The 57,671-nt window shown below is 55.1% G+C and carries 51 protein-coding genes, 1 tRNA gene and 2 pseudogenes (1 of these 54 only partly in view); 34 read left to right on the plus strand and 20 right to left on the minus strand.

Translation table 11 applies throughout. The annotated features are described in order from the left end of the window. Positions 1-310: 310 nt before the first annotated feature. From ELY25_RS12525 to ELY25_RS12565, 9 genes are all read left to right on the plus strand, one after another. On the plus strand, positions 311-1,099 hold the full coding sequence (locus ELY25_RS12525) for an ABC transporter ATP-binding protein (protein ID WP_126951614.1): 789 nt from the start codon (positions 311-313) through the stop codon (positions 1,097-1,099). Next, a complete protein-coding gene (locus tag ELY25_RS12530) occupies positions 1,096-1,845 on the plus strand; it encodes an ABC transporter ATP-binding protein (protein WP_126951615.1) in 750 nt (249 codons plus the stop codon). Before ELY25_RS12525 ends, ELY25_RS12530 begins: the two co-directional genes overlap by 4 nt. A gap of 122 nt (positions 1,846-1,967) precedes the next feature. Further along, positions 1,968-3,191, plus strand: a complete 1,224-nt coding sequence (locus ELY25_RS12535; protein ID WP_126951616.1) for an ABC transporter substrate-binding protein — start codon at positions 1,968-1,970, stop codon at positions 3,189-3,191. An 84-nt stretch (positions 3,192-3,275) separates the two neighbouring features. Continuing rightward, positions 3,276-4,163 (plus strand): branched-chain amino acid ABC transporter permease, encoded by an 888-nt coding sequence (locus ELY25_RS12540; RefSeq protein ID WP_126951617.1) that lies wholly within the window; start codon positions 3,276-3,278, stop codon positions 4,161-4,163. A 2-nt stretch (positions 4,164-4,165) separates the two neighbouring features. Continuing rightward, positions 4,166-5,158, plus strand: a complete 993-nt coding sequence (locus ELY25_RS12545) for a branched-chain amino acid ABC transporter permease (RefSeq protein ID WP_126951618.1) — start codon at positions 4,166-4,168, stop codon at positions 5,156-5,158. A gap of 246 nt (positions 5,159-5,404) precedes the next feature. Then, the gene (locus ELY25_RS12550; RefSeq protein ID WP_126951619.1) at positions 5,405-6,559 is read left to right on the plus strand and encodes an acyl-CoA dehydrogenase family protein; all 1,155 of its coding nucleotides are present in this window, start codon (positions 5,405-5,407) and stop codon (positions 6,557-6,559) included. Positions 6,560-6,618: 59 nt separating this feature from the next. Then, positions 6,619-7,734 (plus strand): enoyl-CoA hydratase/isomerase family protein, encoded by a 1,116-nt coding sequence (locus tag ELY25_RS12555; RefSeq protein ID WP_126951620.1) that lies wholly within the window; start codon positions 6,619-6,621, stop codon positions 7,732-7,734. Positions 7,735-7,797: 63 nt separating this feature from the next. Further along, positions 7,798-8,700: a 3-hydroxyisobutyrate dehydrogenase gene (gene mmsB / locus ELY25_RS12560; RefSeq protein WP_126951621.1), complete on the plus strand. Its 903-nt coding sequence runs from the start codon at positions 7,798-7,800 to the stop codon at positions 8,698-8,700. 132 nt (positions 8,701-8,832) lie between these two features. Beyond that, positions 8,833-9,459 (plus strand): glutathione S-transferase family protein, encoded by a 627-nt coding sequence (locus tag ELY25_RS12565; protein ID WP_126951622.1) that lies wholly within the window; start codon positions 8,833-8,835, stop codon positions 9,457-9,459. Between the two features lie 236 nt (positions 9,460-9,695). Here the strand turns inward: ELY25_RS12565 and ELY25_RS12570 are convergent. Continuing rightward, positions 9,696-9,923, minus strand: a pseudogene (locus tag ELY25_RS12570) (ketopantoate reductase family protein); the annotation flags it as partial. Between the two features lie 64 nt (positions 9,924-9,987). Between ELY25_RS12570 and ELY25_RS12575 the strand changes: the two are divergent. The 5 genes and pseudogenes from ELY25_RS12575 (at position 9,988) to ELY25_RS12595 (ending at position 14,347) form a co-directional block, all read left to right on the plus strand. Continuing rightward, positions 9,988-10,470 carry a DUF1440 domain-containing protein gene (locus tag ELY25_RS12575; protein ID WP_236995731.1) on the plus strand — a complete coding sequence of 161 codons (483 nt, stop codon included), beginning with the start codon at positions 9,988-9,990 and terminating at the stop codon, positions 10,468-10,470. A gap of 139 nt (positions 10,471-10,609) precedes the next feature. Then, positions 10,610-10,891, plus strand: a pseudogene (locus ELY25_RS18190) (DUF3703 domain-containing protein). Positions 10,892-11,078: 187 nt separating this feature from the next. After that, complete coding sequence (locus tag ELY25_RS12585; RefSeq protein WP_126951623.1) at positions 11,079-11,987, plus strand: NAD(P)/FAD-dependent oxidoreductase; 909 nt, start codon at positions 11,079-11,081, stop codon at positions 11,985-11,987. 97 nt (positions 11,988-12,084) lie between these two features. Continuing rightward, positions 12,085-13,005 (plus strand): DUF389 domain-containing protein, encoded by a 921-nt coding sequence (locus ELY25_RS12590; RefSeq protein ID WP_126951624.1) that lies wholly within the window; start codon positions 12,085-12,087, stop codon positions 13,003-13,005. A gap of 322 nt (positions 13,006-13,327) precedes the next feature. Beyond that, the gene (locus tag ELY25_RS12595; protein WP_126951625.1) at positions 13,328-14,347 is read left to right on the plus strand and encodes an SDR family oxidoreductase; all 1,020 of its coding nucleotides are present in this window, start codon (positions 13,328-13,330) and stop codon (positions 14,345-14,347) included. 116 nt (positions 14,348-14,463) lie between these two features. Here ELY25_RS12595 and ELY25_RS12600 read toward each other — a convergent pair whose 3' ends face one another. Both ELY25_RS12600 and ELY25_RS12605 read right to left on the minus strand, forming a co-directional pair. Further along, positions 14,464-15,219 carry a phosphatase PAP2 family protein gene (locus ELY25_RS12600; RefSeq protein ID WP_126951626.1) on the minus strand — a complete coding sequence of 252 codons (756 nt, stop codon included), beginning with the start codon at positions 15,217-15,219 and terminating at the stop codon, positions 14,464-14,466. 262 nt (positions 15,220-15,481) lie between these two features. After that, on the minus strand, positions 15,482-17,350 hold the full coding sequence (locus ELY25_RS12605; protein WP_236995732.1) for a putative bifunctional diguanylate cyclase/phosphodiesterase: 1,869 nt from the start codon (positions 17,348-17,350) through the stop codon (positions 15,482-15,484). Between the two features lie 260 nt (positions 17,351-17,610). On the opposite strand from ELY25_RS12605, the gene ELY25_RS12610 reads away from it, so the two are divergent. After that, positions 17,611-18,405 (plus strand): 2OG-Fe dioxygenase family protein, encoded by a 795-nt coding sequence (locus ELY25_RS12610; protein ID WP_126951627.1) that lies wholly within the window; start codon positions 17,611-17,613, stop codon positions 18,403-18,405. Between the two features lie 772 nt (positions 18,406-19,177). Further along, positions 19,178-21,424, plus strand: coding sequence for a sensor domain-containing protein (locus tag ELY25_RS12615; protein WP_126951628.1), 2,247 nt, complete (start codon positions 19,178-19,180; stop codon positions 21,422-21,424). 681 nt (positions 21,425-22,105) lie between these two features. Here ELY25_RS12615 and ELY25_RS12620 read toward each other — a convergent pair. After that, positions 22,106-23,860 carry a putative bifunctional diguanylate cyclase/phosphodiesterase gene (locus ELY25_RS12620; RefSeq protein ID WP_126951629.1) on the minus strand — a complete coding sequence of 585 codons (1,755 nt, stop codon included), beginning with the start codon at positions 23,858-23,860 and terminating at the stop codon, positions 22,106-22,108. A gap of 877 nt (positions 23,861-24,737) precedes the next feature. Here ELY25_RS12620 and ELY25_RS17815 point away from each other — a divergent pair. The 4 genes from ELY25_RS17815 (at position 24,738) to ELY25_RS12635 (ending at position 27,833) form a co-directional block, all read left to right on the plus strand. Beyond that, positions 24,738-24,887, plus strand: coding sequence for a hypothetical protein (locus ELY25_RS17815; RefSeq protein WP_185856255.1), 150 nt, complete (start codon positions 24,738-24,740; stop codon positions 24,885-24,887). A gap of 167 nt (positions 24,888-25,054) precedes the next feature. Further along, the gene (locus ELY25_RS12625; RefSeq protein WP_236995742.1) at positions 25,055-26,704 is read left to right on the plus strand and encodes an ABC transporter ATP-binding protein; all 1,650 of its coding nucleotides are present in this window, start codon (positions 25,055-25,057) and stop codon (positions 26,702-26,704) included. 285 nt (positions 26,705-26,989) lie between these two features. Next, positions 26,990-27,268, plus strand: a complete 279-nt coding sequence (locus ELY25_RS12630) for a hypothetical protein (RefSeq protein ID WP_126951631.1) — start codon at positions 26,990-26,992, stop codon at positions 27,266-27,268. 169 nt (positions 27,269-27,437) lie between these two features. Next, entirely contained in the window at positions 27,438-27,833 is a 396-nt protein-coding gene (locus tag ELY25_RS12635; protein WP_126951632.1) for a GFA family protein, read from the plus strand. A 151-nt stretch (positions 27,834-27,984) separates the two neighbouring features. Here ELY25_RS12635 and ELY25_RS12640 read toward each other — a convergent pair whose 3' ends face one another. Continuing rightward, on the minus strand, positions 27,985-28,731 hold the full coding sequence (locus tag ELY25_RS12640; RefSeq protein ID WP_126951633.1) for a sulfite exporter TauE/SafE family protein: 747 nt from the start codon (positions 28,729-28,731) through the stop codon (positions 27,985-27,987). Between the two features lie 119 nt (positions 28,732-28,850). Here ELY25_RS12640 and ELY25_RS17890 point away from each other — a divergent pair, with 119 nt between their 5' ends. From ELY25_RS17890 to ELY25_RS12675, 8 genes are all read left to right on the plus strand, one after another. Further along, positions 28,851-29,156: a LysR family transcriptional regulator gene (locus tag ELY25_RS17890; RefSeq protein ID WP_221885502.1), complete on the plus strand. Its 306-nt coding sequence runs from the start codon at positions 28,851-28,853 to the stop codon at positions 29,154-29,156. Between the two features lie 2 nt (positions 29,157-29,158). Further along, entirely contained in the window at positions 29,159-29,482 is a 324-nt protein-coding gene (locus ELY25_RS18195; protein ID WP_221885462.1) for a LysR substrate-binding domain-containing protein, read from the plus strand. 142 nt (positions 29,483-29,624) lie between these two features. After that, complete coding sequence (locus ELY25_RS12650) at positions 29,625-30,428, plus strand: M48 family metallopeptidase (RefSeq protein ID WP_126951634.1); 804 nt, start codon at positions 29,625-29,627, stop codon at positions 30,426-30,428. Positions 30,429-30,539: 111 nt separating this feature from the next. Then, the gene (locus ELY25_RS12655; protein ID WP_126951635.1) at positions 30,540-30,746 is read left to right on the plus strand and encodes a ParD-like family protein; all 207 of its coding nucleotides are present in this window, start codon (positions 30,540-30,542) and stop codon (positions 30,744-30,746) included. After that, on the plus strand, positions 30,739-31,530 hold the full coding sequence (map, locus tag ELY25_RS12660) for a type I methionyl aminopeptidase (protein ID WP_126951636.1): 792 nt from the start codon (positions 30,739-30,741) through the stop codon (positions 31,528-31,530). Before ELY25_RS12655 ends, map begins: the two co-directional genes overlap by 8 nt. Positions 31,531-31,744: 214 nt before the next feature. Next, positions 31,745-33,061, plus strand: a complete 1,317-nt coding sequence (locus tag ELY25_RS12665; RefSeq protein ID WP_126951637.1) for a S8 family serine peptidase — start codon at positions 31,745-31,747, stop codon at positions 33,059-33,061. Between the two features lie 64 nt (positions 33,062-33,125). Next, positions 33,126-33,365, plus strand: coding sequence for a hypothetical protein (locus ELY25_RS12670; protein WP_126951638.1), 240 nt, complete (start codon positions 33,126-33,128; stop codon positions 33,363-33,365). A 46-nt stretch (positions 33,366-33,411) separates the two neighbouring features. Continuing rightward, on the plus strand, positions 33,412-33,804 hold the full coding sequence (locus tag ELY25_RS12675) for a DUF2784 domain-containing protein (protein WP_126951639.1): 393 nt from the start codon (positions 33,412-33,414) through the stop codon (positions 33,802-33,804). Between the two features lie 15 nt (positions 33,805-33,819). On the opposite strand, the gene ELY25_RS12680 is transcribed toward ELY25_RS12675, so the two are convergent. The 4 genes from ELY25_RS12680 to ELY25_RS12695 form a co-directional block, all read right to left on the minus strand. Then, positions 33,820-34,578, minus strand: a complete 759-nt coding sequence (locus ELY25_RS12680) for an alpha/beta hydrolase (protein ID WP_126951640.1) — start codon at positions 34,576-34,578, stop codon at positions 33,820-33,822. A 12-nt stretch (positions 34,579-34,590) separates the two neighbouring features. After that, the gene (kynU, locus tag ELY25_RS12685; protein ID WP_126951641.1) at positions 34,591-35,835 is read right to left on the minus strand and encodes a kynureninase; all 1,245 of its coding nucleotides are present in this window, start codon (positions 35,833-35,835) and stop codon (positions 34,591-34,593) included. A 76-nt stretch (positions 35,836-35,911) separates the two neighbouring features. Next, positions 35,912-36,745 (minus strand): tryptophan 2,3-dioxygenase, encoded by an 834-nt coding sequence (gene kynA / locus ELY25_RS12690; protein ID WP_126951642.1) that lies wholly within the window; start codon positions 36,743-36,745, stop codon positions 35,912-35,914. Between the two features lie 2 nt (positions 36,746-36,747). Beyond that, a complete protein-coding gene (locus ELY25_RS12695) occupies positions 36,748-38,172 on the minus strand; it encodes a M20 family metallopeptidase (protein ID WP_126951643.1) in 1,425 nt (474 codons plus the stop codon). 209 nt (positions 38,173-38,381) lie between these two features. Between ELY25_RS12695 and ELY25_RS12700 the strand changes: the two genes are divergently transcribed. Beyond that, the gene (locus tag ELY25_RS12700) at positions 38,382-39,284 is read left to right on the plus strand and encodes a LysR family transcriptional regulator (RefSeq protein ID WP_126951644.1); all 903 of its coding nucleotides are present in this window, start codon (positions 38,382-38,384) and stop codon (positions 39,282-39,284) included. 28 nt (positions 39,285-39,312) lie between these two features. On the opposite strand, the gene ELY25_RS12705 is transcribed toward ELY25_RS12700, so the two are convergent. From ELY25_RS12705 to ELY25_RS12715, 3 genes are all read right to left on the minus strand, one after another. After that, complete coding sequence (locus ELY25_RS12705; RefSeq protein ID WP_126951645.1) at positions 39,313-40,743, minus strand: YfcC family protein; 1,431 nt, start codon at positions 40,741-40,743, stop codon at positions 39,313-39,315. A 493-nt stretch (positions 40,744-41,236) separates the two neighbouring features. Beyond that, positions 41,237-42,034 (minus strand): penicillin-insensitive murein endopeptidase, encoded by a 798-nt coding sequence (mepA, locus tag ELY25_RS12710; protein ID WP_236995733.1) that lies wholly within the window; start codon positions 42,032-42,034, stop codon positions 41,237-41,239. A 70-nt stretch (positions 42,035-42,104) separates the two neighbouring features. Next, entirely contained in the window at positions 42,105-43,283 is a 1,179-nt protein-coding gene (locus tag ELY25_RS12715) for an alpha/beta hydrolase family protein (protein ID WP_126951647.1), read from the minus strand. A 419-nt stretch (positions 43,284-43,702) separates the two neighbouring features. Between ELY25_RS12715 and ELY25_RS12720 the strand changes: the two genes are divergently transcribed. From ELY25_RS12720 to ELY25_RS12735, 4 genes are all read left to right on the plus strand, one after another. Continuing rightward, positions 43,703-44,209 carry an MgtC/SapB family protein gene (locus ELY25_RS12720; RefSeq protein ID WP_126951648.1) on the plus strand — a complete coding sequence of 169 codons (507 nt, stop codon included), beginning with the start codon at positions 43,703-43,705 and terminating at the stop codon, positions 44,207-44,209. A 188-nt stretch (positions 44,210-44,397) separates the two neighbouring features. Then, positions 44,398-45,705, plus strand: a complete 1,308-nt coding sequence (locus ELY25_RS12725; protein WP_126951649.1) for a DUF945 family protein — start codon at positions 44,398-44,400, stop codon at positions 45,703-45,705. Positions 45,706-45,965: 260 nt separating this feature from the next. Then, positions 45,966-46,559: a LemA family protein gene (locus ELY25_RS12730; RefSeq protein WP_126951650.1), complete on the plus strand. Its 594-nt coding sequence runs from the start codon at positions 45,966-45,968 to the stop codon at positions 46,557-46,559. 38 nt (positions 46,560-46,597) lie between these two features. Then, a complete protein-coding gene (locus tag ELY25_RS12735) occupies positions 46,598-48,532 on the plus strand; it encodes a M48 family metallopeptidase (RefSeq protein WP_126951651.1) in 1,935 nt (644 codons plus the stop codon). A gap of 151 nt (positions 48,533-48,683) precedes the next feature. Here the strand turns inward: ELY25_RS12735 and ELY25_RS12740 are convergent, their stop codons facing one another. Beyond that, the gene (locus ELY25_RS12740; RefSeq protein ID WP_126951652.1) at positions 48,684-49,385 is read right to left on the minus strand and encodes an FMN-dependent NADH-azoreductase; all 702 of its coding nucleotides are present in this window, start codon (positions 49,383-49,385) and stop codon (positions 48,684-48,686) included. Positions 49,386-49,505: 120 nt separating this feature from the next. Between ELY25_RS12740 and ELY25_RS12745 the strand changes: the two genes are divergently transcribed. Beyond that, complete coding sequence (locus ELY25_RS12745; protein WP_126951653.1) at positions 49,506-50,408, plus strand: LysR substrate-binding domain-containing protein; 903 nt, start codon at positions 49,506-49,508, stop codon at positions 50,406-50,408. 210 nt (positions 50,409-50,618) lie between these two features. Here the strand turns inward: ELY25_RS12745 and ELY25_RS17820 are convergent. From ELY25_RS17820 to fdnG, 7 genes are all read right to left on the minus strand, one after another. After that, a tRNA-Sec gene (locus ELY25_RS17820) sits at positions 50,619-50,714 on the minus strand. A 19-nt stretch (positions 50,715-50,733) separates the two neighbouring features. Next, positions 50,734-52,662 (minus strand): selenocysteine-specific translation elongation factor, encoded by a 1,929-nt coding sequence (gene selB / locus ELY25_RS12750; protein ID WP_126951654.1) that lies wholly within the window; start codon positions 52,660-52,662, stop codon positions 50,734-50,736. Continuing rightward, on the minus strand, positions 52,659-54,122 hold the full coding sequence (selA, locus tag ELY25_RS12755) for an L-seryl-tRNA(Sec) selenium transferase (protein ID WP_126951655.1): 1,464 nt from the start codon (positions 54,120-54,122) through the stop codon (positions 52,659-52,661). The genes selB and selA overlap by 4 nt, the downstream gene beginning before the upstream one ends. An 86-nt stretch (positions 54,123-54,208) precedes the next feature. After that, a complete protein-coding gene (gene fdhE, locus ELY25_RS12760; protein WP_221885457.1) occupies positions 54,209-55,135 on the minus strand; it encodes a formate dehydrogenase accessory protein FdhE in 927 nt (308 codons plus the stop codon). After that, positions 55,132-55,839, minus strand: coding sequence for a formate dehydrogenase subunit gamma (locus tag ELY25_RS12765; RefSeq protein ID WP_126951656.1), 708 nt, complete (start codon positions 55,837-55,839; stop codon positions 55,132-55,134). Before ELY25_RS12765 ends, fdhE begins: the two co-directional genes overlap by 4 nt. Then, positions 55,836-56,765: a formate dehydrogenase subunit beta gene (gene fdxH, locus ELY25_RS12770; protein ID WP_126951657.1), complete on the minus strand. Its 930-nt coding sequence runs from the start codon at positions 56,763-56,765 to the stop codon at positions 55,836-55,838. Before fdxH ends, ELY25_RS12765 begins: the two co-directional genes overlap by 4 nt. Before the next feature lie 9 nt (positions 56,766-56,774). Continuing rightward, positions 56,775-57,671, minus strand: partial view of a formate dehydrogenase-N subunit alpha gene (gene fdnG / locus ELY25_RS12775; protein ID WP_221885503.1) — the end only. 1,566 nt of this gene lie beyond the right edge of the window; 897 of the gene's 2,463 nt are visible here — the last part of the coding sequence; the start codon falls outside the window, past its right edge — the gene reads right to left on this strand; its stop codon occupies positions 56,775-56,777.

Consider the following 57,671-nt stretch of genomic DNA (forward strand, 5'->3'; position numbering starts at 1 on the left):
ACGTTAACGTAAAGAATTCATTGTTTCGCGCTACTTATAGATATTAATTTATAGGCTGTTGTTAAATAAAACATTTAGATCAACTTCAAATTGAACGTTACGTTTTGTAGACCAAAGTTGTAATTGTAATTGCACGCCAGAGGTTGCTAGTTTGCACTTAAGCTTTACGTAAAGGTAAAGATAGGTTGCCAGCTAACAATAATAACAACGTTGACTCAATAACTTTATAAAAGCAGCTGGGGTTGAGGAAACGTCAGCCCATAATCGATCAGCACCATTACGATAAGAACAATAAGAGGCCTGTCACTAAATGAGTGCACCCACTATCTCTACAGGACCAGTTCTCGAAACGCGAGGGCTGACCAAAGAGTTCCGCGGCTTTACGGCAGTGGATGATGTCAATCTAAGCGTGCAGGAAGGGCATATCCATGCCCTGATTGGCCCCAACGGCGCTGGTAAAACTACGGTATTCAATTTACTTACCAAGTTTCTTCCCCCTACGCGGGGCGAAATTATGTATCGCGGTAAGCCGATCACCTCGCTTAAATCCAACCAGATTGCCCGTCTTGGACTGGTGCGTTCGTTTCAAATCTCCGCCGTGTTTGCCCATATGACCGCGCTTGAAAATGTTCGCGTCGCTTTGCAGCGCCAGTTGGGCACCTCCTTCCACTTCTGGAAATCGGAAAAGTCGCTTGATCATCTTAATGAGCGTGCCTTGGCGCTGCTTGAGGAAGTGGGCCTGCGGGAGTACGCCGACACGCTGACCGTGGAAATGCCTTATGGCCGCAAGCGCGCACTGGAAGTGGCCACAACGCTGGCGCTGGACCCGGTGATGATGCTGCTCGATGAACCCACCCAAGGAATGGGTGCGGAAGATGTTGATCGCATTGTGGCGCTGATCAAACGGGTATCCGCCGGGCGTACGGTCCTGATGGTAGAGCACAACCTGAGCGTGGTGAGCCGTTTGTGCGATCAGATCACCGTGCTTGCCCGTGGCGCGGTGCTGGCAGAAGGCGACTATCAGAGCGTTTCGAATAACCCGCTGGTGCGTGAGGCCTACATGGGCAGTGACGCCGCTGAAGAGAGGGCGAGCGCATGATGACTGCCAACGCCGTAGCCACCGAACCCACCGCCCGGTATCAATCCCGGGAAATGCTCAGAGTCAAAGACCTGCACGCCTTTTACGGCGAGTCGCACATTCTTCACGGGGTCAATTTTGATGTAAGGCAGGGCGAGCTGGTGACGCTGCTGGGCCGCAACGGTGCAGGACGTAGCACTACGCTGAAAGCCATGATGAACATGGTGGGGCGGCGCACCGGCTCCATTGTCATTAGCGGCCAGGAAACGCTTTCCATGAAGCCGCACCATATTCCACGGCTGGGCATTGGCTACTGCCCCGAAGAGCGCGGCATTTTCGCAAGCCTGGATGTGCATGAAAACCTGTTGCTGCCGCCCACAGTAAGCTCCGGCGGGATGAGTCTGGATGAGATCTACGCCATGTTTCCCAACCTGTATGAGCGGCGCAAAAGCCAGGGCACACGGCTTTCCGGCGGCGAGCAGCAGATGCTGGCCATGGCGCGCATTCTGCGTACCGGGGCGCGTATCTTGCTACTCGATGAGATCACCGAAGGTCTGGCGCCCGTTATCGTGCAAAAGCTTGGCGAGGTGCTGATGTTGTTGAAGGCACGTGGCATGACCATCGTGCTGGTAGAGCAGAATTTCCGCTTTGCCGCGCCATTGGCTGACCGCCACTTCGTGATGGATCATGGGCAGATCGTCGAGGAAATCAGCGCCGTACAGCTGCCTACTCGGCGCGAGCATCTCAATTCCATGCTGGGGGTTTAACGCACAGCGCAGCAATATCGCTACAAATTAAATCATTACAAGACCTGGTCACAGCACTACAACGTCGCACCACAACAACAGTCGCACTACAACAACAAAGGCCATCGCGCCAGGAGACGAACATGACGTTAATCAAGAAATCACTCGCGGCAGGTATTGCCGTGGCAGCCGCTTCCAGCATGGCCGCCTCAACTGCCCATGCCGACATAAGCGATAACGAGGTACGCATTGGCTACTTGGCGGATATGTCCGGTACGTACCGCGATCTGGCCGGCCCTGGCGGCCTGACCGCACTTGAAATGGCCATTGCCGATTTCGGCGGCAGCGTGAATGGTTCGCCTATCGTGGTGTTTAGCGCTGACGATAGAAACAGTGCCGACGTGGGTGCCAACACGGTGCGCGAATGGATCGACCAGCGCAATGTGGATATGGTCGCAGGACTGGTGGCGTCATCGGTAACTATCGCAGTGACCAAGGTGCTTGAAGAGAATAATAGCCTGGGCTTGGTATCTGGGTCGGCGGCTTCAAGCGTGACCAACGAGCACTGCACTCCCAACCATATTCACTGGGTATACGATACCTATCCGCTCGCCAACGGCACTGCCAAAGCGGTGGTTGAGCAGGGCGGCGACAGCTGGTTCCTGCTGACTGCCGATTACGCCTTCGGCCATGCGCTTGAAGCCGATGTGACCAGCGTAGTGGAAGCCAGCGGCGGTGAAATTGTCGGTGGCGTTCGCCATCCGTTTCCTACCAGCGACTTCTCCTCTTACATTCTTCAGGCCCAAGGCTCGGGCGCGAAAATTGTAGGCCTAGCCAATGCCGGGGCCGATACGGTGAACGCGATTACCACCGCCAGCCAGTTTGGGCTCACTCAATCCGGCCAGCAGTTGGCGGGCTTGCTGATTTTCTTGAACGACGTACACGCCCTTGGTCTTGAAGCCACCCAGAACCTGCTGCTCACCACCGGCTGGTACTGGGATATGGACGATCAGGCCCGCGAGTGGTCTGAGCGTTACTTTGAAAAAGTTGGTCGCATGCCCACTATGGTGCAGGCGGGTATCTATTCAAGCACCATGCATTACCTGAAAGCGGTTGAAGCGGCGGGTACCGACGACCCTGAAATTGTGCGTGCCCAGATGGCTGAAGAGCCCATTAATGATTTCTTTGCCCGCAACGGTCGCATTCGTGAAGATGGCCGCATGGTTCACGATATGTACTTGGCGCAGGTGAAAACCCCGGAAGAGTCCACCGGTGAATGGGATCTTTATGAAATTCTGAGCACGATTCCTGCTGAAGAAGCCTATCGTCCGCTCTCCGAGAGCCAGTGCAAACTGGTGCAAAACTAGGCGATCCCTGGCTTTTATCACGTATTACCGCTCGGGCAGTGGCTGTAAGGCAGCTGCCCAGCCGGCGGCGAGGAGAGTCGTAGCATGACGATGATATTCGGAGTACCCATGGCCGTGTTCATGGGCCAGCTGACGCTGGGGCTGGTCAACGGTGCGTTCTACGCGCTGTTGAGCCTGGGGCTTGCGGTCATCTTTGGCCTTTTGAAAATCGTCAATTTTGCCCACGGGGCCCAGTACATGCTGGGTGCTTTTGCAGCGCTTCTGGGCTTTCGCTATCTGGGTATCAACTACTGGCTGGCGCTGGTGCTTGTGCCATTGGTAATTGGCGGGCTGGGTATGCTGGTCGAGCGTTTTCTGTTGCGCCGTATTGCCCATCTGGATCACCTCTACGGGCTTTTATTGACCTTTGGGCTGGCACTTATTTTCGAAGGCACGCTGGTCAATCTTTTCGGCGTTTCCGGGGCGCGTTACGCCACCCCGGAAATTCTGCAGGGCGGGCTGAACCTTGGCTTTATGTTCCTGCCCACTTACCGGGCCTGGGTGCTGGTGGCTGCTCTTACCATGTGCCTGTTTACCTGGTTCATGATCGAGCGCACCCGCCTGGGGGCGTATCTACGCGCAGGTACCGAAAACTCTCAGCTTATGCAGGCGTTTGGGGTAAATGTACCGCTAATGATTACCCTGACCTATGGCTTTGGGGTAGGGCTTGCGGCGTTTGCGGGTGTGCTGGCTGCACCGCTTTATCCCGTATCGCCCACCATGGGCTCAAGTCTCTTGATCGTGGTATTTGCGGTGGTAGTAATTGGCGGGATGGGCTCGATTCTTGGTGCCATTCTTACCGGCCTGGGCATGGGCATTATTGAGGGGCTGACCAAGGTGTACTACCCGGAAGCAGCCAACACGGTGATTTTCCTGGTCATGATTTTGGTACTTATGTTGCGCCCCGCCGGGCTGTTCGGGAAGGAGGCATAGCCATGACAGACTCCCATGTACTCAAGGCGCCCTCGGTCGTGGCCAAGCGCCAGCGCCGGGCCAACCTGCGCCGCAACGCGTTTTATTTGGCGCTGATTGCTCTGGGGCTGGTGGCGCCGTTTATTGCCTACCCCGTATTTTTAATGAAAATACTTTGCTTTGCGCTCTTTGCCTGCGCCTTCAACCTGCTATTGGGCTATGCCGGGTTGCTGTCGTTTGGCCATGCGGCATTTCTGGCGACCGGCGGCTATACCACAGGCTACCTGCTGGCAAGCTATCCAGGGCTTACGCCTGAGCTGGGAATAATCGCGGGTACGCTGGTAGCCACATTGCTTGGTGTGCTGTTTGGCGTGCTCTCGATCCGACGCCAGGGTATCTACTTTGCCATGGTCACGCTGGCGCTGGCGCAGTTGATGTTCTTCGTGTTTATCCAATCGCCGTTTACCGGCGGGGAAGACGGCCTGCACGGGGTGCCCAGGGGCGAGCTGTTTGGGTTTATCAGCCTGCGCAGCAATATGGCCATGTACTACTTCGTGTTCACGATTTTTCTTTTCGGCTATGCGCTTATTCAGCGCACCGTGCATTCACCCTTTGGCCAGGTGCTGAAAGCCATTCGGGAAAACGAACCCAGGGCGATTTCGCTGGGCTACAACGTGGATGCCTACAAGCTGGTGGCGTTTGTAATCTCGGCGGCATTAGCCGGGCTTGCCGGTTCCACCAAGACGGTGGTGTTTCAGCTGGCATCCCTCACCGATGCACACTGGCATATGTCGGGTGAGGTGATACTGATGACGCTACTGGGCGGTGTGGGTACGCTGTTGGGGCCGATTATGGGCGCAGGGCTGGTAGTCAGCCTTCAGCACATCCTCTCGCAGTCGCCGCTGGGCAACTGGGTCAGCGTGATGTTGGGGCTTATCTTTGTGGTCTGCGTGCTGAGTTTTCGAAGTGGCATTGTGGGCGAACTGGGTGCGATATACCGAAAAAATTTCAAATAGATTTCATTCCTTCCTTGCTGGCGCCCTTGGGCGCCTTTTTTATATGCAGAAGGCCATTTCTACGCCCAAGGTAGAGGGGGTAATACGTTGCGCGGTGAAGGTTTAGGCGATAAGTTAACGTAAACGTCAATTAACCCACTATGGCTTTTACGGCACTGGTTGACCATCAATAACGACAATAGTGAACGCCCGCACGGAGCGTGTGACCCAAGCGCTACGTGCCCATGCTTTGCGCGGAGATTCATCATGAATTTTGAGCTGAGTGAAGACCAGGTAGCCTTTGCCGATATGGCAAAAGCCTTTGCCCAGAAGGAGCTTGAACCCCACGCGGCACAGTGGGACGCCGAGGCCTTCTTTCCGGTGGACGTGATCAAAAAAGCGGGCGAATTGGGATTCTGTTCGCTTTACGCGCCGGAGAGCGTAGGTGGCCTTGGTCTTTCGCGGCTGGACGCCAGTATCATCTTCGAGCAGCTCTCCATGGGTTGCACATCGACCACGGCGTATCTCACCATTCACAACATGGTGACCTGGATGCTGGCTGATTTCGGTACCTCGGAGGCGGTCGAGCAGTGGGGCGCCAGGCTTGCCACCGGTGAGCTGCTGGGTTCTTACTGCCTGACCGAGCCGGGGGCAGGTTCAGACGCCGCGTCGCTTAAAACCACCGCCAAGCGTGATGGCGAATATTACGTGCTCAACGGCAGCAAGATGTTTATTTCCGGGGCGGGCAGCACCGATTTTCTAGTGGTGATGGCGCGCACCGGGAGCGAAGGCGCAGGCGGCGTCTCCGCGTTTGCGGTGGATGCCAAGGCGGAAGGCATCAGCTACGGGCGTAAGGAAGACAAGATGGGCTGGAATAGTCAGCCCACGCGCATGGTGACGTTTGAAGACGTGCGCGTACCCGCCAATCAACTGCTGGGTGTTGAGGGCGATGGCTTCAAAATCGCCATGAAAGGCTTGGACGGCGGGCGGATTAATATTGCCACCTGTTCTATCGGCACGGCCCAGCAGGCGATCAACAAGGCGCGGGAATATATGCTGGAGCGCAAGCAGTTCGGCAAACGCCTGGCGGATTTCCAGGCTCTGCAGTTTCGCTTGGCCGATATGGTGACCGAGCTGGTCGCCGCCCGCCAGCTGGTAAGAATGGCCGCGACCAAGCTGGATGCCGGCCACGCCGATGCCACGACTTATTGCGCCATGGCGAAGCGCTTTGCTACCGATGTAGGCTTCAAGGTATGCGACGAAGCGCTTCAGCTTTACGGCGGCAATGGTTATATCAAGGAGTACCCCATGGAGCGTTACGTGCGCGACACCCGGGTACACCGCATTCTGGAAGGCACCAACGAAATCATGCGCCTGATCATTTCTCGCCGCATGCTTGCCGATGGCGCTGCCGAGCTGTAGTGCGAGCTATAGTGATAGCCCCTTAGAGTCATCACATATCGCCCATAAAGGATGATGCAATGAGTAGCGTACTGTTTACCGAGCACGCCACCCGGGATGGCCACGCCATTGGCGAGATCAAACTCAACGCCGAGCGCTCGCTCAATGCGTTAACCCTGGAAATGATCGAGGCCATACTGCCGCAAATAGACGCCTGGGAAGGCGACCCGCGTATTGTCGCGATACTGCTGGATAGCGCGGGCGACAAAGCCTTTTGTGCCGGTGGCGATGTGGTCAACCTTTACAAGGCGATCACCGGCCAGGGCGACCCGGATTTTCCCGAGCGCTTTTTCGAGACCGAGTACCGGCTGGACTACCGGCTGCATACCTATTCAAAGCCGATCATTTGCTGGGGCAGCGGGATTGTCATGGGTGGCGGCATGGGGCTTTTAAGCGCCAGCAGCCACCGTGTGGTAACCGAAACCTCACGGCTGGCCATGCCGGAAGTCACCATCGGCCTTTACCCGGATGTAGGCGCGAGCTGGTTTTTAAACCGCCTGCCGGGTGGTACGGGGCGTTTTCTGGCCATCACAGGTAGCCAGATCAACGCGCTGGATGCGCTGTATCTAGGCCTGGCCGACCGCACGATTGCCAGTCACCACCGCGACGAGCTTCTGCAAAAGCTGCACCAAGCCACCTGGGGAACAGGGAAAAACGCCGATGCCCACGGCGTGGTTAACCGCACGTTACGTGAGCTTGAGCAGGCCTCCAAAGCTGATTTCAAAGCACTGGAAACTCCCGTGCAGGACTTCCTGCCGCAAATTCGCGAACTGATCGACCATGACACCGTTGAGCAAATGGTGGCCGCTATCCTCGCCGTTGAAAGTGAGGATAAATGGTTTAGCAAAGCACAGAAGACGCTGGCACACGGCAGCCCGGTTTCCATCAAGTTAATTGATGAGCAGTTAGCCCGCGCCAAGTATATGTCGCTTGCCGAGGTGTTCCAGGCAGAGCTGGCGCTTTCGGTTCAGTGCTGCCGCCACCGGGAATTTCCTGAAGGCGTGCGCGCGCTGCTGGTAGATAAAGATGGCCAACCTGCCTGGACTTACTCGGATGTGGCCTCGGTAGAGCATTCCTTTATAAATGAACTGCTGGCGTCGCCTTGGGAGAACAGTCCGCTTTCTGATCTCAGGTAACGTTCTAGCAGAGATTACTTCAACGACCCCTATTTCCAACGAGCTATTAATAAGGATAAAAAGATGACGACCGTTGCGTTTATTGGTTTAGGCAATATGGGTGGCCCCATGGCGGCCAATCTGGCAAAAGCGGGCTTTAATGTACGCGCTTTTGATCTTTCCAGAGATACTCTAGAGGCCGCCCGGTCACACGGCTGTGAAGTGGCCGCATCGGCTTCTGATGCCGCCACGGATGCCGATTTTATTATCTCCATGCTGCCCGCAGGCCAGCACGTTCGCGGGCTCTTCGTGGAAGGCGATGCGCCGCTTTTTGACGTCATCAAGCAGGGCGCGCTGGTGATAGATTCATCGACCATTGATGCCGATACCGCACGCAGCGTAGCCGCCGCCGGGGCGGAAAAGGGTATTGGTTTTATTGATGCGCCGGTGTCCGGCGGCGTAGGCGGCGCCCAGGCGGGCACACTGACCTTTATCGTGGGCGGCAGTGCAGAACAGTTCGAGCAGGCGAGGCCCTTGCTCGATGTGATGGGCAAGAACATCTTCCACGCCGGCGACCACGGGGCGGGCCAGGTGGCCAAAGCGTGCAACAACATGCTGCTTTCCATTCTGATGGCGGGTACGTGTGAAGCGATCAACATGGGCGTCAAGAACGGCCTCGACCCCGCCGTGCTTTCCGACATCATGAAGCAAAGCTCCGGCGGCAACTGGGCGCTCAACGTGTATAACCCCTACCCGGGCGTGATGGAAAATGCTCCGGCTTCCAAAGGGTATCAGGGAGGTTTTCTAGTCGACCTGATGGTCAAAGACCTGGGCCTTGCCATGGATGTCAGCCAGCAAAGCGCATCCCCCGTGCCCATGGGCTCGGCCGCGCGCGCGCTGTTTACCCAGCACAAGGCGAACGGCAACGGCCGTTTCGATTTCTCAAGCCTGATGCAGTTCTATCAGGATAAAGAAGGTAGGGCGTGAATGGTGTTGTAGCGCGTGGTAACGAATCTTGCGAGGAATGAGCCGGAGGCTCCCGCGAATGTCTGCCTTGCCACCCAACCATGCCCAAGGCACACTTTATGCCTTTGAAACCCACCAACAATAAGGATTGCCATGATTACCCTTTGGGGCCGCGATAACTCCACTAACGTCAAAAAAGTGCGCTGGGTGCTGGATGAGCTAAGTATTCCCTACGAGCAGATCCAGGCGGGCCTTCAGCACGGCGTCAACAACACGCCGGAGTACAAGGCCATGAACCCCAACGCCCTGGTGCCGCTACTCAAGGATGACGCCACCGAAAGCGTATTGTGGGAATCCAACACCATAATCCGCTACCTGGCGGCTCAGTACGGGGAAGGCAAACTGTGGATTGAAGACCCCGCCAAACGCGCCCAGGCAGAAAAGTGGATGGACTGGGCCAACAGCACGCTTTCCCCCGCGCACCGGGTGATCTTGATGGGCTATGTAAGAACCCCCGAAGCGCAGCGCGACACCGCTGCCATCGAAGCCGGCATGCAAACCTGCGAAAAACTGTTTGAACTACTGGATGAAACGCTCGCCAAGCAACCCCACTTCTCCGGCAACGCGTTTGGCCTGGGCGACATTGCCGTAGCCCCCTTCATCTACAACCTATGGAACATAGGCCTGACGTGGCAACCCCGCCCCAATCTGGAGCGCTGGTATCAACAGCTAACCGAACGCCCCAGCTTCCAGAAAATCGTGATGATTCCCGTTACCTGATCTAGTGGTGGGTACATTTCCGAGCCGCTCTAGGCACGAACAAGTAGCGCGCGGTAACGAGCACCGCGAGGCACCCGCGAAAGGGCAGCGCCCAGCTGCCCCAAGCCCGATAAAAGCTAGCCTCCAGCCAGCGCTATGCTATTTAGGAAGATCGCTAACCAAGTAGCGCGTGGTAACGAGCGCCAGCGAGGCACCCGCGAAAGGGCAGCGCCTAGCTGCCCCAAGCCCGATCAAAACTAAAAGCTCTCCTCCAACACAGCCAACTCACCATCCAACCCCCGCAACACCTCACAACCCACCCCATGCCGCTTCGCACTCTCAATCAGCGGCCCCAAAATCGCCCCACGCTCGGTAAGCCGCTTGGCCTCCACATCCTGCAACATCGATGCCTTATTGTTCGCTGTCTTCTCAATAACGCCCCAAACCAATGCCAGCCACGCATCCAAACCGCTGCCACCATTGGGCGCTTGGCCACATTCGCGACTATGGTGAGCTATGTAAGCCAACATATGCCTCAAGGAGGAAGCAATGAATCGCTACTTGGCCGGAGCCATCGGCGGCCTGCTCGCCACCGTTCCCATGACCCTTGCCATGGGGGCGCTATATCGGCGGCTCCCCCGGGAAGAGCGCTACCCGTTGCCGCCGCGTGAGATTACCCAGAACCTTCTGCAGAAAGTGGAGGCGGATGCGCTATTGGACGAAGAGCAGCACGTCGAACTAAGCCTTGTCAGCCACTTTGGCTATGGTGCCTTCGCAGGGGCGCTGTACCCCGCTACATGCCAACGAGTCGCGCATCCTTTGGTCTACGGCAGCGGCTACGGCGTGGCGATATGGGCAGCGAGCTATTTCGGCTGGATCCCGGCGCTGCATATCCTCTCGCCGCCCCACCGTCATCCGGCCAATCGTCGCCAGCTAATGATTGCCGTTCATCTGGTGTGGGGGGCCGGCACCGTATGGATCGGCGAATGTCTGGCGAACCAGCGGTACGCCCCCTCGGCACGACTGAACTAGCCACGCACCACTTGCAGGCTCGGAGTGCTATGCCTCAGGTTCTCCTGCATCCGCTCGCTGTACCAGTTGATGAAGTTGATTACCCCGAACTTTTTTACAGCGAATAGCTCCCTACGTTGAGGCCGAGTTGGCGAATGCCATGCGGGCAAAATCAGTTGGTAATATTCAGCAAGAGTTTTCCCATCTGGAGCGGGCGCATGTCATTGGGCAGGAATCAACATACTGGCATGTAAAGGTTCATGTATTGATGCTGGTCTAGGCCTCCCGCAACCACTCATTTAACTAAATATTAGGCCAGGTTTTCCGGATTGTGGGCGCTGCGACTAAAACAGCATTTGGGTTGGTGCCACAAGGTAATACGGGCGGCGTCAATGTCAGCCCGTTCAAGAAATGGCAATTGCGCCGGAGTTGGCCACTTTGATTGAAAAGGCCAAGTCTGGTGTATAACCAGGCTCGTCACACGGGCATCCTTAACTACGCCGCACCGTTTTGTAAAGGCCATCGGTGCGCTCTGCGTTAAATTAGAACCCCTTAAAACACCGCTTCTGAGAGACTACCGGACTGGTCTTAAATGGATTTTGGCTTCATCGCATACAGGGAAAACTGAAATGGAAGAGTCTGCCACGTTAGATTGCGTGATCATTGGTGCTGGCCCCGCTGGGTTGGCTGCTGGTATCTATCTGCAGCGTTTCCTGCGAGACATCCGCATTATCGATGCGGAGGCCAGCCGTGCCACGCTTATTCCTCGCACCTTCAACTATCCCGGCTTCGGTGAAGGCATCAGTGGTAATGACCTGTTGGAGCAGTTCAGGGCGCAGCTCCAGGCAAACGGAGGGCGGGTGATGCCTGGGCGGGTAGCGCGAATTGAGCGCACCGAGGATGGCCTGTTCAACGTCGTGACCGAATCAGAAATACTACGATCACGGACGGTACTGCTTGCCACCGGTGTCGTTGATGTCGATCCCGAGATCGAAGGCTTCCAGGCAGTAAAGCAGGAGGGGTTGATTCACTATTGTCCCATCTGTGATGGCTTTGAATTCACCAACGAGCGTATCGGAGTGATCGCCCGAGAAGAACATGGCGTTGACGAAGCTATATTCATCAAGCGATTTAGCGCCGACCTGACGCTGATCGACATCGAAGACGGTGCTTATCTGAATAACGTGTCGGTGGAGCGGCTGGCGCACTCGGACATTGCACTAGTGCAGGGGAAAGTAAGCGCTATGTACACCGATGAAAGCAAACGCATCCACTTACGCATGGATGACGGCACAGAGCATTCGTTCGCAGCGATTTATTGCGCGCTAGGTACCGAAGTGCGCAGTGAATTAGGCACGAATATGGGGGCTCTGAGGAATTCGCAGGGGTATCTTGTGGTGAATCCACACATGCAAACTGGAATCGAAGGACTGTACGCCGCGGGCGATATAACCAATCATCTGAGTCAGATTACCGTGGCCACCGGGCAGGCCTCTATTGCTGCCACCGCTATTCATAACCGGCTTCAGGATCGCTGATTTCGTTGGATCCTTCGACTAATGCGTGTCAAGCAAGAGTGGCGGGCTTAAAGGGAATATCTATACTCCAAGAGCATTGATATCACAGGAGGCAGGGATGCCACGTACTATTGAAGTCAGCGCGCCAGCGAAAACCATCGACGCTATCCTTGAACGGATCGAGCCAGGGCAGGGTGTCGTGAGTATATCCCTACAGAAGGGCGCTTCCCTATCTCCGCCAGGGGACGTACTGATCATTCATGCCACGGACGAGGCAACCCGTTTACTATTGGGTACACTGACGGATCTCAACGCCTCGGTGGACGGAACGGTCAGTCTGAGCGAGCCCACCAGCCTGCTCTCTTCGGAACATCAGCGGCTGATCAATAAAGAGTCGAATGAAACGATCTGGGACGACATGGCTTTCCTTCTACGCAGGGATACCAACCTGTCGGCCAATTACCTCATGCTAATGGCGCTGGCTGGGGCCATTACAGCGGCAGGCCTATGGTCCGATACGTTACACCTGATTGTGGGATCCATGATCATTGCTCCGGCTTTTGAACCCCTGCTACGGCTACCGCTAGGCCTGATCACACGTGCCAAGGAACTAATTCCCAGCGGTCTAATTTCGACAGGTGCCGGTTATCTTGCGCTAGCCACGGGGGCAGCATTTGCCACAATGATACTCATGCTCTGGGAATCTGGAGACAAGCCGGGTCTGGCCGATCAGCAATGGATTAATTATTGGTCTTCGCTGAGTTTTTCCGGGGTGCTTATCTCCTGCTTCGGTGCAATCGCAGGGCCCATTATTGTCACTGCCCAGCGCTCGGTAATGACGGTGGGGGTGATGATTACGCTCGCCTTGATTCCAAGCATGGGAATAGTGGGTATGGGGCTGGTTATCGGCGATCTGACGCTAGCTGGGCAAGGCTTTATGCGGTGGTGCGTGGATGCCGCTCTTGTAACAACCATGAGTGCGATAGTGTTCGGCCTCAAAAAACATTTTCTGCACTCTCGTCTGCACGCTTTGAGTTAATGGTCAAACGGGTACAGCCTCACAGCTTGGCCTCCACGTATAAAGAAAATCACTCTTTATTAACTTAAAAACATGGGCCTATGTTAGCCATCGCCCAGTCAGTGGCTAATATCACCACCTACTTTAGTCCGAGTGTGGCAATGGATATGCCTAAAGTTGATAGCGTGTTCCACGCCTTTCGCACTGAATCCAGACACATGCCCGTTGCGCCACAACATTTTGCAATTCTTGTAGAGCTACTATCCTGAGAGAACGGTTCGAACTGGTAATCAGGGCTCAACAACCCCTTCCCGAAAACCGCATGTACAGCAAGGAGCGCGAAATGGCACTGCATTTGAAAAACTTGGAAAAACAGACAGTGATCATCACAGGCGCAACCTCGGGCATTGGCCTGGCAACTGCGCGTATGGCCGCCGAGCATGGCGCACGCCTGGTTTTGGCAGCACGTGACGAGAATACGTTGCGCAAGCTTTGTGACGAAATCAACCTCGCCGGTGGCGAAGCCGTCCACGTCGCGGTGGATGTCGGCGATAAAGCGCAAGTTCAAAGGATAACGCAAACCGCCATCGATACTTTCGGCGGCTTCGATACCTGGATCAACAATGCCGGTGTATCCCTTTTCGGCAACCTGCTCGATGTCGATGAGGAGGATTGTCGTCGTCTGTTCGACACGACTTACTGGGGCGTTGTGTACGGTTCGTTGGAAGCGGCACGCCACCTGGGCAAGCGCCGCGACGGCTATGCCGGTGCGATCATCAACCTCGGCTCGATCGCCTCGGATCAAGCCATGCCCTATCAGGGCATGTATTCAGCCGCCAAGCATGCCGTCAAGGGCTTCACCGACGCGCTGCGCATGGAACTCGAGCATGTCGGCGCGCCCATTTCGGTCACGTTGATCAAGCCGGCCACCATCGCCACGCCCTTCCCCGAACACGCTGGCAACGTCATGGACACGGAGCCGACCCTGCCGCCACCGCTTTACGAACCCCGCATCGTCGCGCGCAGCATTCTTTACTGCTCCGAGCATCCCCGCCGGGACATGTACGTCGGTGGTGGCGGGCGGCTCATGGCCGCGCTGGGACACTGCGCACCACGGTTGATGGATAAGATCATGTCGGCGAAGATCGTCGGACTGCAGAAGACCGACAAGCCGGAGCATCGGCGCCACTTCGCACTGCAAGAGCCGGCCACCGATATGCGCGAACGCGCTCCATACTCCCGCCACGTTGCCAAGACCAGCCTGTACACCAATGCCTCAATGCACCCGGTACTGACCACGACCGTACTAGCCGGCGCATTGATCGGTTTCGTTGCCCTGACCGGGCGGCGCTCGAAGAACTGACGCCCGATAGCGCTTCGCTCATAATGTAGCGCTACTCAAGCAGAAAATGACGTCGCATCACCTGCAGGTGGTTGGGCAACACGCATTAGTGTTGCCCAACCTCTGCTTAAGCCAGGTTATTCGGTGCCCGACCAGCTCTCTTCTGACTCTACCTGCCCGCGCCGCTGCATCCAGCGCATCACTATCCAGCATAGCGCTGCCCAGCTAGCCCCGGCCGTCCAGCCAGCAAGCACATCGGTCGGCCAATGGACGCCGAGATAGACGCGGCTTATGCCCACTAGAAGTGTCAGCAATATCGCCAGTATCAAAAGATAAGCCTTCAGCCTCAGTGCGGGCTGTACGCGGATGAGTAACGCGGCCAGGGTGAGATAAGTCACGGCAGACATCATTGAGTGGCCGCTAGGAAAGCTCGCCGTGTAGACCATGGCTTCGTGAGGCACGAGGTCCGGGCGAGGGCGGTCAAAGCCCATCTTCATCACCGTGCTGAGTAGTATGCCGCCGGGCACCGCAATCGAGGCAAAGAGTGCCGCGCGATAGCGTCTGGCAAGTAGCAGGTAACCCAAGGCGCCCAACATGATAAGTACCAGTACGCCGACACCGCCAAGCGCGGTAAAGTCCCGTCCCATTTCCTCGACCCAGCCCGGCCCGATCGGGTCGCTAAGATCAGCGGGGTTGCGAAGGGCGAGCAGCAGGCTCTCATCGATGCTCTGGGTACCCCCATCGATGACCTCATCAGCCAGCGCGATGAACCCCCAAATTCCGCCCGAAAGTACCGCAATGCCTAGCAGCGTTACTAGTTCTTGGCGGCCGAGCCGAGCCAGCATGGAAAGGCTTTGGCGCCCAACGCGTCCAATTTTTTCATGGTGTTTCATTTGCAACTCCTTTGCTTTGATAAGTCACACGCAATTGTAGCTGGCGCACGTTGACGTAAGGGAGGTGATCGGGGGATAAACCAATTGCTGGCTATAAAGGCACTGTCGACCAACTGAAAGCCCAGGAGGGAGAGCACACCGATGGCCATGGGCCAGGTTTGGCGCTACAGGGTCAGTCCCAGCGATTGAGGGGCATTGGGGTCGTTCACAAGGTCTCCAGGGTATGGCAACCCCGGGGATTGTACGTCAAATCACGCGAGGCTTAGCTCGACAGCCCTTCGTGACTAGGCACGAAGCCGCCCAGCAGGCGGTCGATTTCCTTGGCAGGCATCGGACGGTAAAAGAAGAACCCCTGGACGAGGTCGCAATGCATTTCGCGAAGCAATGACAACTGTTCGGCGTTCTCGACGCCCTCGGCCACCACCTCCAATCCCAACCGATGACCGATGAAGATGGCACCCTCCATGATGGCCCTATCCTTCGGCTGTGTGGGAGCGTCGTGGATGAAGGAGCGATCGATCTTCAGGGCGGTGACTGGAAAGTGCTTGAGATAGCTCAGGGAGGAATAACCGGTCCCGAAGTCGTCGATAGCAATGCGAATACCGCGATGATAGAGGCGCCGCAGGTCCTCAAGAACGGTCTCGTCAGCTTCGATCAGGACATTCTCGGTCAATTCGATGCCGATATCCCGCGGACCTAAGCCATGACGCTGCAGCGAGTCCTCGAAGCTCTTGAGGGCATCTGGACGCACCAGTTGACGCCCCGAGACATTGATGTCGATGCGGTGCTCATGAAATCCCTTGGCACGCCATTCCACCTGCTGGCGGCAAGCCTCTTCGATGACCCAGTCGCCCAGACGATGGATCACACCGGAACGCTCGGCCAGTGGGATAAACTCGGCAGGCGAGATCGGCGGGCCTTCGGCAGGCTCCCAGCGTATCAAGGCCTCGAGATTCTCTATTCGCCCACTGGCCGTCGAGACCTGGGGCTGGTAGTGGAGGGAGAATTCACCGTTATCTAGGGCTTCCTCGAGTCGCGCCGAGAGATAGTGCTGGCGAACCAGCTCATCATGGAGCTTCTGTTGGAAGAAACGTACAACACCCCGACCATCCAGTTTGGCATGATTCTTGGCAACATCGGCATTACGGATCAATTCGCGTGACGATTCACCATTCTCGGGAAAGAGCGCCACACCCAGGCAGGCCGTGACCTGACGCTCCCGACCATCCAGGATGAAAGGTTCCCGAAAGACATTCTGGACATGATGAACGACCCGTCTGACATCGGGGTCCAAGTGGGCGCCGGGAAAGGCCAGCACGAATTCATCGCTAGAGACACGGGAGACTAGGTCAGTGACTAGCTGGCACTCTTTCAGTCGCCGAGTCAGCTCAATGAGCAGGCGATCGCCCTGATCATAGCCAAGGGCATCATTGATCTCGACGAAGTGATCGATGTCCAGGTAGATGGTTGCCAGGCCATTGCCCTGGCGTCGACAGGAATCCAACAGACTGTCAAGGTCGACCTCGAAGGTCTGGCGGTTAGGGAGATGGGTGAGTCTGTCGAAACGGGTGGCGAATTCCAGGTCACGGTGGGCGCGCTTTTGGTCGGAAAGATCGACATCCACGCAGAACATCAAGGGTGAGTCGGTATGCTCATTGAGCATCAGATGCTGCGAAAAGACCGATACCAGCTCACCGGTTTTGTGCTTGAGCTCGATTTCATCAGCGGGTATAGCGACGCCTTCTTTGATCCAGGTACCATGCGCCTGGATCACCCCGTCACGCATGAAGGCAGGAATGATCAGATCTTCCAGTAATTGTCCCTGGGCTTCCTCAGCGGTATAGCCATAGAGACGAGTGCTACCCTCATTCCAGTAAATCACTCGCCGATCGCGATCATAACCCTGAACCGCCACCTTCGGCAGACTCTCCAGCAGGGCGCGGAATCGCTGCTCACTCTCCAGATACTGGCGGCGTACTAACTCGACTTCTTCTCTGCCGGCATCATGCGAATCGATGCTATCAGTTGAAGGTGTCTTTGACACCTTCAACACGAGCGCACCGGAAAACTCCCTGCGGTTCTCCTTCAGGCGTTTCGGATCTCTGTGATGTCGGGAATCGCTGGCAGTCATGGGATCCACTAAAAGAAAAAACCCTGTCAAGTGCCATCATAATGGCAACAGTAGGCACTTTGTTGTGATTATCCTACACCTATTAGTAGGAGATAACCTACATATCCGTCATCAACGGTCTAATCCTATTTTAAAAAAATAACTCTTTTTGTTACATTTCTTGACATATTCTTTCAAATCTTTTCATTTACCTCCTGTTGACCGCGTGTTTGCACCGGCAACACCGGGCAATTCCGCCCAGTTAACAGGAGAATACCAACATGAAACTCGATACTCTCAAGCACGGTTTCGACCCCATCTCTATGCCTGCCGATTCACTCGCCAATTATTGGAATCCGGGAGTGACCGAGGCGCTGAGGCATCAAGATTGGGCGAAAACCGATATTCGGGAGCGAATCGATCTGGCCGCCTGGCAAGGATTTACCGCTGACCTGCCGCGCGATCCTTATGTTGACCAGCGATGGAAGCGGATGTCATGGCTCGCCCTGAATGATCAGGGAGATGTCGAGGATATGGGCCAATGCCCCATGGCCCAGGGGGGGGCCTTCAACGACGCGGAAAGCATGGCGGATCGTCTGCGGTACTATGATCCGCTGACTCGGGAATTCATGGCACGCCCCGATGTTAAGGGCTTCGTTCGCGCCTGGGCAAAGCTGTGGAGTATCGGTGCGCACGAACCTATTCTGATGCAGATCACCGGGGTTCGCGGGGAGGGCAGCATCGACCCCCTTCAGGGACAGGGAATTCATGCCGATGGCTGCAAGGCCCTGAGCATTTTGGTGCTCAATCGAGAAAACGTGGCAGGGGGTGAAAACCACCTCTACGCAGACAAGGCTGGCACGCAACCCTTGGTTGATATCACGCTGGATCCAGGTGATATCCTTCATCTGAGCGATGATCGGCTATTCCACAGTGTCGACGGGATCGAACAGCTCGACAGCGAGGCACCCTTCGAGCGGTTCATCATCATCATCAACAGCCGCTTCGTGGACGACTTCCAGAACCGGATGTTGCGTCGCCACTTCCCGGAAGCGGTCTTAAATGAGGGCTACTGACACTCTCGGTAAATTGAGAACTTAGCACAGCCAAGACGCCCCTGGAACTCCGGGGGCGTCTTGGCTGTGGCTAGGCAATCAGTGTTGCCAATAGCACTGACGGCATAATCAGCAGACCAATTTTCATACAATGGCCCCAGCTAATTTTGTATCCTTTACCCACTCATACATGAAGCCAGAGCAGAGTCGCGAGACTGCCTGGGCTTCACAGGGAGTTGGTGAGGATTAGCGATATGTTTGAACTGCTGGGCAGTATTGGCATTCTGATTCCCTGAACTAGGTAGCTAGCTAGGCGGGGCGGAGGGGACGGTCTTTCCTACCAATATTCATATGGCGTTGCACCCCGTGCAGTTTTCGGCCGTACCCGTATGGGTTATTGCATCTTCGCTTGCCTCTGCAGCTTTTGTTTATATGGCTTATCTGGTGAGCTATCAACAGTAGAGCCGTTACTTCTTATTTAGCCATCGAACAGATAGAAAGTTAATATGTATAACTGAGGGCTTATTTCGGACCGTCACTAATCGGCTAATATGAACAATTGCTAATAGTCTGTATTGGCACAGAAAGAAAGCCTGCTTTAACTGATAAAATCAGAATTGGTTTAATTCAGTGAGATGGAAAAGCCGAGTTTGAATTTGAGGTGTGCTGCGGATATTCGCCTTATGTATATGTACCCCTGTCTGATGCTATTTCTGCAAAATAAAAGTTAAAATGGTAGAATTTTCTAATCAATAATTAATATCTATTAAAATAACTTCAGTGGGCAATCTAAATGGCTTTTGGTAGCACCGAATCTCATCAAAATGCTTTGAATTTGCTAGTCAAGGCGGCAGCTTACTCGGCAGATTGCCCAAACGGATTCCTGATTGGCAGTGTAGAGGCTAACTGGAGCCTTCTAGCCAGCTACGGAGGTGAGCCCCCACTTCCGTTTGATACCTCAATCGAATGGTGGCTGAAGTCAAACCTGACTGATAGGCAACCCATCATCATCAATGATGCATTAGGCCAATCTCTTCCCGTTTATTTTCACCAGCTACGAAGCCTTGGGCATAAATTTGTCGTCGGCGTAGCTATATGGGGTGAAGAAGAGGAAATGATAGGGGTATTATTGGTAAGCAGCCCTTGGCCACAGCAAAGATTGAGCACTGCACAAGTGTATGCTCTGCAGACGCATGCTGCACTCGTCGGGCAAACCCTCCAGTTACAAGCAGGGTTATATCTCCCGAAACAAAAAACGTTTCTGGAACGCCTTCGGCTGCTTGAATCAGTAGTGGTGAATGCGAAAGACGCGATCCTGATTACAGAAGCGGAGCCCATTGACCAGCCCGGACCAAGGATCGTTTATTGCAATCCGGCTTTTTTGACTACGACGGGATATACGTTATCCGAAGTCATCGGTCAGACGCCGCGAATACTTCAATGTGATGACACCAGCCGTGCAACGCTGGATCTCATCCGGAAAGCGCTCTCAAGCTGGCAACCCATAGAAGTCGAACTCATCAATACTCGCCGCGACGGAAGCCAATTTTGGGTCGAGTTAAGCATTGTACCCGTCGCCAACGAGAAAGGTTGGTTCACACATTGGGTATCCGTGCAGCGGGATATTACTGAGCGCAAGAAATCTGAGCATTTAGCTTTACAGGCGCTTGCGGATCGAGAAGAAAAGGTTGCACTGGAAAGCCGTTTGAAGGAGCGGGAACGTATTGAGGAAGAGCTGTCATATGCCGCTTACCATGATGATTTAACAGCGCTGCATAATCGGGCATACCTGATGGCACTCCTTTCGGACCTTCTCAACAATAGTGGCCAAGAACAGGCACCTGACGCCACGGTACTTTTTCTGGATCTTGATCGATTTAAATTTGTAAATGACAGTTTGGGCCACGGGGCAGGTGACATCCTTCTCGAAGTGGTCGCTCGCCGACTAGAAAACTGTATCCGAGAAGAAGATATATTGGCTCGGGTTGGTGGAGATGAGTTTGCTATCCTGCTTATGGGTGGGAATCAGTCATCCTTGGCAATCGAGCTTGCTCAGCGCGTTGTGGATCAATTGAGTTTGCCGATTGTCATTGAGGGACATGACATTTTTACCTCTTGCAGTATCGGTATAGTGACCGCGGATATGACGCATACCTCTCCGGAAGATCTGCTTCGAGATGCCGACATCGCCATGTATGCAGCCAAAAAACAGGGGCGAGGGCGATGGGCTGTGTTTGATGTATCCATGCGTGAAGTGGCTATCAACGCGTTGGTGATGCAGAATGCTCTTAAGCAGGCTCTGGTGAATAATGAGTTTTCTATTGCCTATCAGCCCATTTACAGCATCTTTACAGGTGAGATATCAGGTGTAGAGGCATTAGTGAGATGGCATCATCCAGTGCTCGGTCAAGTACCGTCAGACCGTTTCATTGCTGTCGCTGAAGATATCGGTGTCATACATGAACTAGGCCACTGGGTCATGCAAAAAGGGTGTGCTGAACTGCAACGTTGGAAGACTGAGTTTCCCAAACTGAAATTGCATCTGAACGTGAACGTGTCGGGTGTAGAGCTTAATCGACCGGGGTATCTTAACCAGATAAAAGAAATCCTCGCTCAGTCGGGTATCAACGCCCGTGACCTTCAGGTCGAAATTACTGAATCTATTTTCCTTTATCAGCCGGATAAAATAGCGCAAGTATTAGAGAGCATACGAGAGCTTGGTGTTCGTATAGCATTGGATGACTTTGGAACCGGGTACAGCGCACTCGGCTACATCGATCGTTACCCCATTGACGCCATCAAGATCGACCAGTCATTTGTATCCAGAATGATGACCTTCCAGCGCAGCGACGCGATCGTCAGAAGTATCTTATCTTTGGGCCGCGCGTTGGATATCGATATCACCGCAGAGGGCGTCGAGACTCAGCCTCAATTACAGCGCTTAAGAGAAATGGAGTGCCCGTTTGTTCAAGGCTATTTGTTAAGCTACCCAGTAAAGGCTGAAGAAATTTTGCCTCTTTTGAAGTTAACGATGACCTGAAAGGATCAATTTCTTGAGCATCCAAGGGCTGCATTAAGAAGAAAGAGTGAGGCAGAATAGCCACTAATGTATTTTGTCATCTTTACTAATTTCAGGCAGCATAGAATTTAACTGCCTTTATTAGGGTTGGCTGTTCTGCCAGTTTGAGTACGGCATAATAATTAGCATACCAAAATATAGCTAAGCTCGTTTAGCGCCCTAGTATATTGGTCTCGGTTTTCTTAGATGATTTTGCAGCTTTCTTTTCCTTGGGAGTTAAAAGAGGTTTCTTTTTGGTATTTTTCTTACTGTCTTGTCCTTTGCTCATGATATTTGCCTATATAGGTCGATTAAACTGTATGAAAACAGCTTATGGTAATTGATAGTAGCTCACCAAGTGTCATCGCGCATTTTATATAATTATTGACCTGCTAAAAATTTTTAAAAAGCCGTTAAGCTTTATCAGATCTTGAAGCCCTGAAGGCTGAAATTGAAAAGGCCAATAGCCGGCTTGCCGAGGCCAGTAGTCAACGCGACGCTGTCGCTTACGAGGTAAGGGCGTTGGAAGAAACGCGTAAGGCGCTCACTATTGAAATTATCGCTTAACGTAATGCGTAACCAGGCACAAACGCTTTAAGAAATTTTTGCAGTACAGCGAGCTAGACGTACCTCCCCGCTAATGAAGCGGGGAGTCGTCCGCAGTTAAACTGTTCTGTCATGTAGCCACTTCTCAAATGCCCCGGGTAATAGCGGTTTAGCGATAAAATATCCCTGGGCCTCGTCGCAACCTAGTTCCATGAGGCGGCGGTAGGAAGTATCGTTTTCTATTCCTTCGGCCACCACTCGGTAGCCCAGGTCATGGGCCATTGAGATCATGGAATTAACCAGCGTCTCGGTGCGCGCGTCCTCACCAAGTTCGGTGATAAAGCGGCGGTCTATTTTTACGGTGTGGGCAGGAATCTCGTGCAGATAAGAGAGGCTGCTATAACCGGTACCAAAATCATCGATAGCGACTCGCAGGCCTGCCGCGATCAGCGTCTTAAGCTGGTTAGCTGCCACTTCCCCCTGGCTGATCAGAGCGCTTTCGGTAAGTTCCACTTCTATAGCGGTGCTCGGTAGCGCCATGCACGCCATTTCATCCAGGAGCCGTATGGCAAAATCCTCTTCCTCGAGATTGGTTGCTGATACATTGACCGAAATCTGGAGTGTTTTCCCTTCTCGATGCCAAGCTGCCGCCTGTCGAATGGCATGACGCAACACCCACTGCGTTAGTGGTTTTGCCATGGGCGTATTTTCGATCAATGGAATAAATTCGCCAGGCGATATTTCACCCAGAGTGGGGTGTTGCCAGCGCAACAGCGCTTCTGCCCCTAAACACTCTCCGTTCGTCAGGGAGACTCGCGGCTGGAAGACCAGATAAAGCTCATTCATGTTTTCAAGTGCCGGGCCGATGCCACCCAATATGGTAAAGCGTCGTTGGTAATGGGCATCTAGATCCAATGAAAAGAGCCCGGCAGATTTTCCTGCCTGGCGAGCATCCAGGCAAGCAGCATGAGCGGTTCGCAAGACATCTTCGGGCGTAACTTCGCTCAGGCTAAAAGGAGCGATGCCCATGGTGGGTCGTAACAATACGGGTGCGGCTCGGGTGGACTCAAGCACGAGCAGCGCTTGGCGTAAGCGAGTCGCTTCTTCCAGCAGGTCGGCATCACTCGTTTGATCCACCAAATGCACAAATTGACATCCGCCCAGGTGATAGAGCTTCGATTTTGAGTCGATGGCCTGCTGCAGGCAACGGGCAGTAACGCGTGCCAGCTCATCAAGAAAAGCGGGCCCCATGGTACGGTGAAGCGTACTTAATTCACTGGCATCGACCACCTCGGTAAATAAGGCAACTTTCTGTCCATTCGGTGCATTTCGCTCCATGTCTTGCAAGTCTTCGGCAAACTGATGACGGTTGGAAAGGCCTGTCAACGGGTCAATCCGGCCGAAAGCATGCTGCAATTCAATCTGAGCCATTACCATGGCAGCCAGATCGTAAAGCGTCTTCTGTTCCTGTTCAGACACCTCACGAGGTTGAGTGCCCAGAACGCACATCGCGCCAAAGGTATGGCCCTCTCGCGTCACTAGCGGTGCGCCCGCGTAGAAACGAATGCCCGAGTTCGCTAAATTGCTATTCCGGTAGCGATCCGAGGCGAGAAGATCCGGGATAATAAGGATTTGAGAGGAGTCACAGACGTCCGCGCAGGGCGCCGTTTCACGAGGTATCTCCCAATGGTCAACGCCCACTCTAGACTTAAACCACTGACGGTTCTCATCAGTAAGCGACACGGCTGCGATCGGCAAACCGAAAAGCTGACTGGCCATTCGTGTGATCCGGTCAAAACTTTCACTGGGCGAGGTATCCAGCAGATTTAACTGGCGGAGTGCGAATAAACGGTCCTGTTCTTGGGTATTCATTAAGCGTTGTTCTACCCTGTGGAGAATATTGATCCTTGAGTAATGATTATACTCGTCAAATGTGAATGTTATTGATTGATAAAATACACTTTCTTATGCTTTTTACATTAAAGGGACATTAATGGCTCCGACATCGTCAGGCGCAGAATTACTATGCCACTACAGTTTGAAGGAGTTATTGAATCAGCAAAATAATGAGGAGGTCGCCATCATCGCCGCAATGAGCCATATGTGCATCGATGCAACTACCGCGCAGCTTCGGATTTGGGTTACAAGACAACGATTATCCATGATGCCTGCGCCACGCTGGATCTTGAATTCGATGGCAGGAAGGTGCCAGCGTCTCAGGTTCACGCAACGATAATGGCAGCCTTGGCATTCGCTTACGGCACGGTAACTACAACGCAGCAATATGTCGGCTAATGCCATATCAAGCCATTCCACCCGGGTTTCGGTCAGGCGCTGGCTGAGCAGTATCAATACCAGGGCGCAGGGCTTGTTATGTAAATCGCTGAAAACGTATGTCCACGCCCCGCATGCACCACACCATTATCGCTGGTCAGATAAGCGCCTTCCGTAGAGGTGTTGCCCAGCATCGCTCCTACCTATGACAGAGTAAGACGTGGCTGGCCCAAAATACCGTTCTGCCACCGTACCAGTGAGATTGCAGAGGGCATGACATCAGCCATGCTTTCTTGGGGTGCCTCATCGGCCAATGGCGCCGGGACCGATAATCCGGATACTTCTTGGAATTAATACCGGTTTCCGATTCGGGTATCTGAACCAGTCAGGTCACGCCGGAACGACTAGCGTATTCCTATCTATTAGCTATCCTCTAGTCAATCATGGAGCGTCACATAATCGGGAGGCACTGCCTGTGCCCAGGAATCTGCTGATAGCGGAAATCGGTGTCGAAGGGGCCAAGCGGTTGCTCTGGCTGCGCTATGTCATTGAACTTGCCGATCAGCAGGCACGTCTCAAGGCGTTATTCACTTCCCACCCGCAGATGGCCGACGCCACCCTATGACATATTCCACAACAAAGGGAGATGTCGCCTCACTTGCATTGCGGCCTTTGCCCCATCGGCCGGTCGCCTTTTTGATGCGCTACGTGCGCATTCGCTCCTGGCAATTCGGCCTGCTGGCGACCGTCGTCATCAGCGCGGCGGCCTGCGCGGTCGCCGTGCAGTATGGCATGAAGCTGTTGGTCGATGGCATGGCGGACCAGGAACGTACCTTCGACAGCGTCCTGACCCCGTTTCTCCTCTTCATCGGCCTGATCGGATTCGAAAACGTGTTGTGGCGAGGCAGTGGCTGGCTGGGTAGCCGCTCGATCGTGAAGACCTGCGCCGATATGCGCGTCGACCTATTCACGCATCTGACCGGTCACTCGATGCGCTACTTCGGTCGGCATCATACCGGCGCGCTGGGGACACGCATCTCGGCGACCGGTGGCTCGGCAGGGTCTATCATGACCACGCTCACCTGGAACATCACGCCACCGTGCGTCGACTTCATCGGTGCCGTGATAATCTTCTCAACCATCGACTGGCGCATGGCCGCGGCGCTGGTCGCCTTCGTTGCCATTGTCGCCGTCATCATTATCGGCTTCGGCATTCGTGGCCGCCATCTGCATCAGGAATTCGCCCGCCAATCTTCACAGATTGGTGGCGAGGTTGTCGATCTGGTCTCCAACGTGTGGACCATCAAGGCCTTTTCCGCGCGCCAGCAGGAGCGTGACCGCTTGGCCCACGTGATAGGAAACGAAGCGCGCGCTCAGCGACGTAGCTGGATGTATGTCGAGAAGGCCCGCGTACTACACGATATCTGCCTATGGGTGATGGCCGGTTCGATGCTGCTGTGGGCGCTCTGGCTATGGACCGAGGGAAGCGTCACCTCGGGCGACGTGGTCGTAGTCAGTGCACTGACGTTCCGCATCCTGCACGGTTCGCGAGACCTGGCGCTGGCGCTGGTGAATATCTCACAGGAGTTTGGTGCCATCGCCGATACGCTTAACATCATCGCCCGCCCCCATGATCTTGAGGACCCACAGGACGATCGACCTCTGGAAGCGAAGGCCGGCACGATCAATTTCGACCAGATAACCTACGCCTACCCCAACGGCCAGCAGGTATTCAAGAATTTCTCGCTGCATATCCCGGCGGGCCAGAAGGTGGGCATCGTCGGCGCCTCGGGGGCCGGGAAGTCGACGCTGGTATCGCTGATCCAACGCCTCGATGATGTGCAGGAGGGGCGTATCTTAATCGATGGTCAGCCGATAGACGCCGTCAACCAAGACAGCCTGCGTATGGCCATCGCTGTCGTCCCGCAGGAGAGTGCACTGTTCCACCGCAGCATCATGGAAAACATCCGCTATGGGCGCCCCGATGCTTCGGATGCCGAGGTTATTGCCGCCGCCAAGCATGCTTATTGCGACGAGTTCATACGCGAACTGCCACTGGGCTACGACACTCAGGTGGGCGAGCGCGGCATCCGGCTCTCTGGGGGCCAGCGTCAACGTCTAGGGATTGCGCGCGCCTTTCTCAAGGATGCGCCGATTCTGATTCTCGACGAGCCTACCTCGGCGCTAGACACCCACTCCGAGCGCGAGATCCAGATGGCACTCACCCAATTGGTACAGGGGCGTACCGTCCTCGCCGTGGCGCACCGGCTCTCAACCGTATCAACCTTTGACCGCATCGTGGTGATGCGCAGCGGCGAAGTTGTCGAGGATGGGCCGCCCGATGAACTGCGTCGCCAGGAAGGCATCTTTGCATCACTGTGGCGCATCCAGGCCGATGGCTTTGCTACCGAAACGACGACTCCGGGCAATGCAACGAGTTGACCTTCCGGCAACTTGGCTGCGCCCTGTAACCCTGTCAACCTGTGTGTAAGCTTGGATCTCTATGACCGCTTTTGGCCGAATACTGCTAATCACTCTATCCTGAGAGATAGCAAACGATACGAAAGTGATCTGCCGGAAATGTAATCAGCATGGCCGTTTGTTTTATACATTGGCAAGACTAGTAGTTTTATGCGCAAGGCAATTCTTGGGTTCAAGAATTTAGTAGATTAATAATGATAGTTACGTTTGGGATAGTCTCGTTGTGACTTAGCTAAGGTTGGGAATATGGAACAGTTATATAATTCATTTGCCAATACACCATTATGGATTGTTTTAGCTTTAATTTGCATTGGATTTGGTATTGCCGGCTGGCGCAAATGGAAATCGGTAAATGATAGACATAGGGCGACTAGCCTTGAAGCAAGTTCTAGTAGTTCCAAGCCCCAAAAATTATTGGGAAAAGTTGAGGTTTATGTAGGTATTGCAGCTGGAATAGTGGGTAGCATAAGCGGATTAATTCAAATAGGCGTTTTCTTTGGCTGGTGGCCAGAGGTATTGGGGTAAGAGGGGGGCTAGGACTTTGCTAAAAATAATACCGAATTGTTTCCTGATAACGTAATAATGGCCAATATAATGCCGTTTTTTATGTCGGTGCACTTTCGCCGTTATGCAAAACAAAATTTCTCCGTTTCGCATACTGCTAGGTAACTTAGGCTAAAAGGAGATCATTACAATGCTCAAACAGGTAGGCGAAGTTGAAATTCAGCCCAAACACAGAGCTACGTGCCACTGTGGCATGGTGGAACTAGAAATTGGCCTGCCTGATGGTCTTGTTGATCCGAAAAGGTGTAACTGCTCTATTTGTGTGCGAAAAGGAGCGGTTATGGCCTATGTGCCAGTAAGTGGCCTGCGCGTTATTAAAGGTGCTGAGCACCTTAAGCTTTATCAGTTTAATACGCAGGTCGCAAAGCACTATTTTTGTTCGAACTGCGGTATCTACACGCATCATCAAACACGCTCTCATCCTGATATGTATGGATTCAATGTTGGGTGTTTGGTGGGCGTATACCCACATGATATTGGCAATGTTCCGATCAGTGATGGCATAAACCATGAATCGGATTTGTAGTATAGAGCCTAATCAAGTGTTCCAATTCGTTCAGGTCAAACCACCCTCCAAGACAGCCTTGTCTCCGCTTCGCTACAGTTGTCAATGAACAACGGCATTAATCAAGTTTTAGTGCGAGTATCTGGCATGAATAAACATATTCTGCTGAAGGTCAAAGAAGCGGCCGACTAGCAAGCTCAAGCCCCAGCAATATCAAGAAGAGCAAAAAGCACTGGCGGAACCGCTTAGGGCTAATCCGCATCCGTACATATTGACCCGCCCACATTCCGATCAGTGCAGGAATAATCGCCACGGCGGACGTGCCTAACTGCGTGGCCTGGAAAGCATCATGGGCGAACAGCCCGAATGCCAGTGCGACTGTGGAAACAGTGAATGATAAGCCTAGGGCTTGTACGAATTCTTCCCGATTCATATTTAGCGAGGCCAGATACGGCACGGCCGGCATCACGAACACGCCCGTGGCGCCCGTGACTATTCCCGTTATCAGGCCGATCACCGGGGAAAGCCACCGCTCCAAGAACATGGAAACAGAGAAAGTGGGGGCGATAAGCGCATAACCTGCGTAGACCATCAAAGCAATGCCGAGTCCAAAACCGGACCAGAGCGGATCTACGCGCACCAGCAACGCGGAGCCTGCAATCGTGCCTAGGCAGATGCACAGCATCATTGGCCATAAACGTCTTATCAACTGCGTGATCGATGGACCGGAAAACAGCTGCCAGACATTGGTCACGAAAGAGGGGAGAACGAGAAGGGCAGCAGCGCTCGCCGGTGGCATTGCCATGCCAAGTAACCCCATCGCGACGGTAGGCAGGCCCATGCCGGTGACGCCTTTTACAACGCCAGCCACCAGGAAGGTGCCCACCAGAAACAGAAGATACACCATGGAGTCGTGCATAGAAGGCCCGAGTTGAGGAACGGCTGCGAGCTCAATTGAAGCGCAGGATAATGCCCGACACAATACGGAATTATCAGCTCACCCTTCGGGTAATCCGAAGACAGGCGCGAGGCACTTTCATGCGACTCGACTTGGTAGATCTTCATCTATTTCTTTGTATTGTGGATGCGGGAAGCATCACCGCTGGGGCAAATCGTGCCCATCTGGCGTTGGCGTCAGCCAGCGAGCGGGTTCGCAAGATCGAAAGTGCCGCTGGCGTCGCCTTGCTGGAACGGCGGCCTAAGGGCGTGGTCACCACAGAAGCTGGAGAGGCGTTGGCCCATCATGCACGCCATATACTTCGCCAGCAGGAAATGCTTAAAGGTGAGCTGCAAGACTTCGCGATGGGCGCACGCGGCACCCTTCACCTCTACGCCAATTCGTAGGCCTGGCCCAGGGGAGTGCCCTACAGGATCATATTAATGATCAGGCACGCACAGCAGGCCGCCTTCTTGATCTGCGAATTCGCATGAAAACATATGAAGGTGTGTGCGAGATGGTGTCTCACGGGGTAGGTATCGGCATTTTGCCGCAAAGTGTCGCTAAGCGTTATAGGCGACGGCATTCCTATGCAACGCTTTTGTTAACCGACGCCTGGGCGCGTCGGCAGCTATGCCTGTGTTTCAGGGAATGGAAAGTACTGTCTGCGCCTATGCAACGCTTGCTTACGCATTTGGGAACTAGCCAAGGTAAGCCGAACGTTAGTTCTTAACCGTAAGATCATGGTCGCCACTTATGGCTTACAATAATGATCGGTACCTTAGATTAGGCAGCGTCGACTAGCGCGATGAAGACACGCCTGCGAAGCCCCCGATACCTTGCCGCACGTTTCCTGACCACAGGTGAAACCATTGATGTACCCACGATTTATTTTACGCCTGCTGGTCTTGGTGCCGCTGCTACTGCTGGCAGGCTGTGATGAGACGCCGACCGGGCGCTCCCAGCTGGCGTTAGTGCCTCATAACATGATGGCGCAAATGGGCGAAGATGCTTTCGAGCAACTGCTAAGCAATCAGCCTGTATCGCGCGATGCGGGTGCCAATCGACTGGTGCAGTGTGTGGCCCAAAAGGTGGTCGCCGCCGCTGAAGCAAGCTATCCCGCCCTCGAGTTTCCTGAAGCCTGGGAAGTCGTTGTGTTTGAAGAATCTTCTCCCAATGCCTTCGCGCTGCCGGGTGGGCGCATCGGTGTGCATAGCGGTTTATTGGATGTGGCCGAGACGCCCGCCCAGCTGGCAGCGGTGATCGGGCACGAGGTGAGCCATGTGCTGGCTGATCATGGCAATGAACGGCTTACCCAGCAGCTCGGCATTAAAGCCGTATTAATGCTTGTGGGTTTGTTAGGGGAAGGGGATATGGGGCATCATCAATTGATGCAGGCGTTGGGCATCGGTGCCCAGCTCGGCATCAGCCTGCCGTTCAGCCGCACCCATGAGGAAGAAGCCGATTTGATGGGCTTAGCCATCATGGCTCGTGCCGGGTTCGATCCGCAACAGAGCGTGGCGCTATGGCGCAATATGGCCGCTGTCGGCGGCGGCCAGCCGCCAGAGTTCCTGTCTACTCACCCGGCTCATGCCTCCCGCATCAAGGCATTACAGCAAGGCTTGGAAGAGGCCACGGCCACCTATCGCACGGTTGCCCCTGCTAACTGTTCAGGTTAGTTGAAGGTCAGCCATGCAGTAGTGGTATCGTTTGGTGAAATTCTGGCAGCTTGCTGCCCGTCTATACGCTAATATATGATCCATATGCGTTTCATATATAAAGGGCATTCCATGGGCATCGTAAAAATCAACGACCAGCTACACGAAGACATTCGTAAAGCCAGCTCGGTCATGGTGCGCTCGATCAACGCGCAGGCGGAATACTGGATTAAGGTAGGCATGCTGGCGGAGGCCAATCCGGGTATGACCTTCTCTGACATCATGCGCGAGCAGATGAAGCAGGCGGACGTTGAGGTAAGGAAGGTGATCGGTGGCTAACGTAGTGCTCAAAAATGAAGAAGAGTTGAAGCTGATGCGCGAAGCTGGGCGTTTGCTCGCGTCGGTATTCAGCTATCTCGATACGCTGATCGTGCCGGGTGCGACCACCATGCAGATCAATGACTGGGCCGAGCGCTATATCGTTGATGAGTTAAAAGCCCGCCCGGCCAGTAAAGGGCAATACGATTATCAGTATGTGCTGAATGCCTCTGTGAATCATGTGGTGTGTCATGGCATTCCTTCTGAAGCGCAGGCGCTTAAATCCGGCGATATCGTTAACGTCGATATCACGCTTGAGAAGAACGGGTTAATTGCTGATTCGAGCAAGATGTACCTAGTGGGGGATGTAAAACCCATTGCAAAACGCTTGGTCGATAAAACCTATGAGGCCCTGTGGGAAGGCATCCGCGCCGTTAAGCCGGGGGCAACGCTCGGTGATGTGGGCCACGCGATTCAACGGCATGCGGAACAGAACGGCTACTCGGTGGTGCGTGACTACTGTGGCCACGGCATTGGCCGGGAAATGCATGAAGAGCCCGAAGTATTGCACTACGGCAAGCCGGGGAAAGGGTTGGTATTAAAAGAAGGTATGGTGTTTACCATTGAGCCCATGATTAACCAGGGCAAAGCCAAAATAAAAACCAAGAAAGATGGCTGGACGGTAGTGACCAGTGACAAAACATTATCCGCGCAGTGGGAGCATACGGTAGCGGTTACTGCTGATGGTGTTGAGGTGCTGACACTTCGTGATGAGGAACGTATTCAACCTGAAATTCATCAGTAAATAGTGCCCTCTTCTAGCCTCATATCACAAAAGCCTAAATCACTCTGGCGAAGTTGATTGAGTACGTTACGCTGAAAATATCCTGTTTGCGCATGGATGCAGCTGACCTTCCGTGCTGACCCCCTGATAGGACCCATACGTTGTTTCTTTGGCCGCGGGATGCGTTTACGCGCTGGCGGCCGGTACCGTAAGAACCAGACGAAGAGGAACCAGGATGGCGACAAAACCAAAAGGTAACGGCGGCGGCAAGTCTTCTGATACGGGTAAGCCGATCAATTCAGTCTCGTGCGGGGCTGAGCAGCTTCTTTTGACGGCGCTGGAGCGGGGTAGCCACTGCCTGGAAACTGGGCGCTTTCTGATCAGTTATCGGGAAGGGTTGTTGGAAGAGGGGATTAAATCCCTGAAGGATCGCAAGTTTCGGGTAGCGGATGCGCGTGACTTTGCAGACCAGGCGGTGAGCCTTGAAGATGCCGGCGATGCCGAGGCCATGGTGTTCCCGGAACTGGGCGTGGCGCTTGTAGGGGGCGACGCCTTGCAGCAGCACGGCATGAGCATTTACGACGACGTATTCACCCAGGGCCCGATCGAAATCATCGAGCCTGAGTATTTTGCCTTCGCGGAAAACTCGGAGTACCTGCGGGGCTTTCTGCGCGCGGCGAGTACTATTGCGCAGGATCTTGGCGTTGACCGGGGGATGGACGAGGGCGAAGAAGAGAATCCGGCGGATACGAATGGCGTTACCTGGGGGCTTGCCCGGTGCAAGGTGGCGCAAAGCCGCTGGAGCGGCGCCGGTATCAAGGTCGCCGTGCTGGATTCAGGCATGGACCTGGGGCACCCCGATTTTGCAGGCAGGCCATTTGATAGCCGCTCATTTGTCGGGCAGCCGGTTCAGGATATCAACGGGCACGGCACGCACTGTATCGGCACGGCCTGCGGCCCCCGGGTGGCGTCTGGAAGTACGCCGGGGTATGGCGTCGCGTTTGATGCCGAAGTGCTGGTAGGCAAAGTGCTGACCAACTCCGGAAGCAGTACCGGGGCAAGCGTGCTGGCCGGATTGAACTGGGCCGTGGCCAACCGTTGCGAAGTGATCTCGATGTCTCTGGGTAGCCAAAGCCCTGTGCAGGCGGCGTTTACCAACGCGGGCGCGGCTGCGCTACGCAACGGCTGCCTGGTGATTGCCGCAGCGGGCAACGAGGGAATGAATACCGGCTCGCCTGCCAATTCACCCACCATGCTATCGGTGGCCTCGCTTGACCCCAACTTGCGGCCTTCGAGCTTTTCCAATTACGGTAAGATTGATATATCCGCCCCCGGGCGGGATGTCTTCTCATCTTGGCCGCGGCCGATCAACTACCGCACGATCAGCGGTACCAGCATGGCAACGCCCCACGTGGCAGGCTGTGCCGCGCTCTGGGCGCAGTCGGATGCATCGCTCAGAGGTATGAACCTGTGGCGGCGGTTGGTGGATTCTGCGCAGAGCCTGTCTTTCCCCGAGGCTCGCGTAGGCGCGGGGCTGGTACAGGCGCCTTAATGCGCTGATAATCTCTGGGTAGCAGCGTTTGGCTGCCCAGGGAAACCACCTCGGAGACACAACGATGCAGAAGATTGAGCTGTGGATCATCACTATCTCAAGTGATCAGTCGATCACCGATATCGCGGCACGCCTGAAAGCGGAAGGTCTAACGATCAGGGATCTGCTTGAAGATATCGGCTGTATTACCGGTGCGGCCGATAATGCCACGGCCGAGCGCTTGAAATATATCGAGGGCGTAGTGGATATTGCCCCGGATATGCCGTTCGGGATAGGTCAGCCCGGTTCAAATGAGACCTGGTAAGCGCCATGCTTAAGGGCTGGCGCGCCTTCTAGGTTAGGTAAAATGTATGTCCCCACCGTTGCTACTGTTACTAGCCGATATCATTTTGGTTATTCACGTGCTCTTCGTGGCGTTTGTCGTGTTTGGCCTGCTTGCCATTTACGCGGGCTATTTTCTGAAGTGGCAGTGGGTACGGCATAAAGTCTTCCGTGTTATCCACCTGTGCGCCATTGGCTATGTGGTGGGGCAGACATGGCTGGGGGTGATTTGCCCTTTAACCACCTGGGAAATGGCGCTGCGTGAGCAGGCAGGAGCCGCTACCTATTCAGGCTCTTTTATTCAGCACTGGCTACAGGGTCTGCTTTACTACAGCGCGCCGGAATGGGTATTTGTCGCGCTGTATACGGTGTTTGGCAGTCTGGTGCTTGCTAGTTGGTGGGTGGTGCGGCCTGGTCGTTAAAGCTGCCATCAATCCTTATAGATAATCCAGCACGTCAAAGTGATCGCATGCCGGTAAATCAAGCAGCTCTGCCTTCACGTTGGCGGCGCGAAGGGCGGTGACAAAGTCGTGCCCCTGTTTACGAAAAGTGGGTGGGTCGTTTTCAGCGATCACCACTTGGCAGGGCGGCAGCTGTGCTAGCTCGCCAAACAGCGGACTTAATGCGCGTGCCTGGGCCAGGTTGAGGCCTAGCGGCTCGTTAACGTAGGTGTCCACCAGCGGGGTCAGGTCGTAAACGCCGCTGACCAGCACCAGCTTATCAATCGGCACTCTGCCGCTGGTGGCTACCCAGTAAGCCAGTTGGGCACCTGCGCTATGGCCGCTTAGACGTATCGACCACACGCCACCGCTGTCTGTAAGCGCGTGGTAGGCTTCTTCAAGCCCCTCAATACACTGAGCCACCATGGTTTCAATAGAGGTTGTTGGGGCCAGGCCGTAGCCCAATGAAGCAAAAGCCATGCCGCGTGCCAGGTAGCGCTCGGCCAAAAAGTCGGTGGCGGTGTTAGAAAGCTCCTGCCAATAGCCACCGTGGATAAATACCATCAGCGGCCAGGGACCTTCGCCTTTAGGTATAAACAGGTTGAAACAAGCCGCCGGGGCGTCGCCTGCGTTAAGTGCTATCGGCGGGTGGCGTTCAGCCAGCTCGCGTCCGGCAGCGGCCTGGCGGGCGAGCGTGGCTTCAAAATCCCGAGCGAAATGGCTGGGCGAGTAGGCGAGATCCTGGCTCGTTTCCATGCTGTTGTCTCCTTAGGTCACGGCACTGCGCACATGAAACTGCGCGTCTTGATACTCACCACTTTCCACCACCTCGCGAAAGTGCTTGGCGGCCTGCCATACGTCTTCAAAGCTGAGATAAAGCGGCGTAAAACCAAAGCGCATCAGCCCAGGCTCCCGGTAGTCGCCAATCACGCCGCGCGCAATCAGCGCCTGAACGATGGCGTAACCGTTTTGTGTGTCGATCAGTGATACCTGGCTGCCGCGCTCGCTGGCTGCGGGCGTAATATCCTCAATGCCATGGGAATCATAAAGATCGCTTAAGCATTCACGAAACAGGTCGCTCATAGCCAGGCTTTTCTCACGCAGGGCTTGCATGTCCACCTCAGTCCACATGGTAAGCGAAGCTTCTAGGGCCGAGTAGATAAGCGCCGAGTGCGTGCCGGTACGAAAGCGGGAAATGTCGCCTGCCGGAGAGTAGTCGGCATCAAACGCAAAGGGCGAGGCGTGGCCGTGCCAACCGGAAAGGGGCTGCCAGCCGCCGTCTTGATAGTCGCTGTGCACATACAGAAAAGCCGGCGCGCCGGGGCCACCGTTCAGGTACTTGTAGGTGCAGCCCACTGCATAGCGTGCATCGCTGCCGTTCAAGTCGATAGGCAGGGCGCCTGCCGAGTGGGCCAAATCCCAGATCACTTCGGCGCCGTGGGCATGTACCAGCTGGGTGGTTTCGGCCATATTGCGTAGTTTGCCGGTGCGGTAGTTCACCTGACTAAGCACGACAACCGCCACGCCTTCCAGGTGTTCAGCAAGGTTTGCGTCTTCGGGCAGAAAACGGTGCTCGGCGCCGCTTAACCGGCAAAAACCTTGGGCAATGTAGCCATCGGTCGGGAAGTTGCCACCTTCGGAAAGCACGGCCCGGCGGTCGTTCTGGCATTGACCCAGGATATATCCTAAAAGCTTGAAAATATTCAGGGTGATATTGTCGGTCACGCAGACTTCACCACTTTGCGCGCCAATCACCGGGGCCAATAAATTGCCGAGGCGCTCCGGAGCATCGAACCAGCCTTGGTTCCAGCCCTTGATCAGCTCATCGCGCCACTGGTCCAGCGTATCATCAACGGCTTGTTTGGCCGCACTGGGTTGGGCACCCAAGGAGTTGCCATCCAGGTAAAGTACGCCTTCCGGCAGGGCGAAGCGGTGTTTGAAATCGGCCAGCGGGTCTTGCTGATCGCGTTCACGAACGTAGGCTAGGGTGACACCGTTGAGGCTTGCGCTCATATCAATACTCCTGACAATCGAAGGCCATCATTTTCAACGCGGGCCAGAGGAACCGGGCCCGTACCAGCACTAGGCGTTAAACAGTTGTTCTAACGCTCCAAAGCTCGGGGAAAAACTGCAGATCAAGTGCCTTGACCAGGTAGTTGACCCCCGCCGTTCCACCGGTGCCGCGCCGGTAGCCAATGATGCGCTCGACGGTTTTCATGTGATTGAAACGCCAGCGCTGGAAATTGAATTCGACATCTACCAGCTTTTCGGCAAGCTCGTACAGATCCCAGTGCTTGTCGCTGTTGCGGTAAATCTCGGTCCAGGCTGCTTCCACCTCAGGACTGGCCGTATAGGGAACGCTCCAGTCACGCTCGATTTTATCTTGTGGAATTGCAAACCCACGCCGGGCGAGCAGCTGCAGCACGATGTCGTAAAGGCTGGGGGCATTGAGGCATTCCTGAAGCTTTTGGTAGTGCTTGGGTTTTGCGCGATGCGCTTCAATCAGCTTGGCGTTCTTGTTGCCCAGCAGGAATTCGATTTCACGGTATTGATAAGACTGAAACCCGGAGCTCTGGCCCAGGCTATCGCGAAAGCTTGCATAATCCGCCGGGGTCATGGTGACCAGCACTTCCCAGGCTTTGATCAATTGCTCCTGAATCCGGGCCACCCGGCTGAGCATCTTGAAAGCCGGGGAGAGGTTATCCTGCTGAATATTCGCAGCTGCCCCGTGAGCCTCGTGCAGGCAGAGCTTTATCCAGAGTTCTGACACCTGATGGATGACGATAAACAGTAGCTCGTCGTGCTCTTTTGATGCCGGGTTCTGGCAGGCAAGCAAGGGTTCCAGATCCAGATACTGACCGTAGCTGATGTCCTGATCCCAGTGGATGGCTTCGTTGTCGACGGTGTTTTTGGGAGTCGTCATTATTAGCAAGCCTGATTAGTTGTTAGTGTTTGCGCCCGTGGTTCGCCTAAATCCCAGAATACGCCAGCGGCAAGCTTTAGTCCCTGCTCAACAATACTCTCAAGCAGGTGCTCGTCGGGCGCATGCTGATTGCACGAGGGGTAGGAGTGGGGCAGCCAGACCGTGGGTAGGTTGAGTGCCTCGGAAAAACAGTGATTGGGAATGGTGCCACCCAGGTTAGGTAGAATATATGCCGCTTCCTTCAGGCTCCTTTCTGCTGAATCTGCCACAAAATTGACCCAGGGGTGGTTTGGGTCAAGCCTTGTTGCCGCGTATCCGCCCAGCATCTCGATCTGAATATCATGGAAGCTGTGGGCATCCAGGTGCTGGCGCAGGTTGCTTTGTATTGCCTGCCAGTCGGTGCCTTTCACAAATCGCAGCTGTAGCACCGCTTCGGCGTGTTCCGGAATCGCGCCGACCGGCTTTTGCGTATTGCCTGCGCTAATGGCCAGCACTTCCAGCGTATTGGAGCCATACAGGCGTTCGCCGGCGGTCAACTCCTTTTCACCCCAGTTGGGGTTGAGGGCCGGGTCGGTATCGCCACCGCCGACCGGCAGATCGCGAATCAGGCGGGAAACGTCTTCAGAAATAGCGGGGGCTTTAAGAAAATCGACCTGGATTCTGCCTTCAGGCGAGAGCAGTGTGGCAATGGCATTACTCAGTACAACGGCTGGGTTGGTGATGACACCGCCCCAGTTGCCTGAGTGGCGGCCGCCGTTACCAGTGTTCAGGGTAAGCTTTAACTGAACGACGCCGCGCGAACCCAGAAAAAGCGTGGGCATATCGTGGCGAATTCGCGGGCCATCCGAGGCCAGAAAAAAATCAGCTTCAAGCGCTTCTTTATAGGCTATGCAGGCTTCCTCTAACCCGGGCGAGCCAATCTCTTCGCTCATCTCAAAGAGTATCTTGATGTTGTAGCCCAGCTTGCCCTGGCGCGCCTTGATGGCTGCCTCAAGCGCGGTGAGATTGATACTATGCTGGCCCTTGTTATCGGCCGTGCCGCGCCCGTAAACGCGTCCTTCCACAAACGTCAGCGCCCATGGGTTAAGATTATTGGTCCACTTGTCTTCCTGTCCATCGGTGACATCACCATGGCCGTAAAGCAGAAGGGTGGACAGCGCCGGGTCTTCAATGCGCTGGCCGATCAGCAGGGGCGGAAAGCCCGGCTTGGGGTTGTCGACTATCTGGCAGGTAAACCCAAGCGCCTCCAGCAGCGGCGATATTTCTTGGGTCAGGTACTCAAGCAGGGTGTCGCTGCAGGCAGGGTCCTGGCTAACTGTTTTAAGCGTCACACGCCGTGCCAGCGTGTCATAAAAAGTGCCGTCGGCTAGAGCGTTAATCGCCAGTTTTAAGGCGGCTTCTCGTTCTGAATGTTGCGGTGACTCCATGGTCTGCCTCTGTCGTTGTGATTTTTAGAGAATGCAAAATAGGTAGTGGTCAACTCATACCCAAAGAGTAATTCTTGCCTGACTTTGCGGCTATCATTAATATTTCAAACAATCTTTCTAATCGTTAGAAACCACGGTGGCGATTTCATATACGGTGATACCTGGTTTTGTATAAAAGCCAGGCGGTTGCAGATAAACTTGGAGGCTCTATGCAGGAACTGAACTTGCGCTACTTTCACAGCGTGGCAAAAACGGGTTCGCTTTCCGCTGCCGCTGAAGAGCTGCATGTGGCTGTCTCGGCTGTCAGTCGCCAAGTGACCAATCTTGAACAGCGCCTAGGTATCAAGCTATTTAATCGCCAACCTCGCGGCATGCAGTTAACCGAGGCGGGTAAGCTGCTTCAAGCCTATGCGCTGCGTAACCAGCTTGAAGTGGGTAACGTCATTGCCCAAATGCAGGAGGTGATGACACGCCAACAGCAGAAAATTACCGTGGCCTGTCCGGATGGCATGGCCTGGCACTTTCTACCCAGCGTCATATCCAGCTTTATCAGCCAAAGCCCCGATACGCGTTTTGATCTACACGTGGTGGATTCCGTTCGCGCCTCCGAGCTGGTCAAAACGGGAGAGGCGGATATTGCCCTGACTTTCAGCCTTTCGCCGGATATCGGCATCAAGATTATCTCAAGCCATAGCGCAGCCATCAGCGCGCTGATGACTCAGGATCATCCGCTGGCAAATAAGACGGTGCTGTATGTGGAGGATCTGAGCCACTACCCGCTGACAATGTCGTTGAATGGCTCAACCATGCGGTATTTATTCGATGTGGCGTGCAGCCTTTCGGGCATCAAAGTGCAACCCAGTTTTTCCTGTGATTCATTGGGCGCCACTTACACGATGGTGTGTGAGCACCACAATATGATTGGTCTGTGCAGCGCTGTGGCGGTCAGCGGCAAGACCCAGCAAGAGGGTCTGGTATTAAAACCGCTGCAGGAACCGCAGCTGTCGTTGCGAAGCCTTCAGGTTCAAGTCATGGCAGAGCGCCATATGCCTGAACATATCGACGCTTTTCTGACATTTCTGGAAGGCGAGCTGGTTGCTGCCAGTCAGTAAGTGCATGCTCGCCTATATTTGGTACTCGCTAGAACGGGCCGTAATTGATCGCCACGGCCACGCCTACAAACACCGCCCCGGTTACCACCCAGATCAACACCAGCGGAAGCGCGAACTTGAACCACTCCACGTAAGAAATGCGGGCAATGGCTAAGCAAGCCATCAGTGTGCCCGAAAGCGGAGTAATGATATTGGTGACCGCATCGCCCAGCTTGAAGGTGATAAACGTGGCCTGACGGGTCACGTCCAGCATATCGCCAATAGGCACCATGATCGGCATGACGATTGCCGCTTGGCCGGTGCCCGAGGTGATCAGCCCGTTGAAGATCAGGTTGAACACGTAGAGAAGCTCCATCGCGATAATCCTGCCGTGGCCATCCAGCGAGGTAGCCACGCTGTGCACTAAGGTGTCGATGAGCTGAGCCTGCTTCAACAGCACGATGACCGCCGCCGCCACGCCGACAACCAGCGCCCCGTACATTACCTCGCCCGCACCATTCATCAGGCGTTTGATAAAGGCGTTGGGCGAAATCCGACCGATGAACGCTGTTGCGATACCCAGCATGATAAAAGTGGCGGAAAGCTGAGGAATGCCCCAGTCCCGGTTGAAGGCACCGAACAGGAAAAAGCCAATGGCCAGGGGAAATAGTGCCAGCACTACCTTATGGGTAAGGGTAAAGGTGGGATGGGCATCCGGCTGGCTATCGTAGCCCGCGCTTTCGAACGCCTCAGCACCCATTACGCTTAACCTGGGATCCTGCTTGATACGCTTGGCGTAGCGGCAGATATAGGCGGCGGTAATGGCCAAGAAGACCACAAAGATCGCGCCGCGGTACATGAAGCCTGAAAACAGCGGAAGCTCGGCAATAGTCTGGCCGGTGACGGTCACGGTGGGGTCGAACACGCCAGCGCCAAAACCGGCGTAGGAACCCAGGAAAATGATGGCGACTCCGACGATAGGGTCAAGCTTCATCGAGCGGGCAAGAATCAGGCCGATAGGAATAAACGCGATCGCCAGGTTGGCGCCCACACCCACCGAAGCAAGCGTTGCAAAGGTGGCGCAGTAGACGCAGATAAGCACGTTCTGTCGGCCTTGCGCCAGATTGAGCAAACGGTAAATACCGGCGCTGATCGCCCCGGTTGACTCGATAACCTTCAATACGCCGCCAACAATCAGGATAAGGAAGATTAGCGTAGATGCTGCCACCAGCCCGTTGTGGATAGCGGTGAAGAGATCCATGACGTTAAGGGGCGCGGCCTCGATATAACGAAAGCTGTCGGTGGCCACCTGGGTGAGGCCATTGGCGGTGCTGCGCTCATAGGTACCGGCAGGAATGATATAGGAGGCCAATAAAACCAGGATCATGAAGCCGAAAAGGATAATGAAGACATCCGGCATGGGCAGCTTTTTCTTGACTCGCGCAGCGCCTGCCTCGCCTGGGGTGGTCTTTGAGGACATGAGGATCTCCACTTTCAGAGGATTGTCGTTTTAATAGTTAAGGCTTGCGTAGAGAGGCGTACTTAGGGCGCATCTTGGCCGGTCATATTGCCAGATCTTGTGTTGTTAACATGGATCGTTAACCGCTTTGCCGTTGTATCGTTGTTTGAAAATCAACCTACCAAGGAAGCCAAAGACGAACAATTGTAAATAAAACAAACGAGCTTTCTATTTTCGGCAAGCAATAAGACGCTAGATGACGACAGTTGGTTAAGAGTCGTTTTAATAAAAAGACAGCTGCGTATGAAGCATGAAAGACGCACCTAGCCAGTTCAGAGCGCTTGTATGATCGCGTAGCAAAATGTAGGGGGGCACTACGTCGTCACTAGTGGGTTATTGGCGGCTAGTCTCCCTACGGTAACGCTTGCCTACACTGCATATTCGTTATGGAAGGTGCATGTAGGCAAGGTGATTAAATACAGGTTGTATTCGGCATCCGCGAGGGGGAGCAAGGCTAGGGATTCAACACTGCAGCACAAGCTGGTGGAACGGTACGCCCAGGACTTGGATAAACCTCAGGACGCGGTGTTGGTGGAAATACATGGCAACCTTCACCAGGCGGTGGTTCGGGCTGATCAACACACTCGGTAGCCCCGGGTGGGCAGCGTAACCGCACATGCAGGTGCTCGTCATGCGAATGCCAGGGGCGGATTCGGCGCAACCACGAGCGGTCGTCCCATTCTCGCTCGCACAGATCGTGCTTGACCGCGCCATCCACGAAGATGCGCGCCACCCGCGGATCCTCCGCTGCAAGGCGAATCAATGTGGCGTGATCGTCACTCCAGCGCTCATCAAGCTGATTGGTGACAGGATCGACTAAAATCGGCTGTTCGAGCCCTTCGCGCTCGCTGCGTTCCAGCAGAGGCAGGTCGAGCCGGAACCAGATATCCACGTCCAGCCCACTTTGATGGCTCACATGCCCATACGGCACCGGGCCACCACGCGGTTGAGACATGTCACCCACCAGCATAGGGCCAAAGCCGGCTGCGCTGACACGCTGTCCAAGCATCTGGACATAGTTGATCAGGGTAGGGTGGCCGTAGTGGCGATTGAGGTCCAGATCCACCGCCTGGTAACCTTCCCCTTCAAGGGGAAGCTGCTCAGCCCCGACTATACAGCCGCCACCATGATGACCCATGATGCGCGGTTCGCCGGGCAATGGCTCGACGATATCCGCCCAATCATCTGCCGCGATGGCGCTGATACTCCAAAAGCCACAGGCGGCGGCAAGGGCAGATAGCCTTGCTGTCATGCTTGACCTGCGTCGTAGGGAGCGAAAATAAAGCATAGCTAAAGCATCCTTGTCGTTGATGTATTCTCAATCAGCGTTGTTGGCGAGCAAGCCACTCAAGCCCTGGGCGGTAAAGCATTTCATGCTCGCCATCAAAGAGCACAAGCTCGGCAGGGCCCGACTGAAGATAGAGCAGCACCGCTGAATCAGCGTCATCGAAATCCTTGAAATTGCGCTCCTCATGAGTCGAGCGCTCGGCCAGTTCTTCAGGCACTTCGCGGTTCTCTTCAAGCTGATCGATGAGATCCTGCGAGATTCTGTCCTCTTCGGCGGCCAGGTCGTTAAAAGCGTGCAGTGCCTGTTCTGGTGGCACGGTATTATCATTTATACCGTGAGCCAGGAGCACTCGAAGCTCTCCCGCCACATCAGGAAGGTGGGCACTGGCACTACGTTGGATACATTCTTCCCTGGCTTCGCTACCTTCAGTGGGCTCGCCACCGCAAGCACTGGCTATCTCCTCGGCATACTCTTCACCGCGTTCGGCATTCCATTGATACCAGGTCACCAGATCATAGACGGGTACCCATGCAGCAACACCGGCAAATACCTCCGGGTGACGACTGGCAAAATGCAGCGCATTCATGGCGCCGCCAGAGTAGCCAAGCAGATAAATTCTCGACTCGTCGATGTTGGCATTGTCACGCGCATATTCAAGCGCATCTTCCATATCAGATATAACTAAATCAGAAGCCGTCGACTCGGGGCGTCCATCATTCTCGCCACGGAAGTCGGGGTGTATAAAGACCCAATCATTGGCTACGGCGAACTCACCCAATGGAATATCGATGTTCTGCAGGTAATGGGTGCTCCAGCTGTGCAGCACAATCAAAAGAGGCTTCTCTTCATCAGAGCCGGAGTCATAGTAAAGAGCTGGCTGACTGGCTTCATCAGCTGAAGACGTGATCTCTATATCCTGAATGTCGGGAATATATTCCTGCCAAACTGCCAGATCGGCATCCCTGGAAGTGCCAGGAAAGTCGCTGACGAGAAGATGCTCGCTAGGGTGTTCGAGTGTCATCTCCATTGGGTCCTCAGCGCCTGCCAAGCGGTCCGGCTCTGGTTGTTCCTGAGCGGCACTAAGGTAAGGTGTCCCCATAACAGCGATGCCAAGCGCCAGTGCCAACGGCGCATGCCGATGAAGGCGCTTGGGCGGCTGATCGGTAACAGCTAATAAGTAACAAGATGAAATGGTTTTCTTTGTTGTCTCCATGACTGCTTCTCCTTGGTATGTCTTTATTCTTTACCCCGCGGCCATTGATATTCCTGACACTGATGTCGCGGCCTATTTTCTTCGACAAACGTATTCAGCACTCTGCTAACAAGGTAGTAGAAAGCGCGGAGCTTGGCCTATCTTATGATTATCACAAGGCTATCAAGATGTTTGCATACCCATGAGGTGCCCATGTTTTTAATTCAACATGGACGTGTGTGAGCAAACGTCATATACAGCCTGGGAGGTGTCCTTAATGACACCATTTTGATGGGTTCCTTCAACATCCTGTTCTTTGTCGGGTAGCACGGATGCTTTTGACTACCTTGCAACTTGCTTGAAAAGAATACCTTTTCATAACGCCGCTTGGGTTATCTATAACGGCGGAGTTTGAATAAGTTGACTACAGGGGAGAAGCAATGGAAGTGATACGTAGTGTCATTATGTCTGAATTTTCCGATTTTAATGACTTGAGTGAATTTATTGTTGTGATCATTCGGTTGCTGATGGCCGCTTTTCTTGGGGGACTGCTGGGGCTTGAGCGTGAACAAAGTGGCAAACCGGCTGGAATACGTACTCACATGCTTGTGTGTATGGGGGCGGCGGTATTTGTATTAATTCCCCAGCAAGCAGGCATTTCCGAGGCGGACATGAGTCGGGTTATCCAAGGGGTTGTTAGCGGGATTGGGTTTTTGTGTGCTGGCAGTATTATCACTCGTAAGGATGACCTGTTTGCTACAGGGCTTACCACAGCGGCCGGCATCTGGTTTACAGCGGCCATAGGGATGGCCGTTGGTCTTGGGCGTGAGCAAACGGCGGTTGTGTGTGCGTTGTTGGCTTGGGTGGTGCTTTACGTGGTCCCTATCTTCTCGCGCTCACTCACCAAGAAAAAGCCTATACATCCAGCGTCGAATAAAGAAGATTAGGGTATGAATGAGGTGGGGTCACTGCTAAGTATATCGGTGATATTCCACGGCTTATATCCAACCAATAATATCAATTCAGCCACTATCATTTATTGGATAGCCTAAGACTTATCTTAGGCTGAATAAGCAGTAGGTTTTTATTTTTAAATACAGGATAATTAATAATTATTGTTATTAAGGATTCTGATATGCCTGCTGGTAAAACGTTAATGTTGACTGCTACTGGCGTTATAGTGCTCGGGGTAGGGGGATATGTAGGCGCACAGGCGGTCGTGGGTAATGAGGTTAAAAAAGCACTTTCCCAAACCTTTGCGCAACTGGATGACTCACTTTCCTGGTACGCAAGCGATGTAACGATTGATAAATCGCTGTTCAAGACAACGGCGAGTGCCACGATTGGCATGGAGAGCGTTGAAAATGCCAACGCCCAAGTAAACTTGCTGGTGGACCATGGCGTTATCAATAGCCCGATTACCGGCACGATTCATCCTAACGAGCAGTTTCTACGCGGGGATATAGACGTTGATCTGGTCGCTACTCGCAGTTCCGTCACCGGCCAACTCACGGCCGATTCGTTAAGTGGTGTTGAACTCGATGGCAACCTTCAGGACCTGATCGTGGATCTTGACCTTGAAGATCAAGACGTTTGGCGGGTAGATGGCCAGGCCCGCGAGATTGTCATCAATAACGAGAATGATTCGGTGCGGATTGTCTCGCCGCGCTTTGCAAACCACTCACAGGAAGCGTCCAGCCTAATACATCAATACCTTGAAATACCCAGAGTTGAGTTTTTGGCGCAGGGTATCAGTGTTTATATGGATGGCGTTGAGCTTGAAGCCGAGTCTGAATCCGTGGGTGACAGCCAGATTGTCAACTCTGGCGGGCATTTCAGTGTGGCCGATATAGGAGCCGACGACACTTCAATAGGCAGTCTTTCATTGGATATGGATGCAAAAAACTGGGATATGTCAGCATTCCAGGCATTCCAGGAAGCCTATGCGCCGCTCACAGCCATGCGTGCTGAATATGAAGAGAGCGAGGTGCGCGGCGATGAGCTGGAAGAACGTGCCCTGCTGATTCAGGCCATCGAAAGTGGCTATGATGTTCTGGTGGCGAATCCTTCAATCGCATTTCAGCCGCTTCAGGCACACGTTGTGCTGCCCATGCTGGGTATCGATTTCAATCCTCGCCTTTCGGCGGATATACGCTTTGATGGTGAAGCGCTTTCAAAGGACGCGCTATACATCGCTTTATGGGATAGCCGTTTACCGTTACCCGAGCAGCTCCACGCATCGCAAGACGTAATGAGCACTGAAGAGGCGCAGGCGTACCTGCAAAACCGCGTGAGCCTGGATATTAGCGTAACAACGCCGCCACAGATGGTTCTCTCTCTAATTCCCATGCCATTTTCTTTGTTGATCGATCCAGACTTTGAAGAGCAGAGGTTGATCTGGCAAGACGGCAGCTTGACCGTTAATGGTGAAGAGGTAATGTAAGCAAAGCTTATAGAGTAAGCACTACGCCGTATGGGCTGGCGTAGTGCTTAATAAACCGTGTTTAACAAACCGCGCTACGCCAGTCGTGCTAATCCGGTCGTGCTATAAAAATCGTGCCAAACACGTCGTGCTAAGTAATCTGGAACTAGCGAATATATTTTATTATAAAACCAATAAGGCCCCTTGAGTGATGTATTAAGATAAATCCTCAGGCCGTGATACGTTATATTTTCTTTTATTGACCACAGAAAGGATTAATTATGGTTTTAACTATCATCATAGTGGCGGTAATAGCGGTTATCGCTTTCTATATTATCGGTGTTTACAACCGCCTAGTCTCCCTGCGAAATCGTTTTCAAAACGCCTTTGCGCAAATTGAAGTGCAGCTAAAGCGCCGTCATGACTTGATTCCCAACCTGGTGGAAACCGCCAAAGGTTACCTTAGCCACGAGCGGGAAACGCTGCAGTCGGTCATTGAGGCGCGCAATACGGCAGTGGCCGGGCTCAAGGCGGCCGCCGCAAATCCTGGCAGCGCCAAGGCGATAGCAGAGTTGGGCGGCGCCGAAGGCGCGCTGACTCAGGCAATGGGGCGGCTCAACGTGGTGATGGAAGCCTACCCGGACCTGAAGGCCTCCCAGAACATGCAGCAGCTCTCGGAAGAGCTGACCAGTACCGAGAACAAGGTGGCCTTTGCCCGCCAATCCTTCAACGATGCTGTGATGCAGTACAACACCTACCGCCAGAGTTTCCCGCCGGTAGCAGTGGCACCCCTAGTAGGGCACGGGGAAGATGCTTCCTTTCTGGAATTCGAGGACAGCGCGCAGATTCAGGCAGCGCCCAAGGTATCGTTTTAAGGCGTACTATTTAAGGCGTACTACTAGGGAAGTGGCGCATGGATTTCTTTACCGCACAGGATAACGCCCGGCGCAAGACCGGGCGGCTGGTTGTTCTACTGATCGCGGCGGTGGTGGCGCTGATCGCAGTAACCACTCTGGTGATCACTATCGTCGTGTACTTCATGAGCGACCAGCAGGGCGAGGTAATGGTGAGCAGTCTGCTGGCCGGGCTGACGCCTGAGCTGATGGGCGCCGTGGCTCTTGGGGTGGTGGGGCTTGTGGTTATCGGCGGGCTTTACAAGCGCTTTCAGCTGCGCCGCGGCGGTGGAAGAGTGGTGGCCGAAACCCTGGGCGGGCGAGAAATTGCCACGGGCACCGAAAATCCCGGCGAGCGGCGCATTCTCAACGTAGTTGAAGAGATGGCGATTGCCTCGGGCATGCCGGTGCCGCCGGTCTATCTGCTCGACGAGGCGGGTATCAACGCCTTTGCCGCCGGGTTCGATACCCGGGATGCGGTGATCGGCATTACCCGGGGCGCGATCGATAATCTCAGCCGTGACGAGCTGCAGGGCGTGGTAGCCCACGAGTTCAGCCATATCCTGCATGGCGACATGCGCTTGAACATGCGTCTGATCAGCGTGCTTCACGGCGTGCTGCTGATCGGTCTTCTCGGCTATATCCTGCTGCGCAGCACGGCCTTTCGCGGTCGCTCCGTACGGCGCAGCAACAACCAGAATGGCAAAGGCGTTGTCGTGGTGCTGGCGCTGGGTATAGCCCTGGCCGTCATCGGCTATGCGGGCACGTTTTTCGGCAACTGGATCAAAGCAGCGGTAAGCCGCCAGCGGGAATACCTGGCTGATGCGTCCGCCGTGCAGTACACCCGTAACCCCGATGGTATCGGTCAGGCGCTGATCAAGATTGGCTCTCACTCCCAAGGAGCGAGGCTAGAGGCTTCCCAGGCCAGCGAGTATAGCCATCTGTTCTTCGGTCAGGGCATGAAGGTTGGCTTCAACCGTCTGCTGGCGACCCACCCGCCTCTGGACAAGCGCATCAAGCGCGTTATGCCAAGCTGGAACGGCGAGTTTGACGCAGCGCTCAATGCGCCTACCGCAGGCGAGGTAGCCAGTGAATCGGTCGCTGGCTTCAGCGGTAGTGTATCTGCCTATGCAAGTACCACTATGACCGGCGCCTCTGCCCAGGCCGCAATTGCTTCCATAGGGCAGCCCGGCCCACGCCATTTAGCCAATGCAAAAGCCACACTTGATGCGCTACCGGCCCGAATCAGGCAAGCGGCTCAGGATCCTTACGCAGTGCGCGCATTAATATACGCGCTGCTGCTAAGCCAGAATACCCAGGTGCGCGAGCGGCAGCTGGCATCACTTCAGCAGGCAGCCTTACCCGATGTGTACCGTGAGGTGATGAGCCATGCAGGGGATGTGTTAATGCTCAGAGATCAGCTTCGTTTGCCGCTAATGGAGCTTGCGTTACCGGCGTTAAAAAACCTGTCGGTGGATCAGGCCATGCATTTTCGCCAGTGCATAGTAGAGCTAATCAATGCCGATAATAATGTCAGCCTGTTTGAGTGGACCCTATATCACTGGCTTATTCATCACATGGGCCTGGACAGTAAAGGTAGTGGCCCTGCTGTTCGTAAGTTGAACAATGTACAGCAAGAGTGCCAAGTACTACTGAATGTGCTGGCCAGGGCAGGGCAGGACGACCCTGACAAAGTAAGCGCCGCGCTCAATGCCGCTGAAAAGGAGCTACCTTTTGCATTAAGCGTAAAGAATGAGGCCCCCGATATGAAGGCGTTAGGTCCGGCGGTAAGCCGTTTACGCCGCTTACGACCCCAGCAAAAGCCTGCTGTCCTGCAGGCCATGGCACGCTGTATTGAGCATAGTGGGCAAATAAAGCCCGCAGAGGCCGAGCTGTTTCGCGTCATCGCCGATATGCTGGAGTGCCCCATGCCGCCGCTGTTGATAGAGGAGTGATTAACGAAGTGGCGCTCTATCTTTTGGCAAGCGCTGAATGGTCAGCGCAAATAGTACCTTGAAGAACGTCATTAAGGTGCGGATATCCACAGTGAATGGTTTCCGCACCTGGCCCTAACGCTGATTACGGTAAGATGGTTCTCTCCTTTATTTACGCCGGTTCGTGAATGGGAGTGGCATTCAGCGCCACCTGCAACTCACCAACGAGCCGTTCGACTTTTTGCAGCGCTTCAGCAACTGACTTAGCCAATACCTCCCCACCCACTTCCTGTCCCTCAATGGCGATGTAGTGAAGTCGGGTAATGCCGACAAACTCAAGGGCCAGAGCGAGATTGGGCTCTAAGTGATTCATATGCGCCATCTCTTCACCTGGTGCCATATTCACGCCGCCTCTGGCCGTGAGTACGACCGCATGCCTTTCCCGGTCTGTGAGCTTGGGGGTGTAAGAATCATGGAGGTTGGTCTTATCGACACCTACCGTTCGTTCGGCTCTGATTATCTGGTCAACCCACGCTTTGAGGGCGGCAGGCATACCGAAGTTATATAGCGGCGTGCCAATGACCACGATATCCGAGGCAATCAATTCATCAACCAGTTGGTCGCTTTCTGCTAGTGCATCCTTCATCCAGGGTTCTCGTTGCTCTTCAAGCGTGAAGGCAGACGCAATCCAGTCGTGGTTGATAAAGGATGGCGGGTGTTGGCCTATATCTCGATAGGTGACCGTGTCTTGCAGGAGGCGTGATTGCCACTGACTGACGAAGTGGTGGGATAGACGACGGCTGTGAGAACCGTGGTGATCTGTTCCCGAAATACCGGGGCGGGCGCTGGCATCTATATGCAGAATATGTGGCATGGTTAGCTTCCTGTTCTGAGTTAAACTCATCTATGATTAACGACAGGGTTAGCGTAAGCCGTGCCTATGTGCCGTCGCAAACGATCATTTCTTGCGGTTATAGATGAGTAAAATTCATTCATGAGCTCCCGACGATTACCCTCGCTTTCGGCACTTCGCGCGTTTGAAGCGGCTGCTCGCCATGAAAGTGCCAAACAGGCGGCGCTGGAACTTGCCGTTACCGCCACCGCCATTAGCCATCAGATTCGTGGGCTTGAAGAGGCGCTGGGTATTACGCTGTTTGTGCGCAAGCCCAGGCAGCTGGAATTGACGCCGCAGGGCCGCGAGTTGCAACAGGTGTTGGAATCCTCGTTCGACAATATCAGTAGTACCATCGCGCGCCTGAGCGCTATGCCGAAGCGCCGAAGCGTTACCCTGACAACTACACCCGTAGTGGCAGTTCGCTGGCTACTGCCTTGGGTTTGCCTACTGCGTGAGTCCCACCCTGACATTGATCTGCGTATTCATGCTTCCCACGAGCCCGTCGCGATAGATGGGATAACCGCCGATCTTGCCATTCGCCACGGTGATGGGCGCTGGTCGGGATTGGTAGCGGAGAAGCTATTTGATACCACCTTGATTCCGGTTTGCAGTCCACAGCTTGCTCAGCAGGCTGGCAAGGATGCGTTGAAATACCCGCTGATTCACTTTCGGCCACAGGGCGTATTTATATCACCCACGGATTGGCCGGGTTACCAGAAAATCGCCCAGGTTCCAGGATTGGTTGTCAGCGCCGGACTGGCGTTCTCTGATGAAAGCCACGCCATTGCAGCGGCAGTGGGTGGCCAGGGAGTCATGCTGATGAGTCGCCAGCTTATCGAAGATGAATTGGCTGACGGGCGCCTGATACAACCTTTTGGCCCCGAGCTTGAAGACCGCGCCTTCTTTTTGGTCTACCCGGAAAGCCGCCGCAACGATCCAACGATTTTGGCTACCCGGGATTGGGTGATGGCAGTCCCTGGCAGGCTATTAACGTCTAACTGATAACTCCAAACTTATACCGTTATCTTAATTAGATTTTCAAAGGTTACACAGCTGTGCTGGCTTATAGCTATCAAACAGGTGTTTCCTCATAACCGCTAACTAAAGTTTTGCGTGACCTGATGCTCCATCGATCGTGCGTTCCACGATGGAGTCTGAGTCGGCTCGAATAGCGAGGCTGAGGTTGGGCGAAGGGGGCAAGATCAAAAAGAGTGGCGGAAGAGCGTGGGAGTCGAACCCACCAAAGACTGCTGGCAGCCCCTGCCAGATTTGAAGTCTGGCCGCCCCACCGGGGGTCGATCCTCTTCCTTGAGCGTAAACCTTTTGCCTAGTTCCAAAGGGCAGTACGGCGAATGCAGCGTTCATCCTGCACTCGGCGCGTAAAGCCTATCCTATCAAAGAATTCGAGAATATGAATGGCCAATTTGCGTCCCGTGCCGATGCGATTGCGAAATTCTGCGACGCGAATGGTGCCGTGTTCGTCCATCAGCTCACGTGCGATATTTGCCAGCTCATGTGTCGTAGAGGCGAGGTAGAAGTGGTCCTTGCGTACTTGATAGAGCCTACCGAGGCGAGCGCAGGCGGTCAGTACCTGGCGGACACGCTGTTCATCAAGCCCACTGCTTGCTGCCAGATCGCGAACCCGGGGTGGCTGGTAGGGCGCCTTATCCAGCAGGGGCTCGAACTGTTGCCAGAGCGCCTCGTCGTGCTCATTGAGTGCTGCGCGATGGCCAGGCAGAGAAATGAAGGGTCCATTGCTATCAAGCTGACCCGTCTTGAACAGTTGTTTGAGCAGGCTGCGGAAGAGAGGAGCCGGTAGTCGGGGAGCGGCCTGGCGATTTAGTCGCTCGCGCTCGGTACCCAGCATGGCGGGTTCGTTCTGGTGGTTATCGGCGACCACTTGGATAATCCGCTCTCTAAGCGATTCGATGGCTTTCCGGGAGAAAGCTCTAACTTCGCCTTCGGCAGTGAGGACTTGACCTACGGATGCCTCAACCAGCGGTACTAGGCCCTGAACGCTGATATTAAGGTTGCGCGCTATGCTATTAAGATCCTGGCCTTCGGGATGGAGATCGAGCGCGGCACGTAGCGGTTCATGGAGGTCGTAAGGTGGGCTGACGCTTGCGCATTCTGCGAGCGCCGCCAGCCAGGCCAGACGCCCGGGCGAACGCTGACCGCGGCGGGGTGGTTCGCCGTCCAGTGCGATCCCTCCACCGAGGGTAATATGCCCGCCATGATCACGGATGACGAAGCGATCCCCCAGGCAGGCGTGTACCGGGCTGTCACAGACCAGTTGGCCAAGCATGCTTTTGCCTGGTTCGAGTCGTTGCCCTTCGAGGAGCGAGACCCGCCCCATGAGATGGGCTGCCCCCAGGTGTATATGGACTGGCGTCCAGTGCTTGAGCGGTGGGGCAGAGTCGAGCAACCTTAGCTGGACGTCGAGTCGTTTGATGGGAGGAGTTTCCAGCGACTCGGCGACAACCCAGTCGCCGCGACTGATGCGATCCCGTTCCACACCAGTGCCTGAAAGGTTAAGCGCTACGCGGTCACCCTGTTGAGCCTGCTCGCTCTCGTGGTTTTGACGACGCAGCTGGCGGACTCTGGCCTTATGTCCATTGGGTACCAGGCGCACCATGTCACCCTTGGCGATGCAGCCGCTGAGTGCGGTGCCGGTCACTACCAAGCCTGCACCTGGCAGAGCGAAAACGCGGTCCACACTAAGGCGGAAATACCCATAAGGAGAGGACGCCTGCTGTTGGGCCGCCTGAGACCATAGCGTGTCACGCAGTGCTGCCACGCCTTCACCGCTATGGCTCGATACGTCATACAGCGGCGCCTTGGCGAGCTGGGTGCCTGCCAGCAGTTGGGCGATCTCTCGCCTGACTTCCTGACGCCTTGACTCGTCGACTCGATCAATCTTGGTCAGCGCCACCACGCCGCGGTCGACGCCAAGAAGGTCAAGGATTTGGACATGTTCTATCGTCTGGGGCATCACGCCATCGTCGGCGGCCACCACCAGCAAGGCCGTGTCGATGCCAGCACTGCCCGCAAGCATGTTGTGCAGGAACCGATGATGCCCGGGCACGTCGACAAAGCCGAGCTCGATGCCCGGCGCGACTTCGGGGTAAGCGAAACCAGCTTCGATGGTCAACCCGCGTGCTTTCTCCTCTTTGAGGCGGTCTGTATCGATACCGGTCAGCTGCTGGATCAACGCGGTCTTGCCATGATCGACATGGCCGGCAGTGCCGACGATCATGGTGGACCCTCTTGGTGCAAGTCATGGTGGCTCTCGTAGCGCTGCTTCAATATCGAGAATTGGGAAGCGAAGGCTTCCACGTCTTCAGGACGGTATAGACACCGCAGATCGAGATAGAGCGCGCCTTCGTTAAGGCGACCAATAACCGGACGGGGGAGTTGACGAAACGCTGTCTCGATGCGTTTGAGGCACCGCTCCCTGGCGCGGCGGTCACCGTTTAACGGGCGCCAGACCAACGCGTAGCTCGGCAATCGGTCGATGGGTAGCGAGCCGCTGCCAAGCTGACTTACACAGGGGGCCAGGGAAACGTCGATGTCGTCGAGCAGGGCCTGGGCGGAAGAACGCAGACGTTCGCCGGTCGCTGCAATGTCGACGTCAGTTCGCGTCAACATTGCCAGTGTGGGAATGTCTCGCTGCGGTGCGTCACTGTCACGATAGAGGCGCAGGGTGGCTTCCAGAGCGGCCAGGGTCAGCTTGTCCAGGCGCAAGACACGTTTTAGTGGGTGGCGCTTGATCGTATCGATAAGTTCACGGCGGCCGACAATGATGCCTGCTTGCGGGCCGCCCAGCAGTTTATCGCCACTGAAGGTGACGACATCGGCTCCGGCGGCGATTGCCTCGCGAGGTTGCTCTTCATGGGGCAGTCCAAGCGCAGAGAAGTCGGCTAGTGCGCCGCTGCCCAGATCAACCATGAAGGGGACACCATGCGCGTGTGCAATAGACGCCAGTTCGCGCTCGGGCACGCTTTTGGTAAAACCGGTGATGGCGTAGTTGGAGGTGTGTGCCTTGACGATCAACCCAGTGCTATCGCCCATGGCGGCCTGAAAATCTTTGGCATGGGTGCGGTTGGTAGCGCCTACCTCATGGAGCCGGCAACCCGCCGCGACCATGATGTCGGGCATGCGAAAAGCACCGCCTATCTCAATCAGCTCGCCGCGTGAAATGACCGCCTCGCGGCCACTGGCCAAGGCGCTTAGCGCCAGGAGTACTGCGCCGGCATTGTTGTTGACCACGGTGGCCGCCTCGGCGCCGGTCAGTTCGCAGAGCAGAGGCTCCACCAGGCGGTCACGGTCGCCGCGGCCGCCGTTCTCCAGGTCATACTCAAGCGCCATGGGGTGGCGGGCGGCCTGGACCATGGCCTCAATGGCGGACTCGGCGAGCGGCGAGCGGCCGAGGTTGGTATGGATCACCGTACCGGTCAGGTTAAACACGCTGCGGCTATTGGGGAGTGCCAGCTGTTCCAGACGTTCAATCACTCGGGCAGTGAGTGTATCGAGAGAGAGGGCGGCGGGCTGATGCTCGGCAAGCTCGGAACTACCCGCAAGGCGCGAGCGCTCGCTCTCGAGGGTCAGGCGAATGGCCTGCCTTACCAGGCGCCCACCATGGCGCTGCTGAGCTTGCTGTAGGGTGGGATGGGCCAGCAGGGTATCTACGGCGGGCAGACTGCGTCGAACGTCCATTGTCGTTTTAAAATCCATGCCGAGTTTCAAATCCCAAGATATAGCATGGCTTGGCGCGAGCCGTCCATGGCCGCTCGCGGATAGCCTCATTCACCAACGATCAGCAGTGGGTTGAAGCCGCTGCGACGATACTGTTTTTCCTCGGCGAGCAGGAGATCCAGCGCTAGGCTCGCAAGATCGTCGGCGAGGGGCTCAGCATGCGCGTCGAATTCACGTGGCATGATCTTAAGGTAGGAGTCACAGTCGCCACAGGTCTCGGCCTGAGTAGGGAGCAGGCGCTCGCCGCTCTCGTCCTCGAGACTCAGGTAGTCAAGCTTGCCGCTCTGATCGCAGACACTGCACTTGGAGCGCTCCAGATACCACTGTGTCGCGCATAACCCGCACTGCAGGTAACGCACCCCGCTGCGTTTAGAATCGATCTGGATGACGCTTGCCACCGGCAGCGAGCCGCAACAGGGGCAGATCGAACGGGCCTCGGCGGTGGGGCGCTTTGGCGGCTGGGGCAGGGTGCGCGCCAAGCGCAGCCAGGCCACTTGTAACGCTGCCGCTACCAAGGGCATCAGCCCCCGGCTTGCTTCGGGGCCGGGGCGCGCCTCGAGCACTTCCTGGGCAAGGCAGTCGATTTCCTCCTTGGGCAACTTGCGCAGGGTGTCGAGTAATGGCCGCTGCGCCTCACCAACATGCAAGTCGAGGCCATCGAGAAGTGCGGTGAGCTCACTATGAAAATCGATGTCGCGGCAAAGCGCCTGAGTCCCCAGCGGCGGCATGCCGTGCTCCAATGCCAGCACAAAGGCGTCCGGCTCGGGCCGCCACGCGGGGGTATTGCACTCCAGTGCTCGCTGCTGTGCTTGAGACAGCTGTGCCATGAAGGCCAAAAAATCGTGCAGCGGTTCGATACGCTCGGAGAGGTCGCGCAGGCGCTGCGCGCGCTGGGCAAAGTGCTCCTGCTCGGGCAGCACCACGGAGGGGGGATCCATGACGCCCATCGGGGCATTGCCATATGCGTGATTCACTGAGACTTCTCTCCTGTCATAATCTGGTGCTGTCGCTTGGACTTCTCACGCTTCTTGCGTTCCTTCTCCATTTCTTCCTCGTACCATAAATCATGGTGATGTTTCGCCCACGGCTTGCTGACCCGGCCGCGGATCATAGCGGTGAACGAACCCTTTACCCAGATACCCGAGTAGATGTGGATGATCAGGGTGATGATCGCCAGGAAGGCCACATAAGCGTGTCCAAAGGCGGCCAGCCGACGTAGTGTAATGGGGATGGCATCGGCGAAGTAGGGCTGCCAGATGAGCAGACCTGTCACCAGCAACAGTGGTACGCAGAGCACCATGATCCAGTAGACCAATTTCTGCCCGGCATTGTTCTTGCCCACTGGCGGTAGGCGCTCGTCATGATTACTCAACACATCCTTGATCTGCTTGAGCCACTGAATGTCATGGCGCTTGATCAGGCTAACCTTGAAGAAGCGGATCGCCATGATCACGAAAAATAGCGACATGAACAGCCCGATATACGGGTGCAGGATACGCGTCATGGTCGGGCCGCCGAACAGGCCAGTCAACGACCAGAAGAAGGGGTGGAATAAAGGCAACCCACTGAGCACCAACATCACGAAGCTGATCGCGATGAGCCAGTGATTGATGCGCGAAAACGCGTCATATCGCAGGATGCCCGGATCGGATTTGGCATGTGGTTTCGGCTCGTTCATGGCCGTTTCTCCTCGGACTCTTGGTCACGCTCCTCGTCCGTGCGCACCTCCTCCTCCTCTTCCGGTGTCTCCTTGGGACCAGCGGTGAGGTAGTGGAAGAACCCGGCAAATGCCGCAAGCCCGATAGCCACTGAGGCCAGCGGCTTGGGAATTCCTTTCCAGCCCTCGACCAGCGGGCTGATACGCGGGTCCTTTGGCAAACCGTTGTAGATCTCCGGTTTGTCGGCATGTTGCAGCACGTAGATCACATGGGTGCCGCCCACCCCTTGAGGGTCGTAGATACCGGCATTCTCGTAGCCGCGCCCCTTGAGAAAGTCGGTGCGCGTCTCAGCGAGATCGAGCATGTCCTCCTTGGTGCCAAACATGATCGATCCGGTGGGGCACGATTTCACACAGGCCGGCTCCAGGCCATGAGAGACACGATCGGAACACAGTGTGCATTTATAGGCCTTGGAATCCTTTTTCGAAATCCGCGGAACATCGAAAGGACAGCCAGTGACACAGTAGCCGCAGCCGATGCAATGCTCGGAGTTGAAGTCAACAATACCGTTGGCGTACTGGACGATAGCGCCGGGTGCCGGGCATGCCGCAAGGCAACCCGGTTCGGCGCAATGCATGCAGTTGTCCTTACGGATCAGCCACTCCAGGTTGCCTTGCTCGTTCTCGTGCTCGTTGAAGCGCATCACCTGCCAGGTGTTGGGCGTCAGGTCGGTCGGGTTGTCGTATTCGCCCACGCATTCACCCACCTCGTCACGCAAGTCGTTCCACTCGGAGCATGCTACTTGGCACGCCTTGCAACCAATGCATCGCGACACGTCGATCAGCTTGGTGACCGTTTCGACCCCACCGTCACGCTCCTGGGGCGATGGCACCTGAGTCGCTGAGCGTTTGACTATATTCTGTAGATTGATCTGATCGCCTCTCATCTCGCCTCCTTAAAGCTTGTCCACACGTACCAGGAACGACTTGAACTCCGGCGTTTGGGTGTTTGCGTCACCCACGGATGGCGTCAAGGTATTGGTCAGGTGAGCTCGTTTGGTTTCCCCCAGATAGCCCCAGTGAATCGGGATGCCTATCTGGTGCACTGTCCGTCCCGCTACCTGCAACGGACGGATGCGCTTGGTCACTACCGCCACCGCTTCGATATGGCCGCGCTTGGAGCTGACACGGACCCGATCGCCTTTGACAATGCCCAGTTCGTTGGCCAGGGTTTCGCCAATCTCCACGAATTTTTCCGGCTGGGCGATGGCATTCAAGCGGTTGTGCATCGTCCAGTAGTGGAAATGCTCGGTGAGGCGATAGGTGGTCGCTGCATGCGGAAACTCCTCGAAGCTGCCGAAATTGGCCCGATCCTGCTCGAATACCCGCGCCCCTGGATTGTTCTTGGCCAGTGGGTTATTGGGGTGCATCGGATTGTTGGCGATCGGTGTTTCAAACGGTTCGTAGTGTTCCGGGAAAGGCCCTTCGACCATACGGTTACGGGCAAAGAACTGCCCTCGACCCGTCTGGTTCATGATGAAGGGGCCTTGAGCTACCGCCGGTGCAGATTCCACCGGGAAGTCGGGAACGTCATTACCCACCCAGCGATTGCCGTTCCACCAGACGACTGCCTTGCGCTCGGCCCACGGCGTGCCGTCGGGACGCGCGCTTGCCCGGTTGTAGAGGATTCGCCGGTTGGCCGGCCACGACCAGGACCATCCCAGTGTCTGGCCGACGCCATAGGGGTCTGAGTTATCGCGGCGGATCATCTGGTTGCCTTCTTCGGTCCAGCAGCCGGCAAAGATCCAGCAACCGCTCGCCGTGCTGCCATCAGCACGCAACATACCGAAATC

Origin of the sequence: Vreelandella populi (assembly GCF_003989825.1) — a bacterium.
Taxonomy (GTDB): domain Bacteria; phylum Pseudomonadota; class Gammaproteobacteria; order Pseudomonadales; family Halomonadaceae; genus Vreelandella; species Vreelandella populi.

Bases quoted from the DNA above. Each gene is read 5' to 3' on its own strand.
- ELY25_RS12695 (WP_126951643.1), bottom strand. From the start codon at position 38,172: ATGGAGTCACCGCAACATTCAGAACGAGAAGCCGCCTTAAAACTGGCG.
- mmsB (WP_126951621.1), top strand. From the start codon at position 7,798: ATGACGACCGTTGCGTTTATTGGTTTAGGCAATATGGGTGGCCCCATG.
- ELY25_RS12620 (WP_126951629.1), bottom strand. From the start codon at position 23,860: ATGAATACCCAAGAACAGGACCGTTTATTCGCACTCCGCCAGTTAAAT.
- selA (WP_126951655.1), bottom strand. From the start codon at position 54,122: ATGGACGTTCGACGCAGTCTGCCCGCCGTAGATACCCTGCTGGCCCAT.
- ELY25_RS12635 (WP_126951632.1), top strand. From the start codon at position 27,438: ATGCTCAAACAGGTAGGCGAAGTTGAAATTCAGCCCAAACACAGAGCT.
- ELY25_RS12720 (WP_126951648.1), top strand. From the start codon at position 43,703: ATGGAAGTGATACGTAGTGTCATTATGTCTGAATTTTCCGATTTTAAT.
- ELY25_RS12765 (WP_126951656.1), bottom strand. From the start codon at position 55,839: ATGAACGAGCCGAAACCACATGCCAAATCCGATCCGGGCATCCTGCGA.
- ELY25_RS12640 (WP_126951633.1), bottom strand. From the start codon at position 28,731: ATGCACGACTCCATGGTGTATCTTCTGTTTCTGGTGGGCACCTTCCTG.
- ELY25_RS12735 (WP_126951651.1), top strand. From the start codon at position 46,598: ATGGATTTCTTTACCGCACAGGATAACGCCCGGCGCAAGACCGGGCGG.
- ELY25_RS17890 (WP_221885502.1), top strand. From the start codon at position 28,851: ATGCGACTCGACTTGGTAGATCTTCATCTATTTCTTTGTATTGTGGAT.
- ELY25_RS12525 (WP_126951614.1), top strand. From the start codon at position 311: ATGAGTGCACCCACTATCTCTACAGGACCAGTTCTCGAAACGCGAGGG.
- ELY25_RS12615 (WP_126951628.1), top strand. From the start codon at position 19,178: ATGGCTTTTGGTAGCACCGAATCTCATCAAAATGCTTTGAATTTGCTA.
- ELY25_RS12725 (WP_126951649.1), top strand. From the start codon at position 44,398: ATGCCTGCTGGTAAAACGTTAATGTTGACTGCTACTGGCGTTATAGTG.
- kynA (WP_126951642.1), bottom strand. From the start codon at position 36,745: ATGACGACTCCCAAAAACACCGTCGACAACGAAGCCATCCACTGGGAT.
- ELY25_RS12545 (WP_126951618.1), top strand. From the start codon at position 4,166: ATGACAGACTCCCATGTACTCAAGGCGCCCTCGGTCGTGGCCAAGCGC.
- fdxH (WP_126951657.1), bottom strand. From the start codon at position 56,765: ATGAGAGGCGATCAGATCAATCTACAGAATATAGTCAAACGCTCAGCG.
- ELY25_RS12625 (WP_236995742.1), top strand. From the start codon at position 25,055: ATGAAGCTGTTGGTCGATGGCATGGCGGACCAGGAACGTACCTTCGAC.
- ELY25_RS12610 (WP_126951627.1), top strand. From the start codon at position 17,611: ATGAAACTCGATACTCTCAAGCACGGTTTCGACCCCATCTCTATGCCT.
- ELY25_RS12680 (WP_126951640.1), bottom strand. From the start codon at position 34,578: ATGGAAACGAGCCAGGATCTCGCCTACTCGCCCAGCCATTTCGCTCGG.
- ELY25_RS12605 (WP_236995732.1), bottom strand. From the start codon at position 17,350: ATGACTGCCAGCGATTCCCGACATCACAGAGATCCGAAACGCCTGAAG.
- ELY25_RS12540 (WP_126951617.1), top strand. From the start codon at position 3,276: ATGACGATGATATTCGGAGTACCCATGGCCGTGTTCATGGGCCAGCTG.
- ELY25_RS12675 (WP_126951639.1), top strand. From the start codon at position 33,412: ATGTCCCCACCGTTGCTACTGTTACTAGCCGATATCATTTTGGTTATT.
- ELY25_RS12665 (WP_126951637.1), top strand. From the start codon at position 31,745: ATGGCGACAAAACCAAAAGGTAACGGCGGCGGCAAGTCTTCTGATACG.
- ELY25_RS12705 (WP_126951645.1), bottom strand. From the start codon at position 40,743: ATGTCCTCAAAGACCACCCCAGGCGAGGCAGGCGCTGCGCGAGTCAAG.
- ELY25_RS12730 (WP_126951650.1), top strand. From the start codon at position 45,966: ATGGTTTTAACTATCATCATAGTGGCGGTAATAGCGGTTATCGCTTTC.
- ELY25_RS12655 (WP_126951635.1), top strand. From the start codon at position 30,540: ATGGGCATCGTAAAAATCAACGACCAGCTACACGAAGACATTCGTAAA.
- selB (WP_126951654.1), bottom strand. From the start codon at position 52,662: ATGATCGTCGGCACTGCCGGCCATGTCGATCATGGCAAGACCGCGTTG.
- ELY25_RS12700 (WP_126951644.1), top strand. From the start codon at position 38,382: ATGCAGGAACTGAACTTGCGCTACTTTCACAGCGTGGCAAAAACGGGT.
- ELY25_RS12535 (WP_126951616.1), top strand. From the start codon at position 1,968: ATGACGTTAATCAAGAAATCACTCGCGGCAGGTATTGCCGTGGCAGCC.
- mepA (WP_236995733.1), bottom strand. From the start codon at position 42,034: ATGACAGCAAGGCTATCTGCCCTTGCCGCCGCCTGTGGCTTTTGGAGT.
- kynU (WP_126951641.1), bottom strand. From the start codon at position 35,835: ATGAGCGCAAGCCTCAACGGTGTCACCCTAGCCTACGTTCGTGAACGC.
- ELY25_RS12670 (WP_126951638.1), top strand. From the start codon at position 33,126: ATGCAGAAGATTGAGCTGTGGATCATCACTATCTCAAGTGATCAGTCG.
- ELY25_RS12565 (WP_126951622.1), top strand. From the start codon at position 8,833: ATGATTACCCTTTGGGGCCGCGATAACTCCACTAACGTCAAAAAAGTG.
- ELY25_RS12555 (WP_126951620.1), top strand. From the start codon at position 6,619: ATGAGTAGCGTACTGTTTACCGAGCACGCCACCCGGGATGGCCACGCC.
- ELY25_RS12745 (WP_126951653.1), top strand. From the start codon at position 49,506: ATGAGCTCCCGACGATTACCCTCGCTTTCGGCACTTCGCGCGTTTGAA.
- ELY25_RS12600 (WP_126951626.1), bottom strand. From the start codon at position 15,219: ATGAAACACCATGAAAAAATTGGACGCGTTGGGCGCCAAAGCCTTTCC.
- ELY25_RS12550 (WP_126951619.1), top strand. From the start codon at position 5,405: ATGAATTTTGAGCTGAGTGAAGACCAGGTAGCCTTTGCCGATATGGCA.
- ELY25_RS12715 (WP_126951647.1), bottom strand. From the start codon at position 43,283: ATGGAGACAACAAAGAAAACCATTTCATCTTGTTACTTATTAGCTGTT.
- ELY25_RS12740 (WP_126951652.1), bottom strand. From the start codon at position 49,385: ATGCCACATATTCTGCATATAGATGCCAGCGCCCGCCCCGGTATTTCG.
- ELY25_RS12530 (WP_126951615.1), top strand. From the start codon at position 1,096: ATGATGACTGCCAACGCCGTAGCCACCGAACCCACCGCCCGGTATCAA.
- ELY25_RS12590 (WP_126951624.1), top strand. From the start codon at position 12,085: ATGCCACGTACTATTGAAGTCAGCGCGCCAGCGAAAACCATCGACGCT.
- ELY25_RS12630 (WP_126951631.1), top strand. From the start codon at position 26,990: ATGGAACAGTTATATAATTCATTTGCCAATACACCATTATGGATTGTT.
- ELY25_RS12585 (WP_126951623.1), top strand. From the start codon at position 11,079: ATGGAAGAGTCTGCCACGTTAGATTGCGTGATCATTGGTGCTGGCCCC.
- ELY25_RS12650 (WP_126951634.1), top strand. From the start codon at position 29,625: ATGTACCCACGATTTATTTTACGCCTGCTGGTCTTGGTGCCGCTGCTA.
- ELY25_RS12575 (WP_236995731.1), top strand. From the start codon at position 9,988: ATGAATCGCTACTTGGCCGGAGCCATCGGCGGCCTGCTCGCCACCGTT.
- ELY25_RS12595 (WP_126951625.1), top strand. From the start codon at position 13,328: ATGGCACTGCATTTGAAAAACTTGGAAAAACAGACAGTGATCATCACA.